The organism is Actinosynnema sp. NPDC004786, assembly GCF_053601135.1.
In genome coordinates this window covers 55185-111869 of record NZ_JBSGBG010000022.1, presented here as the reverse complement: position 1 = coordinate 111869, position 56685 = coordinate 55185, and the positions used below count along the sequence as shown (strand labels likewise).

At 73.6% G+C, this 56685-nt stretch carries 50 protein-coding genes (2 of these 50 running past the window's edge); 22 read left to right on the top strand and 28 right to left on the bottom strand.

Translation table 11 applies throughout. The features are described 5' to 3' along the window. On the top strand, positions 1-1289 hold the 3' portion of the coding sequence (locus tag ACWEFJ_RS21255; protein WP_378084057.1) for a helix-turn-helix transcriptional regulator. Its footprint begins 1663 nt before the window's first position; 1289 of the gene's 2952 nt are visible here — the last part of the coding sequence; its start codon lies off the left edge, out of view; it ends in the stop codon at positions 1287-1289. On the opposite strand, the gene ACWEFJ_RS21250 is transcribed toward ACWEFJ_RS21255, so the two are convergent. Further along, positions 1286-2023 (bottom strand): LolA-like protein, encoded by a 738-nt coding sequence (locus ACWEFJ_RS21250; protein ID WP_378084055.1) that lies wholly within the window; start codon positions 2021-2023, stop codon positions 1286-1288. The two genes, ACWEFJ_RS21255 and ACWEFJ_RS21250, sit on opposite strands and share 4 nt — an antisense overlap. A 94-nt stretch (positions 2024-2117) precedes the next feature. Between ACWEFJ_RS21250 and ACWEFJ_RS21245 the strand changes: the two genes are divergently transcribed. Further along, on the top strand, positions 2118-2777 hold the full coding sequence (locus ACWEFJ_RS21245) for an MOSC domain-containing protein (protein WP_449714780.1): 660 nt from the start codon (positions 2118-2120) through the stop codon (positions 2775-2777). 7 nt (positions 2778-2784) lie between these two features. Here the strand turns inward: ACWEFJ_RS21245 and ACWEFJ_RS21240 are convergent, their stop codons facing one another. Then, complete coding sequence (locus ACWEFJ_RS21240) at positions 2785-3624, bottom strand: aldo/keto reductase (protein WP_449714779.1); 840 nt, start codon at positions 3622-3624, stop codon at positions 2785-2787. 121 nt (positions 3625-3745) lie between these two features. Next, complete coding sequence (gene paaZ / locus ACWEFJ_RS21235; protein ID WP_449714778.1) at positions 3746-5770, bottom strand: phenylacetic acid degradation bifunctional protein PaaZ; 2025 nt, start codon at positions 5768-5770, stop codon at positions 3746-3748. Between the two features lie 136 nt (positions 5771-5906). On the opposite strand from paaZ, the gene ACWEFJ_RS21230 reads away from it, so the two are divergent. The 3 genes from ACWEFJ_RS21230 (at position 5907) to ACWEFJ_RS21220 (ending at position 9750) form a co-directional block, all read left to right on the top strand. Further along, complete coding sequence (locus ACWEFJ_RS21230; RefSeq protein WP_378084048.1) at positions 5907-7145, top strand: ricin-type beta-trefoil lectin domain protein; 1239 nt, start codon at positions 5907-5909, stop codon at positions 7143-7145. Positions 7146-7167: 22 nt separating this feature from the next. After that, complete coding sequence (locus ACWEFJ_RS21225; RefSeq protein ID WP_449714777.1) at positions 7168-8247, top strand: acyl-CoA dehydrogenase family protein; 1080 nt, start codon at positions 7168-7170, stop codon at positions 8245-8247. Between the two features lie 534 nt (positions 8248-8781). Then, positions 8782-9750: an LLM class flavin-dependent oxidoreductase gene (locus tag ACWEFJ_RS21220; RefSeq protein WP_449714776.1), complete on the top strand. Its 969-nt coding sequence runs from the start codon at positions 8782-8784 to the stop codon at positions 9748-9750. A 185-nt stretch (positions 9751-9935) separates the two neighbouring features. On the opposite strand, the gene ACWEFJ_RS21215 is transcribed toward ACWEFJ_RS21220, so the two are convergent. The 3 genes from ACWEFJ_RS21215 to ACWEFJ_RS21205 are packed head-to-tail and all read right to left on the bottom strand — an operon-like array spanning position 9936 to position 12154. Beyond that, the gene (locus ACWEFJ_RS21215; protein ID WP_378084043.1) at positions 9936-10247 is read right to left on the bottom strand and encodes a chorismate mutase; all 312 of its coding nucleotides are present in this window, start codon (positions 10245-10247) and stop codon (positions 9936-9938) included. A 55-nt stretch (positions 10248-10302) separates the two neighbouring features. Then, positions 10303-11202, bottom strand: coding sequence for a proteasome assembly chaperone family protein (locus ACWEFJ_RS21210; RefSeq protein WP_378084041.1), 900 nt, complete (start codon positions 11200-11202; stop codon positions 10303-10305). A 19-nt stretch (positions 11203-11221) separates the two neighbouring features. Further along, the gene (locus ACWEFJ_RS21205) at positions 11222-12154 is read right to left on the bottom strand and encodes a TetR/AcrR family transcriptional regulator C-terminal domain-containing protein (protein WP_449714775.1); all 933 of its coding nucleotides are present in this window, start codon (positions 12152-12154) and stop codon (positions 11222-11224) included. Positions 12155-12246: 92 nt separating this feature from the next. On the opposite strand from ACWEFJ_RS21205, the gene ACWEFJ_RS21200 reads away from it, so the two are divergent. Next, positions 12247-13452 (top strand): FAD-dependent monooxygenase, encoded by a 1206-nt coding sequence (locus ACWEFJ_RS21200; protein WP_449714774.1) that lies wholly within the window; start codon positions 12247-12249, stop codon positions 13450-13452. Between the two features lie 46 nt (positions 13453-13498). Then, a complete protein-coding gene (locus ACWEFJ_RS21195; protein WP_449714786.1) occupies positions 13499-15355 on the top strand; it encodes an ABC transporter ATP-binding protein in 1857 nt (618 codons plus the stop codon). A 253-nt stretch (positions 15356-15608) separates the two neighbouring features. Here the strand turns inward: ACWEFJ_RS21195 and ACWEFJ_RS21190 are convergent, their stop codons facing one another. Continuing rightward, positions 15609-17231, bottom strand: coding sequence for an AMP-binding protein (locus ACWEFJ_RS21190; protein ID WP_449714773.1), 1623 nt, complete (start codon positions 17229-17231; stop codon positions 15609-15611). A gap of 114 nt (positions 17232-17345) precedes the next feature. On the opposite strand from ACWEFJ_RS21190, the gene ACWEFJ_RS21185 reads away from it, so the two are divergent. Then, positions 17346-18029 (top strand): aspartate/glutamate racemase family protein, encoded by a 684-nt coding sequence (locus ACWEFJ_RS21185; RefSeq protein ID WP_449714772.1) that lies wholly within the window; start codon positions 17346-17348, stop codon positions 18027-18029. Here ACWEFJ_RS21185 and ACWEFJ_RS21180 read toward each other — a convergent pair. Both ACWEFJ_RS21180 and ACWEFJ_RS21175 read right to left on the bottom strand, forming a co-directional pair. Beyond that, positions 18026-18694, bottom strand: a complete 669-nt coding sequence (locus tag ACWEFJ_RS21180; protein ID WP_449714771.1) for a fibronectin type III domain-containing protein — start codon at positions 18692-18694, stop codon at positions 18026-18028. The genes ACWEFJ_RS21185 and ACWEFJ_RS21180 overlap by 4 nt on opposite strands. Continuing rightward, on the bottom strand, positions 18691-19290 hold the full coding sequence (locus ACWEFJ_RS21175) for a hypothetical protein (protein WP_378084030.1): 600 nt from the start codon (positions 19288-19290) through the stop codon (positions 18691-18693). The genes ACWEFJ_RS21180 and ACWEFJ_RS21175 overlap by 4 nt, the downstream gene beginning before the upstream one ends. Before the next feature lie 145 nt (positions 19291-19435). On the opposite strand from ACWEFJ_RS21175, the gene ACWEFJ_RS21170 reads away from it, so the two are divergent. Then, the gene (locus ACWEFJ_RS21170) at positions 19436-19981 is read left to right on the top strand and encodes a hypothetical protein (RefSeq protein ID WP_449714770.1); all 546 of its coding nucleotides are present in this window, start codon (positions 19436-19438) and stop codon (positions 19979-19981) included. On the opposite strand, the gene ACWEFJ_RS21165 is transcribed toward ACWEFJ_RS21170, so the two are convergent. The 4 genes from ACWEFJ_RS21165 to ACWEFJ_RS21150 form a co-directional block, all read right to left on the bottom strand. Then, positions 19978-20721, bottom strand: a complete 744-nt coding sequence (locus ACWEFJ_RS21165; RefSeq protein WP_378084026.1) for an SDR family oxidoreductase — start codon at positions 20719-20721, stop codon at positions 19978-19980. The genes ACWEFJ_RS21170 and ACWEFJ_RS21165 overlap by 4 nt on opposite strands. 94 nt (positions 20722-20815) lie before the next feature. Beyond that, positions 20816-22153 (bottom strand): helix-turn-helix domain-containing protein, encoded by a 1338-nt coding sequence (locus ACWEFJ_RS21160; protein ID WP_449714769.1) that lies wholly within the window; start codon positions 22151-22153, stop codon positions 20816-20818. 224 nt (positions 22154-22377) lie between these two features. Next, positions 22378-23226: a sugar phosphate isomerase/epimerase family protein gene (locus tag ACWEFJ_RS21155; protein ID WP_378094812.1), complete on the bottom strand. Its 849-nt coding sequence runs from the start codon at positions 23224-23226 to the stop codon at positions 22378-22380. Beyond that, positions 23223-27689 (bottom strand): carbohydrate-binding protein, encoded by a 4467-nt coding sequence (locus ACWEFJ_RS21150; protein ID WP_449714768.1) that lies wholly within the window; start codon positions 27687-27689, stop codon positions 23223-23225. The genes ACWEFJ_RS21155 and ACWEFJ_RS21150 overlap by 4 nt, the downstream gene beginning before the upstream one ends. Positions 27690-28134: 445 nt before the next feature. Here ACWEFJ_RS21150 and ACWEFJ_RS21145 point away from each other — a divergent pair, with 445 nt between their 5' ends. Beyond that, complete coding sequence (locus ACWEFJ_RS21145; protein ID WP_378094809.1) at positions 28135-28725, top strand: TetR/AcrR family transcriptional regulator; 591 nt, start codon at positions 28135-28137, stop codon at positions 28723-28725. On the opposite strand, the gene ACWEFJ_RS21140 is transcribed toward ACWEFJ_RS21145, so the two are convergent. Next, entirely contained in the window at positions 28706-29809 is a 1104-nt protein-coding gene (locus ACWEFJ_RS21140) for a Gfo/Idh/MocA family protein (RefSeq protein WP_449714767.1), read from the bottom strand. The genes ACWEFJ_RS21145 and ACWEFJ_RS21140 overlap by 20 nt on opposite strands. Beyond that, positions 29806-30540 carry a sugar phosphate isomerase/epimerase family protein gene (locus tag ACWEFJ_RS21135; RefSeq protein WP_378094805.1) on the bottom strand — a complete coding sequence of 245 codons (735 nt, stop codon included), beginning with the start codon at positions 30538-30540 and terminating at the stop codon, positions 29806-29808. Before ACWEFJ_RS21135 ends, ACWEFJ_RS21140 begins: the two co-directional genes overlap by 4 nt. A 207-nt stretch (positions 30541-30747) precedes the next feature. Here ACWEFJ_RS21135 and ACWEFJ_RS21130 point away from each other — a divergent pair, with 207 nt between their 5' ends. After that, the gene (locus tag ACWEFJ_RS21130; protein ID WP_449714766.1) at positions 30748-31245 is read left to right on the top strand and encodes a hypothetical protein; all 498 of its coding nucleotides are present in this window, start codon (positions 30748-30750) and stop codon (positions 31243-31245) included. A gap of 215 nt (positions 31246-31460) precedes the next feature. Further along, the gene (locus ACWEFJ_RS21125; protein WP_449714765.1) at positions 31461-33203 is read left to right on the top strand and encodes a 1-deoxy-D-xylulose-5-phosphate synthase; all 1743 of its coding nucleotides are present in this window, start codon (positions 31461-31463) and stop codon (positions 33201-33203) included. Between the two features lie 9 nt (positions 33204-33212). On the opposite strand, the gene lipB is transcribed toward ACWEFJ_RS21125, so the two are convergent. The 6 genes from lipB to ACWEFJ_RS21095 are packed head-to-tail and all read right to left on the bottom strand — an operon-like array spanning position 33213 to position 37106. Continuing rightward, the gene (gene lipB, locus ACWEFJ_RS21120; protein ID WP_449714764.1) at positions 33213-33905 is read right to left on the bottom strand and encodes a lipoyl(octanoyl) transferase LipB; all 693 of its coding nucleotides are present in this window, start codon (positions 33903-33905) and stop codon (positions 33213-33215) included. Positions 33906-33915: 10 nt separating this feature from the next. After that, positions 33916-34344: a 3-hydroxyacyl-ACP dehydratase FabZ family protein gene (locus ACWEFJ_RS21115; protein WP_378094795.1), complete on the bottom strand. Its 429-nt coding sequence runs from the start codon at positions 34342-34344 to the stop codon at positions 33916-33918. After that, a complete protein-coding gene (locus tag ACWEFJ_RS21110; RefSeq protein ID WP_378094793.1) occupies positions 34341-34679 on the bottom strand; it encodes a hypothetical protein in 339 nt (112 codons plus the stop codon). The genes ACWEFJ_RS21115 and ACWEFJ_RS21110 overlap by 4 nt, the downstream gene beginning before the upstream one ends. Before the next feature lie 3 nt (positions 34680-34682). Then, positions 34683-35654 (bottom strand): beta-ketoacyl-ACP synthase III, encoded by a 972-nt coding sequence (locus ACWEFJ_RS21105; protein WP_449714763.1) that lies wholly within the window; start codon positions 35652-35654, stop codon positions 34683-34685. Between the two features lie 10 nt (positions 35655-35664). Further along, positions 35665-36876, bottom strand: a complete 1212-nt coding sequence (locus tag ACWEFJ_RS21100) for a beta-ketoacyl-[acyl-carrier-protein] synthase family protein (protein ID WP_449714762.1) — start codon at positions 36874-36876, stop codon at positions 35665-35667. Further along, positions 36873-37106, bottom strand: coding sequence for an acyl carrier protein (locus tag ACWEFJ_RS21095; protein ID WP_378094787.1), 234 nt, complete (start codon positions 37104-37106; stop codon positions 36873-36875). Before ACWEFJ_RS21095 ends, ACWEFJ_RS21100 begins: the two co-directional genes overlap by 4 nt. 245 nt (positions 37107-37351) lie before the next feature. Here ACWEFJ_RS21095 and ACWEFJ_RS21090 point away from each other — a divergent pair, with 245 nt between their 5' ends. Next, positions 37352-37975 carry a DUF4230 domain-containing protein gene (locus ACWEFJ_RS21090; protein ID WP_449714761.1) on the top strand — a complete coding sequence of 208 codons (624 nt, stop codon included), beginning with the start codon at positions 37352-37354 and terminating at the stop codon, positions 37973-37975. Between the two features lie 102 nt (positions 37976-38077). Beyond that, positions 38078-38920, top strand: coding sequence for an SDR family NAD(P)-dependent oxidoreductase (locus ACWEFJ_RS21085; protein WP_449714760.1), 843 nt, complete (start codon positions 38078-38080; stop codon positions 38918-38920). 53 nt (positions 38921-38973) lie between these two features. Here the strand turns inward: ACWEFJ_RS21085 and ACWEFJ_RS21080 are convergent, their stop codons facing one another. Then, positions 38974-40353 carry a hypothetical protein gene (locus ACWEFJ_RS21080; protein WP_449714759.1) on the bottom strand — a complete coding sequence of 460 codons (1380 nt, stop codon included), beginning with the start codon at positions 40351-40353 and terminating at the stop codon, positions 38974-38976. 97 nt (positions 40354-40450) lie between these two features. Here ACWEFJ_RS21080 and ACWEFJ_RS21075 point away from each other — a divergent pair, with 97 nt between their 5' ends. Further along, the gene (locus tag ACWEFJ_RS21075; protein ID WP_378094779.1) at positions 40451-41353 is read left to right on the top strand and encodes an RluA family pseudouridine synthase; all 903 of its coding nucleotides are present in this window, start codon (positions 40451-40453) and stop codon (positions 41351-41353) included. Here the strand turns inward: ACWEFJ_RS21075 and ACWEFJ_RS21070 are convergent. Both ACWEFJ_RS21070 and ACWEFJ_RS21065 read right to left on the bottom strand, forming a co-directional pair. Then, a complete protein-coding gene (locus ACWEFJ_RS21070) occupies positions 41350-41916 on the bottom strand; it encodes a DUF305 domain-containing protein (RefSeq protein ID WP_378094777.1) in 567 nt (188 codons plus the stop codon). The genes ACWEFJ_RS21075 and ACWEFJ_RS21070 overlap by 4 nt on opposite strands. 86 nt (positions 41917-42002) lie before the next feature. Beyond that, complete coding sequence (locus ACWEFJ_RS21065) at positions 42003-42746, bottom strand: lytic polysaccharide monooxygenase (RefSeq protein ID WP_378092731.1); 744 nt, start codon at positions 42744-42746, stop codon at positions 42003-42005. Positions 42747-43050: 304 nt separating this feature from the next. Between ACWEFJ_RS21065 and ACWEFJ_RS21060 the strand changes: the two genes are divergently transcribed. Then, on the top strand, positions 43051-43818 hold the full coding sequence (locus tag ACWEFJ_RS21060) for an alpha/beta fold hydrolase (protein WP_449714758.1): 768 nt from the start codon (positions 43051-43053) through the stop codon (positions 43816-43818). 42 nt (positions 43819-43860) lie between these two features. Here the strand turns inward: ACWEFJ_RS21060 and ACWEFJ_RS21055 are convergent, their stop codons facing one another. Then, entirely contained in the window at positions 43861-44913 is a 1053-nt protein-coding gene (locus ACWEFJ_RS21055; RefSeq protein WP_378097417.1) for a glycoside hydrolase family 19 protein, read from the bottom strand. Between the two features lie 310 nt (positions 44914-45223). Between ACWEFJ_RS21055 and ACWEFJ_RS21050 the strand changes: the two genes are divergently transcribed. From ACWEFJ_RS21050 to ACWEFJ_RS21035, 4 genes are all read left to right on the top strand, one after another. After that, the gene (locus tag ACWEFJ_RS21050; RefSeq protein WP_449714757.1) at positions 45224-48367 is read left to right on the top strand and encodes an NACHT domain-containing protein; all 3144 of its coding nucleotides are present in this window, start codon (positions 45224-45226) and stop codon (positions 48365-48367) included. Positions 48368-48394: 27 nt separating this feature from the next. Continuing rightward, a complete protein-coding gene (locus ACWEFJ_RS21045; protein ID WP_449714756.1) occupies positions 48395-49171 on the top strand; it encodes an AraC family transcriptional regulator in 777 nt (258 codons plus the stop codon). Positions 49172-49286: 115 nt separating this feature from the next. Then, on the top strand, positions 49287-49796 hold the full coding sequence (locus ACWEFJ_RS21040) for a carboxymuconolactone decarboxylase family protein (protein WP_378097426.1): 510 nt from the start codon (positions 49287-49289) through the stop codon (positions 49794-49796). A gap of 567 nt (positions 49797-50363) precedes the next feature. Further along, positions 50364-53255: a glycoside hydrolase family 9 protein gene (locus ACWEFJ_RS21035; protein WP_449714755.1), complete on the top strand. Its 2892-nt coding sequence runs from the start codon at positions 50364-50366 to the stop codon at positions 53253-53255. A gap of 180 nt (positions 53256-53435) precedes the next feature. Here ACWEFJ_RS21035 and ACWEFJ_RS21030 read toward each other — a convergent pair whose 3' ends face one another. Further along, positions 53436-54167 (bottom strand): maleylpyruvate isomerase family mycothiol-dependent enzyme, encoded by a 732-nt coding sequence (locus tag ACWEFJ_RS21030; protein WP_378095844.1) that lies wholly within the window; start codon positions 54165-54167, stop codon positions 53436-53438. A 9-nt stretch (positions 54168-54176) separates the two neighbouring features. Then, positions 54177-54860: an alpha/beta fold hydrolase gene (locus tag ACWEFJ_RS21025; RefSeq protein ID WP_378095847.1), complete on the bottom strand. Its 684-nt coding sequence runs from the start codon at positions 54858-54860 to the stop codon at positions 54177-54179. Positions 54861-54902: 42 nt separating this feature from the next. On the opposite strand from ACWEFJ_RS21025, the gene ACWEFJ_RS21020 reads away from it, so the two are divergent. Further along, positions 54903-55859 carry a helix-turn-helix transcriptional regulator gene (locus ACWEFJ_RS21020; RefSeq protein ID WP_449714754.1) on the top strand — a complete coding sequence of 319 codons (957 nt, stop codon included), beginning with the start codon at positions 54903-54905 and terminating at the stop codon, positions 55857-55859. On the opposite strand, the gene ACWEFJ_RS21015 is transcribed toward ACWEFJ_RS21020, so the two are convergent. Continuing rightward, the gene (locus ACWEFJ_RS21015) at positions 55813-56520 is read right to left on the bottom strand and encodes an SDR family oxidoreductase (protein WP_449714753.1); all 708 of its coding nucleotides are present in this window, start codon (positions 56518-56520) and stop codon (positions 55813-55815) included. The genes ACWEFJ_RS21020 and ACWEFJ_RS21015 overlap by 47 nt on opposite strands. Before the next feature lie 100 nt (positions 56521-56620). Here ACWEFJ_RS21015 and ACWEFJ_RS21010 point away from each other — a divergent pair, with 100 nt between their 5' ends. Beyond that, a protein-coding gene (locus tag ACWEFJ_RS21010) for a serine hydrolase (RefSeq protein WP_449714752.1) crosses the window boundary here: on the top strand, positions 56621-56685 show its 5' end (the start). It continues 976 nt past the right edge of the window; only the first 65 of its 1041 coding nucleotides appear in the window; the start codon lies at positions 56621-56623; the stop codon falls past the right edge of the window.

Genomic DNA, 56685 nt, shown 5'->3' with positions numbered 1-56685 from the left:
GGATCGCCTCGGCCGAGTTCCTGGCCCGCCGCGCGGCCGACGCGGCCAAGCGGGTGCCGCTGCCCGAGGTCGGCTGCGAGACGTGGCAGCTGCTCGGCGTGCTGGCCCGCGACCGCGACCTGGCCGAGGCGACCGAGTGCTTCCACCGGGCGCGGGCGCTGGCCGAGGAGCACGGGCTGCCGATCCAGCGGGTGTACGCGGTGATCCGGCAGGGCGGCCTGGACTGGCTGGCCGAGGGCACGTCGGGCGAGCTGGCGGACGCGCGCGAGGAGGCGCTGCTCATCGGCGCGATCAGCGTGGCCTACAACGTGGACGCGATCCTCGGGCTGGACGCCGTGCTGCGCGGGCAGTACGCGGACGCGGCGGACCGGCTCGCGCGCACCGTCGCGGACACCCGCCGGCTCCAGCTGCGGAACCTGACCACCTACGGGTTGATGGCGCGGGCCACCGCCGCGGCGCACCAGGGCAGGCGGGCCGAGATGGAGGCCGCCATCGAGGAGTTCGAGGCGGCGGGCGGCGGCTCGCAGGAGCGACCGCTGTGCCACGGGCTCGCGCGGGCGTTCTGCGCGTTGCTGGAGGAGGACCGGGCGGCGGCCGAGCAGGACCTGGCGCGGGCCATCGCGTTCGAGGCGCAGACGCCGACGGTGTTCCACCTGGCGGGCCGGCACGGGCTGCGGCTGCTGCTGGACGCGCTGGCCGGCGCGTCGGACGTGGACGCCTACCTGGACGTGACGCGGTCGGCGGCGGCGCGGATGCGCTGGAACCGGGTGTTCGCGCAGTTCGCGCTGGCCGTGGTGCTGGGCAGGCACGGCCGGGAGGCGGAGGCGGCGCAGGCGGTCCGGGCGGCCCGCGAGGCGGCGGCGATCTACCCGCTGGCGCGCAACCTCGGGCTGCGGCTGGTGGCCGAGGCCGCCGTGGCGGACGGGTGGGGCGAGCCGGTCGGGTGGCTGCGCGGCGCGGAGGAGTACTTCCACCAGGCCGGTCACGCGGCCGTGGCCAGCGCGTGCCGCGGGCTGCTGCGGCAGGTCGGCGCGACCGTGCCGCAGCGGCGGACGGGGTCCGACCAGGTGCCGCGCGAGCTGCGGGCGCTGGGCGTGACGGTGCGCGAGTTCGAGGTGTTCCGGCTCCTGGCGGGCCGGCTGGGGAACAAGGCGATCGCCACCCGGCTGCACATCTCGCCGCGCACGGTGGAGAAGCACGTGGCGAGCCTGATCACGAAGACCGCGCAGCCGGACCGGGAGTCGCTGAGCGCGTTCGCGGCGTCGCTGGGACCCGCCGACCGGCCCTAGCGCCCCGGCGAGGTCGGCGCGGTCACGCGGATGTCGGCGTTCCAGTCGGCGAACCGGTGGACGGTGCGCTGGAAGTCGTTGCCCTCCAACGTCTTCAGCACCTGCTCCACCCGCACCGGCAGGTCGCCCGGCCCCACCCAGACGGTCGCGGACGCGGTGAAGCCCGACTCGTAGGCCGCCAGCAGCCGGCCGCGCCGGGAGCTGTCGACGGTGCGCTCGGCCTGCGCCCGCAGGTCGACCAGCAGCGTGTACCGGTGGGTCGCCACGTCGTCCACCCGGTCGTCGCCCGTCTCCACGAGCAGGCTGCCGGCCAGGGACTCCACCACCGACGCCGGGTCCACCTCGTCGGTCAGGCCGGCCACCGTGGTGTCCACCCGCACGGGCGCGCGGTCGGTCAGGTCGAGCCTCGTCCACGCGCCGTCGCCGGTGCGGGAGTAGCCGGCGTCGGCGAGCACGACCACCTCGGTGTCCGAACCCTGCCGCAGCGACACCAGCGTGCCCTCGCGGGTGCGCAGCAGGCCGCCGGACAGCGTCACGCGCAGCCCGGACAGGGTCGTCTCCGCCTCCACCCCCACGGACCGCTGCTCGGCGGACCGGGCGGCCAGGCCGGCGAGCAGCGTCGCGCCGTCCTCCACCACCGGGCCGAGGGTCGGCGCGGGCAGGCCGGTCCGCTCCGCGCAGCCCGCCACCACCGCCACCGCGACCAGCACCAGAGCGACGACGGACCTGCGCATGACTCCCCCCGCGGACGGTGAACACCGCCATACTCCCGCACCGGCGGCGGATAAGGAGTGCGAACCCGGAAAGTGCCTGGGCTACGGTCGGGTCATGCCCCACGTGCTCTCCGTCAACGTCGGCTCCCGCGTCGAGTCCGACCAGGCCGTCGTCGGCCACACCGGGATCGGCAAGCTGCCCGTGCGCGGGCCCGTGGACGTCCGGCCTCCCGGACCGCGCGGCGTCGGCGGCAGCGGCGTCGTCGGCGACCACATCTCCGACCTGCGCCACCACGGCGGCGACGACCAGGCCGTCTACGCCTACGCGCGGGAGGACCTGGACGAGTGGGCGGCGCACCTCGGCCGCGACCTGCGGTCCGGGCTGTTCGGCGAGAACCTGACCACGGTCGGCGCGGACGTGTGCGGCGCGCGGATCGGCGAGCGGTGGCGGATCGGCGGCGCGTTGCTCCAGGCGACCTCCCCGCGCATCCCGTGCCGCACGTTCGCCGGGGTGATGGAGGAGCCGGGGTGGGTGAGGACGTTCACCCGGCGCGGGCTGCCGGGCACCTACTTCCGCGTGCTGGAGCCGGGCGCGATCACCGCCGGTGACGAGATCGTGGTCGAGCACCGGCCCGACCACGACGTCACGGTGTCGCTCGCGTTCCGCGCCCTGACCACCGAGCCCGACCTGCTGCCGGGCCTGCTGGCGGCGGGCGACGACCTGCCCGACGACCTGCGGCGCCGGGCCGAACGGCGGGCGTTCGACCCGGCGTGACCGGGGCTCAGGCGAGCGCGGACAGCTTCTCGAACTCCTCGTCGGTCAGCTCGATCCGCGCCGCCGCCACGTTCTCCTCCAGGTGCGCGATGGAGGACGTGCCGGGGATCGGCAGCACGACCGGCGACTTGCGCAGCAGCCAGGCCAGCGCGAGCTGCGCGGGCGTCGCGCCGTGCTCCTTGGCCGCCTCGTCCAGCACGCCGCCGGGCCGGGCCAGCTCGCCGGTCGCCACGGGGAACCACGGGATGAACGCGATGCCCTGCTCGGTGGTGCGCTCCAGCACGGCCTCGTGCTGCCGGGCCGCCAGGTTGTAGAGGTTCTGCACGCTCACGATCGGCGCGACCGCCTGCGCCGCCTCCAGCTGGGCGACGTCCACCTCGGACAGGCCGATGTGGCGGATCTTGCCCTCCTCCTGGAGCTTGCGCAGCTCGCCGACCTGGTCCTCCAGCGGGAAGTCCGGGTCGACGCGGTGCAGCTGGTACAGGTCGATGCGCTCGACGCCGAGCCTGCGCAGGCTGGTCTCCACGGCCTGCCGCAGGTAGGCGGGCTTGCCGAGCACCGGCCACTCGTTCGGGCCGGTGCGCAGCAGCCCGCCCTTGGTGGCGATGACCAGGTCCTCCGGGTACGGGTGCAGCGCCTCCCGGATCAGCTCCTCGTTGATGTGCGGGCCGTAGGAATCCGCGGTGTCGATGAAGTTCACGCCCAGCTCGACCACCCGCCGGAGCAGGGCGATCGCGTTGTCGCGGTCGGCCGGGTACCCCCAGATGCCCTCACCGGTCAGCCGCATCGCGCCGTAGCCGAGGCGGTTGACGGTCAGGTCGCCACCCAGCGAAAAGGTCTCAGACACCTCTGGTGCTCCTCGATACTCGGTTGCTGCTCGGTCCTCCTCCCGCCAACCCGGTGGAGCGCGCCGGTTGTTCCCGTCCGGGTGAACCCGGCCGACGCGCGTCCACCTGGTGGAACGCCCGCTACTGCTTGGCGACCAGCGTCAGCACGTCGTACTTGGCCACCGACTCGCCCTTCTGGTTGACCAGGTCGGCGTCCCACCGCACCTCGCCGTAGTCCTGGTCCTCGCGGGGCGTGATCTGCTTCGCGGTCAGCGTCACGGTCAGCTCGTCGCCGGGGAACGTGGGCGTGAGGAACCGCAGGTTCTCCAGGCCGTAGTTGGCCAGCACCGGCCCCGGCTCGGGCGAGACGAACAGCCCCGCCGCGAAGGACACGACCAGGTAGCCGTGCGCGACCCGGCCGCCGAAGAACGGGTTCGCCGCCGCGGCCTCCTCGTCCATGTGGGCGTAGAACGTGTCGCCGGTGAACTCGGCGAAGTGCTCGATGTCGGCGAGCGTGACCGTGCGGGGACCGGCGACGACCGTGTCGCCGACCTTCAGCTCGCGCAACGACTTGCGGAACGGGTGCACGTCCGACTCGGTGCGCGGCGCGCCCGTGACCCACCGCCCGGTGACCGCGCTCAGCACGCGGGGACTGGCCTGCACGGCGGTGCGCTGCATGTGGTGCAGGACGCCGCGGATGCCGCCCATCTCCTCGCCGCCGCCCGCCCGGCCCGGACCGCCGTGCACCAGCATCGGCAGCGGCGAGCCGTGACCGGTGGACTCCTTCGCGTCGTCCCGGTCGAGCACGAGGACGCGGCCGTGCCAGGGGGCCACGCCCAGCACGACGTCCCGGGCGAACTCCGCGTCGTGCGTGACGACGGAGCCGACCAGGCTGCCCGCGCCCCGGGCCGCCAGCTCGACCGCGTGCTCCGCGTCGCGGTAGGCCATCAGCGTGGACACCGGGCCGAACGCCTCCACCTCGTGCGGCTGGGCGTGGTCGGGGTCCGCCTTGAGCAGCACGGGCGACAGGAACGCGCCCCGCTCGGCGTCGGCGTCCACCACGTCGACGCGGTCGAGCGAGCCGTAGACCACCTCGCCGACCTCCAGCAGCGCCTTCAGCGACCGCCGGACCTCCTCGCGCTGCTCCAGCCCGGCCAGCGCGCCCATCCGCACGCTCTCGTTCGCCGGGTTGCCGATCACGACCTTGGCCAGGCGCGCGGAGGCGGCGTCGGCGACCGCGTCGACCAGCGGGGCGGGGACCAGGGCGCGCCGGATCGCGGTGCACTTCTGGCCGGCCTTGACCGTCATCTCGGTGACGAGCTGCTTGACGAACAGGTCGAACTCGGGCGTGCCCTCGACCGCGTCCGGGCCGAGGATCGAGCAGTTCAGGGAGTCGGCCTCGGCGTTGAAGCGCACGCTGTTGCGCACCACGGTCGGGTGGGTGCGCAGCACCTGGGCGGTGGACGCCGAGCCGGTGAAGCCGACCAGGTCCTGGCCGGTCAGGTGGTCGAGCAGGTCGCCCGCGCTGCCGGTGACGAGCTGGAGCGAGCCCTCCGGCAGCAGGCCCGGGGCGAGCATCAGCTCGACCAGCTTCTCGGTCACGTAGGCGGTCTGGGAGGCCGGCTTGATCAGCGACGGCACGCCCGCGATGAACGCGGGGGCGAACTTCTCCAGCGGGCCCCACATGGGGAAGTTGAAGGCGTTGATCTGCACCGCGACGCCCCGCAGCGGGGTCGCGACGTGCTGGCCGACGAACGTGCCGCCCTTGCTCAGCGGCTCGACGTTGCCCTCCACGTGGACGGTGTCGTTGGGCAGCTCGCGCTTGGCCTTGCTCGCGTAGCCGAACAGCACGCCGATCCCGCCGTCGACGTCGATCAGCGAGTCGGTCCTGGTGGCCCCGGTCCGGGCGGACAGGGCGTACAGCTCGTCGCGGTGTTCCCGCAGGTGCGAGGCGAGGGCCTTGAGCAGGGCGGCGCGCTGGTGGAACGTCAGCTCGCGCAGGGCCGGCCCGCCGACCCGCCTGCCGTGGTCCAGCGCCGCCGCCATGTCGATGCCCTGCGACGAGATCCGGGCGATCTCCTCGCCGGTCACCGCGTCGTGCAGCGGCGCGCCCTCGGCGGTGGGGACGTGCCAGCGACCGGACACGTAGCTGCGCAGCATGGCCATCGGTGTCGACCTCCTCGTCGGGCCGGTGGGTGTCCCGGCATGACCCGACAGTAAAGCCCCCTACTTTCATCGTGACTTGATTCAAGGTTATGCAGTAACTTCTGGCTGGCCGCCGCCTCCAGTGAAGGGAGTGTCGATGAGGACACGAGTGGTGGTGAGCGCGGTCGCGCTCGCCTTCGGCGCGCTCGCCGTGCCGGCCGCCCAAGCCGCTCCGGCGACCGGCGCGGCCGCGGACGTGGGCACGATGGCGGTGACCTTCGCCGAGGAGTTCAACGGCCCGGCGGGCACGCGGGTCGACGCCTCGAAGTGGAACACCGAGGTCGGCGACAACAACGGCAACAACCGCGAGCACCAGTACTACACGACGTCGGCGAGCAACGCGGCCATGGACGGCGCGGGCAACCTCGTCATCACCGCCCGCCGCGAGAACCCCGGCAACTACAACTGCTGGTACGGCCGCTGCCAGTACACCTCGGCCCGGATCAACACCGCGGGCAAGTTCACCACGACCTACGGCAAGGTCGAGGCGCGGATGAAGATGCCGCGCGGCCGGGGCATCTGGCCCGCGTTCTGGATGCTCGGCCAGGACATCAACTCCGGCAACCCGTGGCCGAACAGCGGCGAGATCGACATCATGGAGTTCCTGGGCCACGACCTGGACACCGTGTACGGCACCATCCACGGCCCGGGGTACTCCGGCGCGGGCGGCATCGGGATGCCCTTCAACGGGCCGAACTTCGCCGACGGCTTCCACACCTTCGCCATCGAGTGGACGCCGACCGGCATCGCGTGGTCCGTGGACGGCAACGTCTACCAGCGCCGCACCCCCGCCGACCTGGGCGGCCGGCAGTGGGTGTTCAACAAGCCGTTCTTCATCATCCTGAACCTGGCGGTCGGCGGCGAGTGGCCCGGCTACCCGGACGCGAGCACCACGTTCCCGCAGCAGCTGGTGGTCGACTACGTGCGCGTGTCCACGATCGACGGCGGCCAGCCCACCGGCGGCCGGATCACCGGCATCGGCGGCAAGTGCGTGGACGTGGCGGGCGCGAACCCGGCCAACGGCACCCCCGTGCAGCTGTACGACTGCAACGGCACGGCGGCCCAGCAGTGGTCGCGGCCGGGCGACGGCACCATCCGCGCGCTGGGCAAGTGCCTGGACGCGGCGTCGGGCGGCACCGCGGACGGCACGCTGGTCCAGCTGTGGGACTGCAACGGGAGCGGCGCGCAGCGGTGGGCGGTCAGCGGCGCCAACGACATCGTGAACATCCAGGCCAACAAGTGCCTGGACGCCCAGAACAACAGCTCCGCCAACGGCACCCGCTTGCAGCTGTGGACGTGCTCCGGCACCGCGAACCAGAAGTGGACCGTGTCCTGACCGGGCGCGGCATGATCGGGGCATGCGGACCCTGATCAGAGCTGAGGCGGCCAAAGCCGACCGCGACCGCCGACTCTCCCCGGCGGTCGTGGCGGCGCTGGTCGAGGCGGGCGCGACGCGCATGCTCGCGCCCGCCTCCCTCGGCGGCGGCGAGTTGGACCTGCCCTCGTGGGTGCGGGAGGTCGAGGACCTGGCGTGCGCCGACGGCTCGACCGGCTGGACGGCGATGACGACCAGCGCGACCTCCTCCCTGGCCTGGTACCTGCCGCCGGACGCGGCCGAGGAGGTGTTCGGGCCGCCGCGGTCCGTCGTCGCCGGCACCGCCGCCCCGGTCGGGAAGGCGGTCGAGGAGGCCGGCGGCCACCGCGTGACCGGCCGCTGGGGCTGGGGCAGCGCCGTGTCGCTGTGCGACTGGGTGCTGGGCGGCGTGATGACGTCCGCCGGCCCGCGGCTCATGCTCTTCCCCGCGTCGGCCGTGACGGTGCACGACACCTGGCACGCGGCCGGGCTGCGGGCGACCGGGACCCACGAGTGGGAGGTGGCGGACGCCTTCGTGCCGACGCGTCGCGCCCTCTGGCCACCCGCGATGCGGGTCGACGCGCCGCTGCCGACCTTCCCGTTCTTCGGCCTGCTCGCCGTCGGCGTGGCCGCCGTGACGCTGGGGATCGCGGCGCGGGCGGTCGAGGAAGCCGAGGCCCTGGCCGTGACCGGGACGTCCCCCGGCGCGACCGCCACGCCGGCCGAACGCCCGGACGTGCAACGCGACCTGGCCACCGCCGAAGCGCGCCTGTCCTCGGCCAGGGCCTTCCTGCACACCGAAGTGGCGGCCCGGTGGTCCGACGCCGTGAACGGCCGGCCAAGCCCACCCGAACCCCGCGCCCGCCTCCGCCTGGCCTGCTCCCACGCCGCCGCCGAAGCGGCCTCGGTGACCAGGCTGGCGTTCGACATCGGCGGCAGCCCTGCGGTCTTCGAGGACTCCCCGCTCCAACGCTGCCTGAGGGACGCCCACGTAGCCGCCCAACACACCATCACCTCCCGCCGCCTGTTCGAGGCGTACGGAAAGGTCAAGCTCGGCGTCCCCACCGACACCACCGGCCTCTGACCAGCCCACCCCCACACCGCCCGCCCCACACCGCCCGCCTCCGCGCGCCCACCCCTGCGGCGATCCCCTTCCCGGCCGCAGCCGGGCCGGCGCGGATGCGCGGGCAAGGCGAATGGCACACGGCCCGCGCCACAAACCCACCCGGTCCGGGCAGGGCCGTCGGGTGCGGCAGCAGGGCGAGCCGGCGTGCACGCCGGGCGCGGCCGAGCAGGCAGGTCGGCTCGGGCAGGTGCCGGGCAGATGGGGCCGGCCGGCGGGTTGCGGCCGGGGCGAGGGCCTACGGCGGTCTTCGCCCGGTGCGGCGCGATTGCGAGCCGGGCGCGGTTGGGCGCGAGTCGGCACGGTGAGCATGGCCTATGTGCGGTTGGCGTGGGCCGTGTGCGGGTGGCCTGGGCCATGTGCGGTGTGCGTCCGCCGGGTGCGCGTCGACTGTCGGGTGGTTGTGGTGGCGGTCTCGGGCGGCGGGCGGCTTGGTGGAGGTCGAAGGGTCGGATCAGGCGGAATGTCGGGTGCGGCGGGGCCGTTGGACCTGTCGTGAGGCTTTCCGTGCTGGACCGGTCCCGCGTGCGGGCGGGGTTCGGGCATGCCGAGGCCCTGCGCGACACCGTGGCGTTCGCGCGCCAGGTCGAACAGCTCGGCTACCACCGCTTCTGGGTGTCCGAGCACCACGGCGTGCCGGGCGTCGCCGGCTCCGCGCCGACCGTGCTGGCAGCGGCGGTCGCGGCGGCGACGTCCCGGATCAGGGTCGGCACCGGCGGCGTGATGCTGCCCAACCACCAGCCACTCGTGGTGGCCGAGCAGTTCGGCGTGCTGGAGTCGCTGTTCCCCGGCCGGATCGACATGGGGCTCGGCCGATCCGTCGGCTTCATCGAGGCGGTCCGCAAGGCACTGGGACGCGACAAGGAGGACGCCGCCGAGTTCGGCCCCCGACTGGCCGAACTGCTGGGCTACTTCACCGGCGACCAGGCGGTGCGCGGCTACCCGGCCGACGGCCTGCGCGTCTCCCCGTTCGTCCTGGCCACCGGCGCCGGGGCACGGGTGGCCGCGGCACACGGCGTCCCACTCGTCATCGGCAGCTTCCGCGGCGAAGACGCCATGATCGACGCCATCACCACCTACCGCACCGGGTTCCGCCCCTCGACGTGGGCAGCGGAGCCGTACGTGGTGATCTCCTCGACGGTCGCCGTCGCCGACACCACCGAGGACGCCTGGCGGCTCCTCGTGCCGGAGGCGTGGTCGATGGCGTACTCGCGCACCCGCGGCGAGTTCCCGCCCCTGAGCGACCCGAACGACATCCTCGCCCGCTCCATGACCGATCGCGAGCGCAGGATGTTCGAGCAATCGCTGCAGGGTCACATCCACGGCACGCCGTCGGAGGTCGCCAAGGCCCTGGACGCCCTGGTCGACCGCACCGCCGCCGACGAGGTGCTGGTCACCACCAGCACCTACGACCGCACCGCCATGCTCGACTCGTACCGCCGGCTGGCCGACCTGTACCTCTGATCACGGCCACCGGCCGATCACAGCCGATGTCACCACCCCTGGCCGTCACAACCGAGCCCACTCACAACCAAGCCCGATCATGACGCGCGCCCGATCACACCGAAACCGATCGCGGCCCAGCTGATCACAAACCCAGCTGATCACAACCCGGCCGGCGCTCCGCCCTCGGCGCAGCCGACGTGCGGTCAGCGACCGCGAGCCTCGGCGTGTTCGGCCAGCTCGACCTCGATGAACGCGCCGATCATCGCCCGCCACACCGCCTCCGCGACCGCCGGCTCCAGCCCGGCCTCCCCGGCACGCTCCCGCACCGAGGCGATCACCTGGGCGACCCGGTCGGGCGCTCGCACGGCCTGGTCGTCGGACTTGAACGACGCGGCAGCCCGCACCAACCCCTGCCGTTGCGCCAGCAGGCGCACCAGCTCCGAGTCGATCGCGTCGATGCGTGCGCGAACCTCCGCCAGCGACGTCGGCGGTGAGGACGATGCGGAATCAGCCACGTCCGACATCATCCACGACGTCGCCGGGAGGCGGACCGCCCCGGAAGGGACCGGGTCAGTGGTCGCGTTGCTGCTCGGCCAGGAAGCGCTCGAACTCCGCGCCGATCTCGTCCGCACTGGGCAGCGGCTGGTCGTCGGGCACGAGCAGGTTCTCCGACGCCTCGTTGAACGCGTCGTACTGGCGCTCGAGGGCCTCCACCACCTGCGCGACCTCCGCCGACTCCTTCACCTGGCGGGTGATCTCGGCATCGGTCTGCCGGGCCGCCTCGTTCAGGGCGGCGGCCTGGATGACCAGGCCCGTCGACTTCGTCAGAGCCTGCAACAGGCCCAACGCCGCCGTCGGGTAGGTGCTCTGCGCGAGGTAGTGCGGGACGTACGCGGCGAAGCCCATCGCGTCGTGACCGGACTCGCCGAGCCGCAGCTCCAGCAGCGCCGACAGGTTGCCCGGCACCTGCACCCGGCTGAACGGCGAGCCCTCCACGACCAGCTCGGGCCTGGTCGCGTGCGAGATCACCGACAGCTTCCGCGTGTGCGGGACGCCCATCGGGATGCCGTGGAAGCTCACGGCCAGCCGCACGCCCCACCGGTCGATCAGCGACCGCACCGCCGCGACGACGGCCTCCCACCGACGGTCCGGCTCGGGACCGGTCATCAGCAGGAACGGCGTGCCGACGGCGTCGTGCAGCAGGTAGACGACCAGCTGCGGCGCGTCGTAGGACTCCCAGCGATCGGTGGCGTAGATCATGGGCGGCCGCCGGGCGCGGTAGTCGATCAGGTCGTCGATGTCGAACCGCGCGATCACCCGGTGCTCGTGCGCCTCGAGCAGGTGGGCGACCAGCGCCCCGCCCGCCGCACCGGCGTCCATGAATCCGTCGAAGTGGTGCAACAGCACCGCTCCGGTCAGGTCCGGGACGTCGGAGTCGACCTCGTACAGATCCTCCGGGTCCAGCGCCACCGCGTGCCTCCCCAAGTGCTCACATGCCAGTCTTCCCTTCGGTCAACGTCGAGCGACCACTGATCCATTCCCCGATCCCGTCGAGCATTCGCGCGAGACCGAACTCGAACAGGGTGTCCAGCTCCATGTCCAGCTCGGAGCGCACCACCCGGCTGAACATCGGGAACCTCCCGGTGGCGACGATGTCCAGCAGGGCCGGCGCCTGCTGGGTCATCCACTCGTCCCCGGTCATCCCGGTGTCCCGCCGCTGCTCGGCTTCCTGCTCGATGTTCACCGCGACACCTCGCACGAAGCCGAACACCGTCACCGCGGCGTGCATCATCTCCTCAAGGTCCAGCCCCTTCCCGTCGAGCGCTTGCAGGATCCACTCGGTGTGCGCGACCGCGCTGGGCAGCAGTTGCGGCCTGGTCATCGACATGGCCGGCGCCAGCCACGCGTGTTCCTGGAACAACCCCCACTGCAGCCTCGCGCACACCTCCAACCGCTCCCGCCAGGTGCCGGGCGCGGGGTCGGGCAGCTCCTCCTCCCGCAACACGTGGTCGATCATCCGAAGGACCAGCTCGTCCTTGTTCTCGACGTGCCGGTACAGCGACATGGTCGCCACGCCCAGTTGTGACGCCACCCGCCGCATCGACACCGCGTCGAGACCTTCCCGGTCCGCCAGGCGGACCGCCGTCATGACCAGCCGCTCGCCGGTCAGGTCGGTCTCCTGCGCGCGCGGTCGCGCAGCAGCCCCGCCTTCCGCCGACACGACGGTGCCCACGCCGGCCACGGGACGCACGAAGCCCTCGGTGCGCAAGGTGGCCAACGCCTTGGTCGCCGTGGCCATCGCGACGTCCCACGTCACGGTGATCTCGCGCGTCGACGGCACCCGATCACCGGGTCGGAGTTCCCCCGACTCGATCCGAGCGCGGATCTCGCGCGCTATCTGCTGGTAGATCGCGTCGGTCATGCCCGCCTCCTCAAGCTAGTACACCCCAGCCTAGAGCACTAGTGCACCATCGAGTGATTTGACGAGGTAGGACAGCCATGTACGGTGTACGCATGAACACCGTACTGATCTCCGGCGCAGGTATCGCCGGCCCGGCGCTCGCCTACTGGCTGCGCCACCACGGACTCACGCCGACCGTCGTCGAGCGGGCGCCCGCGCCCCGTCCCGGAGGCCAGGCGGTCGACCTGCGCGGCACGGCCCGGGACGTCGCCCGGCGCATGGGGGTGCTCGACCAGGTGCGCGCCGCGCACACGGGCGCGAGAGGGATGGCGTTCGTGAACGCCGCGGGCAAGCGCACCTCGACCATGGCGTCGGACACGCTGGGCGACTCCGGCGGCGCGGTCGCCGAGCTGGAGATCCTCCGGGAGGACCTGGTCCGGATCCTCCACGAGGCGACCACGACCGGCGTCGAGTACGTCTTCGGCGACGGCATCACCTCGCTCACCCAGACCGGGTCGGGGGTGGAGGTGACCTTCGAGCGGGGCGCGCCCCGCACCTTCGACCTCGTGGTCGGCGCGGACGGGCTGCACTCGAAGGTGCGGTCGCTGGCGTTCGGCCCGGAATCGCGGTTCGCCCGCGACCTCGGCGCGTACATCGCCATCTTCGGCACCGGCCGGCGCGAGGACCTGGGCGGGTGGCAGCTCATGCACACGGTGCCCGGTCGCACCGCGGGCCTCTACCCCACCCCGGACGGCGGGGCGAAGGGGATGTTCGTGTTCGCCTCGCCGCCGGTGGAGCACGACCGGCGCGACACGGCGTGGCAGCGGGAACTGGTCGCCACCGCGTTCGCGGACGGCGGGTGGGAGGTGCCCCGGCTGCTCGACGACATGCGCACCGCGCCGGACTTCTACTTCGACCGGCTGCGCCAGATCCGGATGGACGCGTGGTCGGACGGCCGGATCGCGCTGCTGGGCGACGCCGCCTTCTGCGCGTCGCCGATGGCCGGCAACGGCACCAGCATGGCGTTGGTGGGCGCGTACGTCCTCGCGGGCGAGCTGGCCACCGCGCCGGATCACGTCACCGCGTACAGACGCTATGAGGAGGTGATGAGAGCGTATGTGACCAAGTGCCAGGACTTCGCGCTGAGCGGGGCCCGCGGTCTGCTGCCGCGGTCGCGGGGGTTCATCCGCATGCGGGACATCGCGTTGCGCGTCGTGCCGCACCTCCCGGGCGGGGCGCGGATGTTCGGCGACCTGCAGAAGCTGGCGAACATGGTGTCCCTGAAGGATTACCGGTCCCCGAGCTTGACTTCCAGCTGACTCCAGGTCCTACGTTCCGGGCATGGACATGGAGACCACTGCCTGGATGTCGCTGTACCACGTGACGAACGCGCAGGACGACAAGCGGCCGTTCTCCGTCGCCACGCTCCGCCGGATCCGGGCGTTCGCCTGGCCGCACCGGGTGAGGTTGGCCCAGTACCTCGCACTGAGCGTGGTCGTGGCGGTGTCGGCGGTGGCGACGCCGGTCCTGGCCGGGCGGATCGTGGACGCGATCGTGACCGGCGCGGCGTACCAGGTGGTGCTCACCCTCGCGGCCGTGATCGCCGGCATCGCGATCGCCGAGGCGGGGTTGGGTCTGGTCACGCGGTGGCTGTCGGCGAGCATCGGCGAAGACCTCATCCTGGACCTGCGGACCGCGGTGTTCGACCACGTGCAGCGGATGCCGGTGGCGTTCTTCACCCGCACCCGGACGGGGGCGCTGGTGAGCCGGCTCAACAACGACGTGATCGGCGCGCAGCGGGCGTTCAGCGACACCCTGTCCAGCGTGGTCGGCAACCTGGTCACGTTGGGGCTGACGCTGGTGGTGATGATCGGCCTGTCGTGGCAGGTGACGCTGCTCGCGTTGGTGCTGCTGCCCGTGTTCGTCGTGCCGGCGCGACGGATGGGGACGCGGCTCGCGCGACTGGAAAGGGAGGCGGCCAACCACAACGCGACGATGAGCACCCAGATGACCGAGCGGTTCTCGGCGCCGGGCGCGACGTTGGTGAAGCTGTTCGGCCGGCCCGCGCACGAGTCGGCGGAGTTCGCGCGGCGGGCTCGGCGGGTGCGGGACATCGGGGTGCGCACGGCCATGGTGCAGACCGTGTTCCTCACCGCGCTCACGCTGGTGTCGGCGCTGGCGCTGGCGCTGGTGTACGGGTTGGGCGGGTTCTACGCGCTGCGCGGCGAGTTGGACCCGGGTTCGGTGGTGGCGTTGGCGTTGTTGCTCACGAGGCTGTACGCGCCGCTCACCGCACTGGCCAGTGCGCGGGTCGAGGTGATGAGCGCGCTGGTGAGCTTCGAGCGGGTCTTCGAGGTGCTCGACCTGAAGCCGTTGATCACCGAGAAGCCCGGTGCGCGCACGGTGCCGGACGGGCCGGTGTCGGTGGAGTTCGACCACGTCCGGTTCGCCTACCCCGCCGCGGACAAGGTGTCCCTGGCGTCGTTGGAAGAGGTCGCGGTGCTCGACCACCGCGGCGGAGTGGAGGTGTTGCACGACGTGTCGTTCCGGGCCGAGCCCGGCCAGGTGGTGGCGCTGGTCGGCTCGTCGGGCGCGGGGAAGTCCACGATCGCGTCACTGCTGCCCAGGCTGTACGACGTGGACGCGGGTGCGGTGCGGCTGTCCGGTGTGGACGTGCGCGACCTGACGGCCGACTCGATCCGGGACGTGCTGGGCATGGTGACGCAGGACGGTCACCTGTTCCACGAATCGATCCGGGCGAACCTGCTGCTGGCGCAGCCGTCCGCGACCGACGAGGAGCTGTGGGAGGTGCTGGGCCGCGCTCGGCTGGCGGACCTGGTGGCGTCGCTGCCGGACGGGTTGGACACGGTGGTCGGCGAGCGGGGCTACCGACTGTCCGGCGGTGAGCGGCAGCGGTTGACGATCGCCCGGCTGCTGCTGGCGAAGCCGCGGGTGGTGATCCTGGACGAGGCCACCGCGCACCTGGACTCGACCTCCGAGGCCGCGGTGCAGGAGGCGTTGGGTGAGGCGCTGCAGGGGCGGACGGCGGTGGTCATCGCGCACCGGCTGTCGACCGTGCGGTCGGCCGACCTGATCCTCGTGGTGGAGGACGGGCGGGTGGTGGAACGCGGCACGCACGCCGACCTGCTCGCCGCGGGCGGTCGTTACGAGGAGCTGTACCGGACGCAGTTCACGGAGACGGAGGAGGCACGAGTGTCGTAGACAAGAACAGGGACGCTCAGGGCGTCGCGCGCACCGCCACATCGGCGGCACGGGCTCGCCGTCGAGTTCCAGTTCGGCCGGGCCGGGTGCGCGGGCCGAGAGCGGGGCTGGGGACGCAAGTCCTTCGCGTACTCCGCCCGGCGGCATCGGAGGCCGACGGCGGGGAGACGGGACGCCGAGAAGGTCCGTCGTCCGCCGCGGCAACGAGGCCGAGGACGGGGCCGAGGTCGGGGCCGGGGTCGGGGCGCGGGGACTACGCGTGCTGCACCGCGTCGGCGTCGGCGAGGCCGAGGAGTTGCACGGCCTGCTTGCGCATCTCGACCTTGCGGACCTTGCCGGTCACGGTCATGGGGAACTCGTCCACCACGTGGACGTACCGGGGGATCTTCTGGTGCGCCAGCTTGCCCGCACAGAACGACCGCAGCGCCTCGGCGGTCAGGGGTTCCGCGCCGGGGCGCATCCGCACCCAGGCCATCAGCTCTTCGCCGTACTTGACGTCGGGCACGCCGACGACCTGGGCGTCGAGCACGTCGGGGTGGGTGTGGAGGAACTCCTCGATCTCGCGCGGGTAGAGGTTCTCGCCGCCGCGGATGACCACGTCCTTGATCCGGCCGGTGATGTTGACGTACCCCTCGTCGTCCATCACCGCGAGGTCGCCGGTGTGCATCCACCGGGCCGCGTCGATCGCCTCGGCGGTCTTGTCCGGCTGCTGCCAGTAGCCGAGCATCACCGAGTACCCGCGGGTGCACAGCTCGCCGGGGGTGCCGCGCGGCACGGTGCGGCCGGTGTCCGGGTCGACGACCTTGACCTCCAGGTGCGGTCCGACGCGGCCGACGGTGGACACGCGCCGTTCCAGCGAGTCGTCACGCCGGGTCTGGGTGGACACGGGCGAGGTCTCCGTCATGCCGTAGCAGATGGACACCTCGGTCATGCCCATCCGCTCCACGACCTGCTTCATGACCTCCACCGGGCACGGCGAGCCGGCCATGATCCCGGTGCGCAGCGACGACAGGTCGTAGGAGTCGAACTCCGGGTCGGCGAGTTCGGCGATGAACATCGTCGGCACGCCGTACAGCGACGTGCACCGCTCCTCGGCGACGGCCCGCAACGTGGCGGCGGGCTCGAACGCGGGCGCGGGGATGACGATGCACGCGCCGTGCGAGGTGGCGGCCAGGTTGCCCATCACCATCCCGAAGCAGTGGTAGAAGGGCACCGGAACGCAAATCCGGTCGTGCTCGGTGTACCCCAGCAGCTCGCCGACGAAGAAGCCGTTGTTGAGGATGTTGTGGTGCGACAGCGTCGCACCCTTCGGGAAGCCGGTGGTGCCGGAGGTGTACTGGAGGTTGACGGGGTCGTCCGCCGACAGCTCCGGCCACGCCGGCGGGGTGTCCGCGTGCAGGTCCGTCCACTCGGGGCTGTCGAGGAGCACGACCCGGCGCAGGTCGGGGCACCGGGGTCGCACCTCGGCGATCATCCCGGCGTAGTCGGAGGTCTTGAACGACGGGGCGGCGACGAGCGTGTGGACGCCTGCCTGGTTGAGCACGTACTCCAGCTCGTGCACCCGGTAGGACGGGTTGATGTTGACCAGGATCGCGCCGATGCGCGCGGTCGCGTACTGGACGACGACCCACTCCGCGCGGTTGGGCGACCAGATGCCGACGCGGTCCCCGACCGCGACCCCGGAGGCCAGCAGCCCGGCCGCGACCGCGTCGACCTCGGCGGCCAGCTCGCGGTAGGTCCAACGGCGGCCGGTGGCGCGGTCGACCAGCGCGTCGCGATCGCCGTGCGCGGCCACCGTGCGGTCGAGGTTCACGCCGATGGTGTCGCCCAGCAGCGGCACGTCGGAGGTGCCCGAGGAGTAGCTGAGGTGCGCCATCAAGGCAACGTACCGCAGTCCGCAACGGCCGGTGCGCCGCGAATCGCGCCAGCGTGACCTGCGGTGACGTTATTCGTGGTTGCTCCTGGGCGGTGGACCGACACAATCGTCGGCATGCGAACCATCGGGTTGATCGGCGGCATGAGCTGGGAGTCGTCCGCCGAGTACTACCGGCTGCTCAACGAGGAGACGCGGCGGCGGCTCGGCGGTCACCACTGCGCGCCCAGCGTGCTGCTCACGGTCGACTTCGCCGAGATCGAGGAGCTCCAGCGCACCGGGCAGTGGGAGCGCTCGGGCGAGCTGCTGGCCGACGCCGCGCGCAAGCTCGAAGGCGCGGGCGCGGAGCTGGTCCTGCTGTGCACCAACACGATGCACAAGGTGGCGGACGCGATCACGGATGCCGTCAAGGTGCCGTTCGTGCACATCGTGGACGCCACGGCGCGGCGGTTGACCGACTACCGCAGGGTCGGTCTGCTGGGCACCCGGTTCACCATGGAGCAGGACTTCTACCGCGACCGGATGAGCGAGCACGGCATCGAGCTGGTCGTCCCGGACGAGCCGGACCGCACGCTCGTGCACGACGTGATCTACCGGGAACTCACGCAGAACCGGGTCGAGCCGGCCTCGCGCGCCGCGTACCGGGACGTGATGGCACGGCTGGTCGAACGGGGCGCGGAGGCGGTGATCCTCGGCTGCACCGAGATCACGTTGCTGGTCGACCAGTCCGACAGCACCGTGCCGCTGGTCGACTCCACCCGCATCCACGTGGAGACCGGCGTCGACCTGGCGTTGGCCTAGACGTCCCCTCCGGTCGTCTGGTGCGCGATGTTGGACGTCGCGCCGTAGTAGTAGGCGCGGACGCGGTAGGTGGCGGTCTTCTCCGTCGGCAGCGTGATCAGCCCGAACGACCGCACGTCCGGGTCGAGCTGCGCCGCCACCGAGAAGTCCGCCGCCCCGGCGGGTCGGACCTCCAGCAGGTAGCCCTCCTCCCCCTGTGCCCGGTCGGTCCACGTGAACAGGATCCCGTTGGCGTGCCGGACCTCGGCCCGGAAGTCGGCGGGGCCGGCGTCGGCCGAGCGCACCGGGCGGTCGCCGCCGGAGCCGGTCACGGGTTCGGCCCAGGCGTGGTCGTCGGACTCGGGCACGTCGTCGCCGGGAGGCAGGGTGACGTCCACGGTCGGCGAGGCCGGGCCGTGGAACGACCGGATCCGGTAGTGGAACGACGTCCTCGGGATGAGGTCCGGGTGCTCGAACGACGTCCGGTCGGGCGGCACGAACCCCAGCACGGTGTACGCGCCGTCGGGCTCGTGGGCGTACTCGACGACCTGGCCCGCCGTGCCCGGCTCCGCCTCCCACACCAGGGACACGTCGGTCGGCGAGGTCAGCGTGGCGGTGAGCGTCGGGCGCTGCTCCCGACCGCACGCGGCCAGGAGCAGCACCGACACCAGGACGAGCCGCCTCACTTGCGCCAGAACCGGATGCCGCTCCACACCACCGTGGCCGGTCCCTGGCCGCTGTTGGTGCGGTAGGCGCCGAACTTGTCGTAGAAGCTGCCGCCGGGGCCGGCGTAGGTGTGCTTGAGCGACCCGTTGACGTACGTGCGGTGCTCGCCGCCGACCACGTGCACGGTGTTCACCCGCACGGTCGCGCCGACGGTCGCGCCGGTGGCGACGGTGGCGCCGCCGTGCACCGCGTACAGCCGCCCGCCCCGCTCCACGGCCAGCATGAAGTACGGGCCGGCCGCGGACTCGTGGAACGTCTGCTTCAGGCTGATCCGGGTGCCGCCGAGGCTGGTGATCCGGACCGACCCCTCGAACTGGCGGGTGCCGCCGGTGTAGGTGGCGTACCGGCGCTCGGCGCGCTGGTCGCCGCTCGCGGTGGCGCAGGTCAGGCGGAAGGTGAGGTCCGCGACCTCGCCGCAGCCCCGTTCCTGCACGGTGAACGTGGGCGAGTAGGACGTCCACGGTCCGGACTCGACCTGGGCGTGCGCGACCGGCGACGCCATCAGCAGGCCACCGGCGAGCACCGCCCCGACGAGGGCTCGGAGCGTTCTGGGCATGCGCGCCTCCTTCGACTCCCCGGCGAGGGGGAACGTCAAGGCGGTGGCGCAGGTCACTGTAATTGGTCTGGACGACTCGGACAAGGATCACTCGCTCAGGGATCTCCCTGAGGCCCGCGACGGCTCCGTCCGGCACAGTGGGGGCATGGACCTGACCCCGCGTGCCCTGTTCGGTCTGGCGAGGACGACCGTCGAGACCGCCGTGTCCGTGCCCGGCCGCGTGCTCGACCTGCTGGGCGCGGCCGAGGCCGTCGTGCGCCGCGCCGACGAGCTGGTCACCCGCACCGAACGCGTGTTGGAGGAGACCGAGGCGCTGGTCGGGCGGGCCAAGGCGGTCACGGCGACGGCCGAGGGCGTGACGACCGACGTGGGCCGCACCGCCCGCACGTCGCGCGAGCTGCTGGACAGCTACGCCCCGATCGCGCTCAAGGCGCAGCCGCTGGCGCAGCGGTTCGTGGACGACCTGTCGCCGCAGGAGGTGGACGCCGCCGTGGAGCTGGTGGACCAGCTCCCGGTGCTGACCAGGCACCTGATCGACGACGTGCTGCCGATCCTGGCCACGCTGGACCGCGTGGGGCCGGACATCCACCAACTGCTGGAGGTCACCAACGACGTGCGGCAGGCGATCCTGGGCATCCCCGGGTTCGCGTTCATGCGCCGTCGCGGCGAGTCGAAGGAGGACGGCGACTAGAGCGCGCGCTTGATCAGCCGCAGGGGCGCGTGGCGGATGACCGGGGCGAGCACCCTCCACGGCCACGCCGGCACGCAGGCGCTCGGCGCCTCGCGTTCGACGGCGCGCACCATCGCCCGCACGCCCACCGCCGTGTCCACCAGCAGCGGGGCGCGTTGTTCCGGGTTCATCTCCGACCTGATGTAGCCGGGCAGGATCGCGCTGACCTTGATCGGCGTGCCGAGCACGTCCGCGCGGATGCCCTCGGCCAGCGCCGACACGGCGGCCTTCGTGGCGGCGTAGGTGGTCATGGACTTCGGCATGCCGCGCACCGCGCTCACCGACGAGATCAGCACCAGGTGGCCGTGCCCCTGGCGGTAGAACAGCTCCATCGCGGCCTCGCACTGGGCCAGGGCGGCGACGAAGTTGGTCTCGGCGGTGCGCCGGTTGGCGGGGAAGCCGCCCGTGCCGATGGGCCTGCCCTTGCCGATGCCCGCGTTGACCACGATCCGGTCGATCGTGCCGAACTCCTCGGCGAACGAGCGGAACACGGTGAACACCGCGTCGTGGTCGGTCACGTCGAGCGGCCGGGTGGACACCGAGACACCGGGGTGGGCCGCGGTGAGGTCCGCGCGCAGGACGTCCAGCCGGTCGGTGCGCCGCGCGCAGAGCGCCAGGTCACGGCCCAGGGCGGCGAACTGGCGGGCCATCTCCGCGCCCAGGCCGGCGCTCGCGCCGGTGATCAGGATCGTCTTGCGCACGGCGGTGAGCGTAACAACGGCGCTGGTCCGTTCGGCGGCAGCGGGAACGCGCGGGCGGGGCGCGCCGACCGAGGCCGCGCGCCGCCCCGCCGGGTCAGCCCCCTCCGGTCCGGAGGTCGACGGTGAACTCCTGGTCCCGCTCGTCGGCGCACGGCTCGCGCACCGCCTCCGCGCCCTCCCGCACCACGCCGCCGCGCAGCCCGACGCACGCCGAACCGCCCGCCGACCGGAACCGGTAGCGCTGGTCGCGGACGCGTTCGACGCGGAAGAGCTGGTCCAGGTTGTCGTCGGCGCAGTTGTCCCAGGGTTCGAGCAGGTGTCGCGCCGGCCCCGAGCGCAGCACCGTGAGGCAGCCCAGGACCTTCTCGCTCGGGTGTTCCCACTTGATCGTGGTGAACTCGTCGTCGACCGGCTCCAGCAGCACCCGCGGCCCCGGTGCGGCGCACGGCTGGAGGGCCGCGACGGCCGCGTGGTAGCGGCCGGAGCCGTCACGCCCCTCGGTGAGGCACAGGTCGGGCGCGTCGGCCGCGTGGATGGTCACCCAACTGCCCGCCGGCGCCACGGGCAGAAGTTCGGCGCTCGGCCCGCCGGTGTCGCCCGGCTCGGCGTTCGACCCGCCGGTCTGCTCCAGCGCGGTCGTGCCCGGCGGGTTCGGCTGGTCGGCCCGGACCAGGACCGCCGCGACGACGAACGCGACCAGCGCCACCGCCGGACGTCGCCACGGCGGCCTCGGCGGTGTGGGCGGCTCGCCGGACAGGGGCGCGAGCAGCCCGCCGGACGGCGGCGGAGACGGCGGCGGAGACGGCGGCGCGGGCGACTCGCCGGGCGGCACGAGCGGCACGGGCGGCACGGCGGGCGACTCGCCCGACAGCGGCGAGGGCGACCGGTCGAACGGCGGCACGGGCGGTCCGCCGGGCTGCGGCACAGGCCGCTCGGCCGACGGCGACACCGGCGGCTCTCCCGTCAGCGGCACGGACGGCAGCGAGGGCGACCCTCCCCACGGCGGCGCGGACGGCGGCGAAGGCGGCCGGCCGGGCGGTGGCGCGAGCGGATCCACCGGCGACGGCACGGGCGGGGTGGCGGACGGCTCCACAGGCGGCACAGACGGCACAGACGGGGTGGTGGGAGGCTCGGTGGGGAGCGGCGCGTTCGGATCGACCAGGCCGACGGCCAGTCGTTCGCGGGCCCGGAGCCAGGGTTCCGGGCGCTCGACCCCGCACGCCCGCACGTACGCGGCGAGCAGTTCCGGGCGGGGCAGGGCGTCCTTGCGCAGCATGTCGGCGACGGTGCTGCGGGCCAGCACCTCGCCGCGCGCCGCGGCACGCTCCTCCAGCCCGCGCAGGGTCAGCCCCGACCGCTCCTTCAGCTCCCGCAGCATCGCCACGAACCCGGCCGCGTCACGTGTGGTGTCCGGCCGGCCACCGTCCGACATCACACGCGCATCCTGCTGGTCGCCGGCGATGCCGGGCAAGTGGCCGGGCGGCTGTCCGGCACGCCGGACGGCGGGCGGCCGACCTGCCCGGACACCGCGGACTTGTCCGGGACGCACCGGACCTCTTGCCGGTGCGGGCGGGCTCGGCGACGCTCGAACCGCGCCGAACGAGGGGTGCGGCGCGGCCCGGGGCGGGCACGGCGAGCGCCGTGCCCGCCGGTCGGTCAGAACCGCAGGTTGGTCAGGTACTCGTAACCGACGCGGGCGGTGGTGAGGGCGTCGCGCGGCTGGTCGTTCTCTACGATGTACTCGGTGACGTCCGCGGCCCGGAAGATCGCCGCGAAGTCGATCGTGCCCGTGCCGAGGTCGGCGAACGACCCGTCGGCCGCGCGGTCCTTCACGTGGAACTGCCGCACCCGCGGGAACTGCGACCGGTACACCTCGACGGGGTCCACGCCGCCGGTCACGGCCCAGTACAGGTCCAGCTCCAGGTGCACGTTGCGACGGGTCGTCCCGGACGTGATCACGTCGAACGGCCGGACGCCCTCCACGCGCGCGAACTCGTGCGCGTGGTTGTGGTAGCCGAGGTTGAGCCCGGCCCGTCGCAGCCTGTCCCCCGCCGCCTCCAGCCGGGCGGTGAACGCCCGCCACTCGGCCAGCGTCCCGTAATTCACCCACGGCACCACGACGTACTTGTTGCCGAGGGTGCGCGCGTCGGCGATGACCTGGTCGAGGTCGCCGTCGATGCCGACGTGGCTGGACGTGGCGCGCAGCCCGCACCGCCGCAGCACGGCGGCGAACTCGGCGGCGCTGCGCCCGTACGTGCCGGCCAGCTCGACCTTCCGGTAGCCGATGTCGGCCAGCGCGGACAGCACGGGCTCGGGCTCGTCGCCGATGAGGTCGCGCAGCGTGTAGAGCTGGATGCTGATCGACTCCCGGGGCACCCGGCGACGCGGTCGGCCGGGGCCCGCCCCGGTGGCCGACGCGGTGGCGGGCAGGGCGGCGGCCGCGCCGGCGGCGAGGGCGGTGCTGAGGAACGTGCGGCGGGACGGCATGGGTGACTCCTCGGTCATCGGGACAGCTCCTTGACGCGGATGTTGCGGAACCACACGTCGTCGCCGTCGCCGTGGTTCTGCAGGCCGATGTGCCCGCGGGTGAGGTCGCGCGCGGGGTCGGTGTTGGTGAAGTCGTTCACCAGCGCGCCGTTGAGGAAGACGCGGAGGCGTTGGCCGGACACCACGATCTCGTAGGTGTTCCACTCGCCCGGCGGTTTGAGCACCGCATCGCGCACGGGCAGGTTGGCCGACTGGAACGAGTAGATCGCGCCCGTGGTGCGGTCCGGCGCGTCCGTGGCGTCGATCTGCACCTCGTAGCCCTGGTTCACGGCCACCCACGGGTCCGCGCCGGGGTCGGGGAAGCCGACGAACAGGCCGGAGTTGTCGTCGCCCGCGACCTTCCAGTCGAACTTGAGGCGGTAGGCCGAGAACTCCTCCTCGAACCAGAGCAGCCCCATGCCGCCCTCGGTGCGCAGCGCGCAGTCGTCCTCGACGAACCGGCCGGGGCCGGCCTGGCGCCACCCGTCCGTGCCCGTGCCGTCGTAGAGGCTGCGGTAGCCGGGTTCGAGCCCGGCCGGCGGGCAGGCGGGGCCGAGCGGCCGGTAGCGCAGGTGCCTGACGGTGTCGACGTCGAACAGCGGGCGGTCGGCCGCGCCCTTGAACACCAGGTACAGGTCGCGCACGCCGGTCAGGCCGACCTGCTGGGGCGCCAGGTCGAGGTAGAGGTCCCAGCTCCCGGTGACCGGCACGGCCACCGGCTCGTGCACCAGCGGACCGGTCGGCGAGTCGGCGTGCGCCTCGATCGTGCCGCCGACGCCCGCGGACGACACCCGGTAGCCGAGGCCGGCGGTCCGCGACAGGTCCACCGCCGCGTACGACACCCAGTCGCCGTCGTGGATCTCGCCGACCCGCTTGCCGCCCTGGGCGGTCTCCCGGTCGTACACCGCGACGCCCTGCTGCGCGGTCAACGCCTCCGCGGGCACGTCGACGGCCTTGACCGTGCCCGGACCGCGGAACGTGATCGTGTCCAGGTCGAGCAACGCGCCGCGCCCACCGCGGAACACGAAGTACAGCCGGTGCGTGCCGCCCGGGTCGGTGACCGACGACGGCGGCAGGTCGGCGTAGGAGCGCCAGCCGCCGGTGCCGGCGACGCGGGTGCTGAGCACCAGCGGACCGGTCGGCGAGTCGAGGCGCGCCTCGATCGTGCCGCCCGCCGTGGCGGAGGAGACCCGGTAGCCGATGCCGGTCACGCCGGCCAGCGAGACGTCGTCGAACGCGATCCAGTCGCGGTCGTGGATGTTGCCGACCTGGCTGCCGCCCTGCGCCTCCGCGGCCCGGATGACCGTGGTGCCGCGTTGGGCGGTGTGCGACTCGGCGGGCGTGTGCCGCACCGGTTCCCAGGTGGGCGGGGGCGTGCCGGTGGTGAACCGGATCGCGTCCACGTCGAACAGGCTCCCGGAGCCGGTGAACACCAGGAACAGCCGGTGCGTGCCGCCCGGGTCGGTGATCGGCGAGGGCGCCAGCTCCACGTAGTTGTCCCAGCCGCCCGTGGACGGCACCGGCGCGCGCTGCACCAGCGGACCGGTCGGGGAGTCCACGCGCACCTCGATCGCGCCGCCGTTGCCGCCGGAGGACACGCGGTAGCCGATCGCCGTGACGCCGCCGAGGTTGACCGGGTCGAACGCGATCCAGTCGCCGTTGTCGAGGTAGCCGACGCGCTTGTCGCCCTCGGCGGAGCCGTTCTCGACCACCTGCACGCCCTGCATGGCGGTGAAGAACTCGGCCTGCTTGTGCTTGGGTTGCAGCACGACCTCGGCCTCGCCGGTGAGCGCGGGCGCGCCGGGCGCGCCGCCGCCGTCGGTGTAGGAGGCGTTGATGACGCCGAAGATGTTGGCCTCCATGCCGTGCCCGCCGTCGGACGGCGTGGCGATGACGCCCTCGCACCCGGTGGCGCGGCTGAGCGGGTGGCCGTGGCTGTCGTGGCCGAGGATGTACTCCACGGTCACCTTGGCGCAGTCGACCTGCCCGTCCTCCGGGTCGGTGACGGTCACCGAGAACGGCACCTGGTCGCCGAAGCTGAACACCCGGCCGTCGGCGGGCGCGTTCAGCACCACCACGGGCGCGGTGTTGCCGACGGTGACCACGACGCTCGCCGAGCCGACCAGGCCCGTGGGGTCGGTGACCGACAGCTTCGCGGTGAACCGGCCGGTCGCGGTGTAGGTGTGGGTGACCGGTCCGGCGGTGGTGGAGTCGGTGGCGCCGTCGCCGTCGAAGTCCCACGCGTAGGTCAACGGGTCGCCGTCCTCGTCGGCCGTGCCGCCGGGGTCGAACCGCACGGTGAGCGGCGCGGGTCCGGACGTCTTGTCCGCGGCCAGCTTGGCGACCGGGGTGTGTCGCCCCCTGGTGTAGTCGATGCGGTAGACCGCCGAGTCGGCCGCGCCGCCGAAGTAGCCGCTGCCGTAGTCCAGCACGTACAGCGAGCCGTCCGGGCCGAACTCCAGGTTCATCGGCCGGGTGAGCGTCATCGAGTCGAAGAACGGCGTGATCGCGCCGCGTTCGCCGGCCGGGCCGACGTCGATGGTCTTGATCCAGCCGCGGTCCCACTCGTAGGCGAAGGTCTTGCCGTCGAACGACTCCGGGAACTTCGTCGGGCTGTCCAGGTCGGGGTCGAAGTCGTAGGTGGGCCCGCCCATGGGCGACTCGCCGCCGGTGCCGAACTCGGGCACCGAACCGCCGTCGTAGCCGATCCAGGCGCGTTGCGCGGGCGGCAGGTCCACCAGCCCGGTGTTGTGGGGGCTGGTGTTCTTCGGCGCGGCGCAGTCGAAGGCCCCGCCGGAGGTGCCGGTGGCGAAGTCGTAGTCGATGTAGGGGGTGTTGTCGCCGACGCAGTAGGGCCAGCCGTAGTTGCCCGGTCCCTTGATCAGGTTGAACTCGACGCTGCCGCCGGGTCCGCGGGCGGGGTTGGCGGCGCCGGCGTCGGGGCCGTAGTCGCCGAGGTGGATCCAGCCGGTGGCCTTGTCGACGGCGAAGCGGAACGGGTTGCGGAAGCCCATGGCGTAGATCTCGGGCCGGGTCTTGTCGGTGCCGGGCGGGAACAGGTTGCCGTCCGGCACGGTGTAGGTGCCGTCGTCCCGGACCTTGATCCGCAGCACCTTGCCGCGCAGGTCGGCGGTGTTGGCCGAGGACCGCTGCGCGTCGAACGCCGGGTTGCGGTCGGCGCGCTCGTCGATCGGGGTGTAGCCGTCGCTGGCGAACGGGTTGGTGTCGTCGCCGGTGGACAGGTACAGGTTCCCGGCGGCGTCGAAGTCGATCTCGCCGCCGGCGTGGCAGCACAGGCCGCGGTCGGCGGGCACCTGGAGGATGCGCTGCTCGCTGGCCAGGTCGAGCACGCCGTCGGTGGTCAGCTTGAACCGGGACAGCTGGTTGTGGCCCCGGAACCGCGCGAAGTCCGCGGCGGCGCCGTTCTCCGGCGCGTCGCCCGCGGGCGTGTCGAGCGGTGGCGCGTAGTACAGGTAGAGCCAGCGGTTGTCGGCGAAGCCGGGGTCGACGGCCACGCCCTGCAACCCGTCCTCGTCGTGGTTGTAGACGGGCACGCGGCCGGCGAGCGTGGTGGTGGCCTCCGGCGTGGTCAGCCAGACCCGGCCGTCGCGCGAGGTGTGCACCACCTTGCGGTCCGGCAGCACGGCCAACGCGATGGGCTCGCCGGTCTTCTCCTCGCCGAGCGCGAGGGTGACCTGGTCGAAGTCGGCGTCGGTGGGCGGGGCGTCGGCGGGTTCGCAGTCGGCGGGCGCGACGCCGAGCGCGTACCGCAGGCCGCCGAGCAGGTGTTGGCGGAACGCGGGGTCGGCGTAGGACTCCTTGGTGTGCCCCATGCCCGTGTACCAGGAGCGGCCCTGGCCGGGGGTGTGGCACCAGGAGATCGGGTGGTCGCCGGACGGGTCGGTGGGCGTGTAGCTGGACTCGTCCAGCGCGGCCAGCACCTTGACCCGCGAGCGGGGGTTGGACCGGTAGCTGTACCACTCGTCGGTGCGGGTCCAGGTGTCCGGCAGGTGCGCGGTGGAGGGGTGGTCGTGATCCTCCACCTCGACGGCGGCGGGCTGGATGTTCGGGTGCGACTTGAAGTAGGAGCCGACCAGCTCGCCGTACCAGGGCCAGGAGTACTCGGTGTCGGCGGCGGCGTGCACGCCCGCGTAACCGCCCCCGCCCTCCACGAACCGCTGGAACGCCTGCTGCTGGGCGTCGTCGAGGACGTCGCCGGTGGTGGACAGCCAGACCACCGCGTCGAACCGGGCCAGGTTCGCGTCGGTGAACGCGCCCGCGTCCTCGGTCGCCTCGACGGTGAAGCCGTGGGCCGCGCCCAGTTCGGTGATCGCGGCGACGCCGTCGGGGATCGAGTCGTGCCGGAAGCCGGCGGTCTTGGAGAAGACGAGGAGGTGCTCGCCGTCCGGGTGCGCCGCCGCGGGCGTCGCCACCAGGGTCATCGCGCCGAGGGCGGCGGCGACGAGGGTCGGGAGGGCACGGGGTCGGCGGGTGGGTCGTGGTCGGGTTCCGGGGGAGCTGCGTGGACGTCGCACCGCTGTCTCCTCGTTCGCACAACGCTGGGCTTCGCGGACGGTGTTCTGTGGTCCAGCTCACAGGCTGGAACGCGAGCGCCATTCTGTTCAGAACGAACCGAAGTTGGCAATACTTTTGCTTGCCACCAACAAAAGTCGTGCACGAATGGCCGTAAGTGGGCCGAAAGGCGTGCACGGTGCGTCAACATCGTTCCGCCGATCGGCGGAGGGCGCGCGGGCGTGCGGACGTGTCGCCGCACGGGTGCGCCGCCGTGCGGCGGCCTGCCGCGCCGCCCCGGCCGAGCGCCGTCGCCGCGTCGTGCCCGCCGGCGGTGCGGCATGATGTCCGCGTGCGCGAGACGACGGCGGGCCAGTGACCGGCGGTTACCTGAAGGGCCGGATCCGACGCGAGGACATCATCACCGCCGCGGTCGCGGTCTACGGCGAAGCGGGGTACCACGGCTCCTCGCTGCGCGAGATCGCCAAGCGCGCCGGGATCACGCACGCGGGGCTGCTGTACTACTTCCCCACCAAGGAAGCGCTCCTCGCGGCCGTGCTGGAGCGCCGGGACGCGGAGGACGTCGAGCGCGAGCAGTTGAAGGCCGCGCCGGGGCTGGACGTGCTGCGCCACTTCCTCGCGCTGGCCGAGCACAACGTCCGCCACCCCGGCATCGTGGACCTCTACTCGCGGCTGGCCGCCGAGGCCGTCGCCGACGACCACCCGGCGCACGCCTACTTCGTCCGCCACTACCGGGCGGCGCGCGAGGCCGTGGTCGGCTCGTTCCACGCCCTCGCCGACCGGGGCGAGCTGCGCCCCGGCGTCGACCCGGCCACCGCGGCGCTGACGTTCATCGCGTTGATGGACGGCCTCCAGGTCCAGTGGCTCACCACGCCGGACGAGGTGGACCTGGTCGGCTCGCTGCGGTTCTACCTGGGCACGCTGCTCACGGTGCCGCTGGACTGACCGCGTGCGGGTCCCAGTCGACCGGCAGCGCCGGCGGCGGCTCGACCGTGCTGCCGACGTCCACCGCGCTCCCCCGCGCGATGGACTCCTCCATCGCGAGCATGGCGTCGAGCACGTGGTAGGCCAGCTCGCCGGACGCGCGGGCGGGCTCGCCGGCCCGCAGCGACCGGACCAGGTCCAGCACCCCCGTGCCGCGCGACGCGGTGTGCCCCTGCGGGGCGAGCGTCCGCGCGCCGTCGGGCAGGTGCAGCGCGGTGTCGCCGTCGAACCGGTTGGGGTCGGGCGGCACCACGGTGCCGAGCGTGCCCGAGACCTCCACGACCCCCGCGCGGGTCAACGCCGAGTCGAAGCTGAACACCGCCTGCGCGGAGCCGCCGCGGGCGAACTCGACCAGCGCCGTGACCGTGGTCTGCACGGTCACCGGGAACTCGACGCCCGCCCTCGGCCCGGACCCGATCACCCGGGTGTCGCGGGCCCGGTCGCCGGTGGCGGTGACCCGGCGGATCGGGCCGAACAGGTGCACCAGGCCGGTCAGGTAGTACGGACCCATGTCGAGCAGCGGCCCGCCGCCCGCCTGGAACAGGAACTCCGGCGCGGGGTGCCAGCTCTCCGGGCCCGGCGTCTGGAACAGGGCCAGGGCGGTGCGCGGCTCGCCGATCAGCCCGGCGTCCACCGCCCGCCGCGCGGTCTGCCACCCCGCGCCGAGCACGGTGTCGGGCGCGCACGCCACCCGCAGCCCCCGCCGGTCGGCCAGGTCGAGCAGCGCGCGGGCGCCGGCCCGGTCCAGCGCGAGCGGCTTCTCCGACCACACGTGCTTGCCCGCCTCCAGCGCGGCCAGGCCGACGTCCACGTGCGCGGCGGGCACGGTCAGGTTGACCACCACCTCGATCGCCGGGTCGGCGAGCAGTTCGTCCACCCGGCACGCGCGCGGCACGCCGTGCCGGGCCGCCCGCGCCGCGGCCCGCTCCGGGTCGAGGTCCGCGACGGCCAGCACCCGCACGTCCGGGAAGGCGGTGAGGTTGCGCAGGTACTCGTCGCTGATGACGCCCGTGCCGACGACCCCGACGCCGACCGGCGCGCTCACGCCTCGACCTCGGCGAGGAACGCGCGGCTCGCGGCGATCCCGTCGAACACGTCGCCGTCGTAGGCGTCGAACTCGACCACGCGCAACGCGTCCGGCGCGGCGGCCAGCACCTCGGCCACGGGCACCCGCCCCCGACCGGCCGGCACCTGTCCCGACCCGTCGCGCGCGAGACCGCCGTCCTTGACGTGGAGCGCGTGCACGCGGTCGCCGAGGCGGCGCAGCAGCGCGGGCGCGTCCTCGCCGCCGACCGTCGCCCAGTACGTGTCCACCTCCAGCACCACCTCCGGGTCGAGTTGGTCGGCCAGCACCTCGAACGCGCTGCGGCCGTCGATCCGGGACGCCAGCTCCCACCAGTGGTTGTGGTAGCCGACGCGGACGCCGTGCCCGGCGGCGACCTCGGCCGCGGCGTTCAGCGCGGCGGCGGTGGCGGCGACGTCCGCCGGGTCGCGCCACTTCTCCTCGCCCACGTAGGGGTCGATGACGACCTCGATGCCGCACTCGGCCGCGGCGGCGAAGACGGCGTGCTGGTCGGCCCCCAGGAGCCGGGCGTGCGCGGTCGGCGCGGTGAGGCCGTGGTCGGGCAGGGCGGTGCGGAGCACCTCGGCGTTCTCGACCACGCCGTAGGGCTCGACGCGGGTGAAGCCGATGGCGGCGAGTCGCCGGAGGGTGTCGACGGGGTCGGCGGCGAACGCGTCGCGGACCGAGTAGAGCTGCACGGACGTTCTGGTCATCCCGGCTCCTGACGTCTGCGTTGACTTGTGGAAGCGCTCCCACAATTTCTACCACTTGGTAGAAATTCGCACCAGAGCCGTTGGGGTGGATCGAAAGAACGAGCGGTCCGACGTCCGTCGCGGTGTGATGGGGCGGGTGCCGTGAGCGCTTCGGGGGAGGCGCCGACCGTCCGCCGGCGCGGACGGGCGCGCACCGGAGGGGGGAAGATGATCAACGCCAAGAAGCTGTCCGGGGCGGTCCTGGCCGTCGTGCTCCACGGCCCCGGGCTGGTCGACCCGAGCGCCTTCGGCGTCACCGCGGCCGAGGAGCCGGCGAGCCGCGGGTACGTCGTGGTGTCGATCGACCACCCCGGCGAGACGGTCCTGGTGGACCTGCCGAGCGGGCCGCGCCCGATCGGGCTGCCCGGGGTTCCCCCACACCGGCCGGCGGCGATCGCCGCCCGGCTCGCGGACGTGGATTTGGTGCTCGACGCGCTGGAGGTGCTGGCGGCGGGCGGCAACCCGGACGCGGGGGGCCGCGCGCTCCCGACGGGTCTCGGCCGCGCGCCGGACCTGCGCCGGGCGGGCGCGTACGGCCACGGGCTCGGCGGCACGATCGCCGCCGAGGCGATGCACCGAGGACCGCCGGATCGACGCGTCCCGGCGCACGGTCGACACCGACACGGCCGGGTCGATCGTGCCGACCGGGGCGGCGAGCCGCCCTAGGTGGTGTCGTTCTTCGACCGCCACCTGCGCTGAGCGGCGGGGGCCGGCACCGGCAGCGACGGCCTCACCGGATCGGCGGTAGCCCGCCCGACCCACACGACCGTGTGGCAGGCGGTCCCCGTTCGCGTGGGCCTGCTTGAACCGACTCCCGCGGTGGAGGACTTTCGCCTCGTCCGTGGTTCGCGCGAGGGCCACCGAACCGCAGGAGCGGCCTGATGACCGACACCGGCACCTTCCGCAGGACCGTCCGGGCGCCCACGCCCGGCGTCGCCGACCTGCCCGGGCTGCCGCCGGGCGCGCTGCCCGGCCTGGCCCGCGCGCTGCGGAGCCGCCTGGTCGACGCGGTGACCCGCACCGGCGGCCACCTCGGGCCGAACCTGGGCGTGGTCGAGGTGACCTTGGCGCTGCACCGGGTGTTCCGCTCGCCGCGGGACCGGATCGTGTTCGACACCGGCCACCAGTCGTACGTGCACAAGATGCTCACCGGGCGCGCGGACGCGTTCGCCGACCTGCGCCGCGAGGGCGGCCTGTCCGGCTACCCGTGCCGGGCGGAGTCCCCGCACGACCTGGTGGAGAACTCGCACGCGTCGACGGCGCTGTCCTACGCGGACGGCCTGGCGCGGGCGGCCCGGTTGCGCGGCGAGCACGACCGGCACGTGGTGGCGGTCGTCGGCGACGGCGCGCTGACCGGCGGCATGGCGTGGGAGGCGTTGAACAACCTCGGCGGCGTGGACCACCCGGTGGTCGTGGTGCTCAACGACAACGGCCGGTCCTACGCGCCGACCGCGGGCGCGGTGGGCGGGCACCTGGCCGCGTTGCGCGCGGGCGGTGGCGCGACCGTGTTCGACCACTTCGGGCTGCGCTACCTCGGCCCGGTCGACGGGCACGACGTGCGCCGGGTGGAGGAGGCGCTGGTCGCGGCGAAGGCGTTGCGGCGGCCCGTGGTCGTGCACTGCGTGACCGAGAAGGGCAAGGGCCATCCCCCGGCGGAGCAGGACCCGGTCGACCGCCTGCACGCCGTGCCCCCGCCGTCGTCGCCGCGCGGACCGGGGTGGACGTCGGTGTTCGGGCAGCACCTGCTGGTGCTCGGCGACCGGCACCCGGACCTGGTGTGCCTGACCGCGGCCATGCTGCACCAGACCGGGCTGACCGCGTTCGCCGAGGCGTTCCCCGACCGGGTGCTGGACACCGGGATCGCCGAGCAGCACGCGGTGACGTGCGCGGCGGGGCTGGCCATGGGCGGGCTGCGGCCGTTGGTGGCGGTGTACTCGACGTTCCTGACCCGGGCGGTGGACCAGGTGCTGATGGACGTGGCGCTGCACCGCCTGCCGGTCACGCTGGTGCTCGACCGGGCCGGGGTGACCGGCGAGGACGGGCCGAGCCACCACGGCGCCTGGGACCTGGCGCTGCTGCGCGTCGTGCCCGGCCTGCGGGTGGCCGCGCCGCGCGACGGCACGCGGCTGCGCGAGCTGCTGGACGAGGCGGTCGCCGACGACGGGCCGACCGCGGTCCGCTTCCCGAAGGGCGCGCTCGGCGGCGACGTCGCCGCGGTGGACCGGCTCGGCGGGGTGGACGTGCTGCACCGCCCGTCCCGCCGGGACGTGCTGCTGGTGGCGGTCGGCGTGCTGGCGGCGGACGGGGTGGCCGCCGCCGTGTCGCTGGCGGGCGAGGGCGTCGGCGTGACCGTGTGCGACCCGCGCTGGGTGACGCCGGTCGACCCGGCGGTGGTGGCGCTGGCCGCCGAGCACCGGGTGGTGGTGTGCGTCGAGGACGGCGTGCGCCGCGGCGGGGTCGGCGAGGCCGTGGCGGCGGCGCTGCGGGACGCCGGGCTGAGCCGCCGGCTGCGGGTGCTGGGCCTGCCCGCCGACTTCCTGCCGCACGGGTCGCGCGGCGACATCCTGCGCATGCACGACCTCGACGCGGCCGGCATCGCCCGCACGGTGGCCCGCTTCCTGTGAGCCGGCCGGTCAGCGGAGGCCGGCGAACACCCTCGTCAGGTGGCGTTCGACCACCGGCAGCACCTCGGCCACCGCGACCGGGCGGCCCAGCTCGGCGGCCAGCGACGTGACGCCGGCGTCCTCGATGCCGCACGGCACGATCCGGTCGAACGCGGTCAGGTCCGGGTCGCAGTTGAGGCCGAACCCGTGCAGGCTCGTGCACCGCTCGATGCGCACGCCGATCGCCGCGATCTTGCGGTGCTGCCCGTGCGCGCGGGCGGCCGACGGCGGCACGTCCGGCGCGGGCGGCCGGTCGCCGAGCACCCACACGCCGCTGCGGCCGGCCAGCCGGGCGGTCTCGACGCCGAACTCGGCGCACGTGCCGATCAGCGCGTCCTCGATCCGGCGGACGTGGCCGACCGAGTCGAGCGGCACCGGCAGCTTCACCACGGGGTAGCCGACGAGCTGGCCGGGTCCGTGCCAGGTGATCTCGCCGCCGCGGTCCACGGTCAGCACGGCGACGTCGTCGGCCGGCAGGGCGGTGGGCCTGGTGCGCTTGCCCGCCGTGTAGACGGGCAGGTGCTCCTGGAGCACGCAGACGTCGCCGATCTCGTCGGCGACGCGGGCGGCGTGCAGCCGCCGCTGCTCGGCGTACCCCCGGTCGTACGGCACGGCGTCCGGGCCGAAGCCCGCGTGCACGAAGCGCAGCGCACCGTCGGTCACGGTCCCGAGTCTAGGCACGCAGGTCGGCGACGGCGCGGGCGGTCGTCACGACCCGGCCGACCGTCAGCACCACCTGCCCGTCGACCTCGGACCGCCCCGTCAGCGCCACCGTGTCGTCCCGGGCGTCCAGGACGCGCACCGAGTGCCGCACCACGCACCCCGGCGTGACGGGCCGGTGGAACGCCACGTCCGCGACCGCGCCGAGGACGAACACCCGGTCGGGCCGCGGCCGGTCCCAGGACGCCAGCAGCACCGCCGCCTGGCACCACGACTCGACCAGCAACGTCGAGGGGTAGTCGCCGGGACCGTCCGCGTAGCAGGGTTCGTTGGCGGTGACGGCCTTGAGCGCGGTCAACGACTCCCCCGGCGCCACCTCCGCCACGCGGTCCACCAGCAGCAGCGGGTAGCGGTGCGGCAGCAGCCGCAGGACGTCGCTCACGACGCCACGTCCTCGTACCGGAGCCTGACCCGCGCGACCACGCCCTCGGCGTCGCTCACCACCGCCGCGCACCGCCCGGCGTCACGGGTCAGCCGGACCGTCAACTCGGCGCCGGGGAACACCGGGCGCGCGAAGCGGGCCGACTCGATGCCGGCCAACCGCGTCCCCGGCACGGCCGCGACCCGGTCCACCAGGGCCACGACGGACAGGCCGGGCAGCACCGGCAGGCCCGGGAAGTGGCCCGCGAACACGGGGTCGTCGGCCGCGACCGCCACCCGGGCCACCACGGTGTCCCCGGACCGCTCCACCACCTCCACGCGCGGGTCGGCGAGCACGGGTCAGCCCTCGCCCAGCACGCCGAAGCCGGCCGTCACGTCCGGCCACACCAGGGTGGCCGCGCCCCAGGTCAGGCCGCCGCCGAAGGCGACCGTCAGCACCCGGTCGCCCGGCTTCAGCCGACCGGCCGCGGCGGCGTCGGCGAGCAGGACGGGGATCGAGGCGGCGGCCGTGTTGCCCACGGCGTCGAGGTCCGACAGCACCCTCGCCCCGTCGATGCCCAGCCGGTGCGCGACCGCGTCGCAGATGCGGCGGTTCGCCTGGTGCGGGGCGAGGTGGTCGACGTCGTCCGGCCCGAGGCCGGCGCGGGCCAGCGCCTCCAGCCCGACCTCCGACATCCGCTCCACCGCGTGCCGGAACACCTCCTTGCCGCTCATCCTGAAGTGGTCCTCGCCCGCGGGCACCTGGATGAGGTCCGCGCCCCTGCCGTCGCTGCCGAGCACGCACGGGCCGATACCCCCTTCGCCCTCGCCGACGACGACCGCGCCCGCGCCGTCGCCGAAGATCACCGCCGTGCCGCGGTCGTGCGGGTCGAGGATGGTGGAGAACGTCTCGGCGGCGATCAGCAGCACCGTCCGGGCCGCGCCGCTCGCGATCAGCCCGACCGCGTTCGCCAGGCCGTACAGGAACCCGGTGCACACGGCGGCCACGTCGTGCGCGGGCACGCCGACCTGGCCCAGCCGGGCGGCCACGTCCGGCGCGACGGCCGGGCACGTCCGGTCCGGGGTGGTCGTGGCCACGATCACCGCGTCCACAGTGGACGTCCCGGCGGAGCGCAGCGCCCGCGCGCCCGCGTCCGCGGCCAGGTCCGAGGTCGTCGTGCCGGGCTCGACCCACCGCCGCGCGCCGATGCCGGTGCGCGACCGGATCCACTGGTCGGAGGTGTCCAGCCGGGCGGCCAGGTCGTCGTTGGTGACGATCCGGGGCGGCAGGCTCGCGCCCACGCCGAGGATCGCCGCACCGCGGTAGGTCATCGTGCCCCCTTCACGCCCGGGCGATGGCGAGCACCGCGTTCTGGCCGCCGAACCCGAACGAGTTGCTCACCGCCAGGTCGATCGCGCGCGGCACGGCGGTGGTCGCCACGTCGAGGTCCAGCCGCGGGTCGAGGGTGTCGAGGTTCGCGGTCGGCGGCACCACGCCCCGCTCCACGGCCAGCACGGAGAACACCGCCTCCGCCGCCCCGGCCGCGCCCATCATGTGCCCGGTCACGCCCTTGGTCGAGGTCACCAGCGGCCGCGAGGGCAGCAACTCGGCCAGCACCCGGCCCTCCACCAGGTCGTTGAGCTGCGTGGACGTGCCGTGCGCGTTGACGTGCTGCACGTCGCCGGGGGCAGCGCCCGCGTCCGCCAGCGCCGCGCGCAGGGCCGCGACCACGCCCCGGCCCTCGGGGTGCGGGTTGGTGATGTGGTGGGCGTCGGCCGACGCGCCGTACCCGACGACCCGCGCCCGGACCCGCCGCCCGTCGGCCCGCGCGTCCTCCGCGCGCCGCAGCACCAGCACCGCCGCGCCCTCGGCCGCGACGAACCCGTCCCGGTCCGCGTCGAACGGCCGCGACGCCGTCGCCGGGTCGGCCCGCCGCGAGAGCGCGCCCATCCGGGCGAACCCCGCCATGGTCAACGGGGTGAGCAGCGCGTCCACCCCGCCCGCCAGCACCACGTCGCACCGCCGCGCGGCGAGCAGGTCGCAGGCCACGCCGATCGCGGTCGCCCCGGACGCGCACGCGGTCGAGACGACGAGGTTCTGGCCCCGGAAGCCGAACTCCATCGCGAGCTGCCCGGCGACCATGTTCGGCAGGTGCATCGGCAGCAGCAGCGGCGACACCCCGGTCGGCCCCTCGGCGAGCAGCACGCCGTGCTGCCGCTCGAACGTCTCGCCGCCGCCCGCCGACGTGCCCATCACCACGCCGACGCGGGCCGCGTCCCACGTCCCGGTGTCCTCCTCGGCGACGGCCTCGCGCGCGGCGACCAGCGCCAGCCGGGCGAACCGGTCGAGCCTGACCGCGCGCCGCGCGCCCAGCAGCGCGTCGGCGTCGAAGTCGGGGACGCGGCACGAGATCGTCACCTCGTGGCCCGCCAGCACCGGGTCGTGCGCGGCGGTCGGGCGACCCGCCAGCACGGCCTCCCACCCGGCCTCCACGCCGACGCCGCCGGGCGTGACCAGGCCCATCCCGGTGACCGCGATGTCGAGCCCGCTCACCCCCGCGTCCCGGCCCGCTCCTCCATCAGCGCGACGATGTCGCCGACGGTCTCCATGTCGAACAGCTCGTCGTCGCTGATGTGCAGGTCGTGCTCCTTGCCGAGCACCATCGACAGCTCCACGAAGGCCAGCGAGTCCAGGTCCAGGTCGTCCTTCGTGGCGTCGGGCGTGATCTGCTCCGGCGCGACCTTCAGCGTGTCGACGAGGATCTTCTTCAACGTCTCGTACACGGTCTCTCCTCGTTCACCCCGGGTTCCCTCCCCCCGCCATCGAACCCCATGGGCCGGCCCGACGGCCAACCAGGACGACGCGCGGCCCACCCGACTTCGCGGGAGGGCGGCACGGCGGAGGTGCCGGTGCGCCGCTACGACACCCGGCGGTCGTGCGCGCGGCCGTGGGGAGCAACTTCCCCGGCTCGTGGCGCACGGTGACCGCCGGCCGGTTCCCCGGTGATCGGTCCGGGTACCCCGCCGCCATGAGGTGGCGCATCGGTGTGGCGGCGGGGGTGCTGGTCGCGGTCGCGGCGCTGGTCGCGGCGGTGTTGGTGGTGCCGAGGTTCCTCACCGGCGCCGACACCGTCGACCGCAGCCAGCCGGCGCTCTTGCAGTCGCTGCGCGACCTGAGCCAGTACCACGCCGCGGCGGGCGAGTTCCAGGTCGTGCTCGACATCGAGCGGGACGTCCGGTACGTGCCCTCGGCGTTGGCCGGGCACCGGACGCTGTTCGTGGCGGCCGGGACGGTGAACGCCTACGTGGACTTCGGCGGGCTGGCCGAGGACGCGTTGCGGGTGTCGCCGACCACCGCCTCCGGCGAGGCCCGGAAGGTGCGGCTGGCGCTGCCGCGGGCCGCGCTGGACAAGCCGAACCTCGACCAGGAGCGGTGCTACGTGTTCGCGCAGGAACGGGGGCTGCTCGACCGGCTCGCGTCGCTGGTGGAGACGCAGGACCAGCAGCCGTTCTACGTGGCGGCGGAGCAGAAGATCGCGGACGCGGCGCGGGAGTCCGGGCTCGTGCAGCGGGCCGACGACAACACCCGCAAGATGCTGACCGGCATGTTCGGCGCGCTCGGGTACCAGGTCGAGTTCGAGGACGTCGACTGACCACCCGCGCGTGGCGCAGGTCACGGTGTCGGGCTGTCACACGGCGGAGGCGGGCGGTGCCTCATGGCCGACAGCCGACAGCGACAGAACGGAAGCGCCATCGTGAGCAAGATCTGGTTCGTCACGGGTTCCTCGCGCGGTCTCGGCCGCCGGTTCGTGGAGGCCGCCCTGTCCCGCGGTGACCGGGTCGCCGCGACCGCCCGGAAGGTGGACGGCTTCGACGACCTCGTGGGCGGGTACGGCGACGCCGTGCTGCCGCTCGAACTGGACGTCACCGACCGGGACGCGGTCTTCGCGTGCGTGGCCCGGGCGAAGGAGCACTTCGGCCGCCTCGACGTGGTCGTGAACAACGCGGGCTACGCCCAGGTCGGGGCGGTGGAGGAGCTGACCGAGCGGCAGTTCCGCGACCAGGTGGAGACCAACCTGTTCGGCGCGGTGTGGGTCGTCCAGGCCGTGCTGCCCCACCTGCGCGAGCAGGGTTCCGGGCACATCGTCCAGCTCTCGTCGGTCGCGGGCGTCGTCGCGATGCCGCTCGGCGGCGCGTACCACGCCTCCAAGTGGGCGCTCGAAGGGCTGAACGAGGCCCTGGCCCGCGAGGTCGCCGACTTCGGGGTCAAGGTGACCGTGATCGAGCCCGGCGGGTTCGCCACCCGGGACGGCCGCAACCCGGAACCGCTCGCCAACGGCTTCCAGGCCGAGCCCAACCCGGCCTACGACGCCCACCGGCGGCGCATGGCGGGGTTCGGGGCGAGCATGCCCGCGGGCGACCCGGCCGCGGCGGCGCGGGCGCTGCTCAAGCTCGTGGACGCCGAGAACCCGCCGCTGCGCGTGCTGTTCGGCCAGGGCTTCCACGAGCTGATCGAGCAGACCTACGCGGACCGGCTCAGGACCTGGGCCGACTGGCGCGACCTGTCGGTCGAGTCGCACGGTTCGGCCGCGCGGTGACGTGCCGTGCCCGACCGGGGCAGCCCCCGGACGGGCACGGCACGCCGTCGGGATCAGCGCGACAGCGCCGACGCGGCGCGGGCCGCGTCGGCCAGGTCCTCGACCGACCGGTGGTCCCGCGCGCCCGCGTCGCCGAAGCCCCGGGCGGCGAACGCCGGCCCGTCGTTGACGCAGCCGGGGACGTCGGCGACGGAGTAGCAGTTGTCCGGCCGGTTGCCGGTCACCTCGGCCCCGTTGACCAGCGCGACGCGGCCGCTCAGCGTGTGGATGCCGCCGCCCTTGGCCGGGAGCGGGTAGTAGCCGCCGCCGGGCTCGCCCGCGTCGTTGTCGGCGACGGTCGTGCCGTCGAGGGTGAGGGTGTCGTAGAAGACGCTGAGCCCGCCGCCGCTGCCGCCGAAGCCGGCCCAGCCCAAGTACCCGTTCGGGTGCGCGACGCCGCCGTCGCCGCCGCGGCCGGCCCGGTTGCCGGTGATCTTGCTCCCGGTGACGACCGGGCGCAGCGGCGTGCCCTGGCTGCTCGCCACCGCCACACCGCCGCCCGTGCCGCCGCTGCCGCCGTCCCCGCCGCCACCGCCGTCGGGTCCGCCGGAGCCGCCCGCCGCGCCGTCCGCGGCCACGTTGCCGCTGATGGTGGTGTCGGTGATGCGCAGGACCGCGCCGCTGGTGACGTCCACGCCGCCGCCGAAGCCGCCCGAGCCGCCCCGCGCGCCCGGCTCGCGCCCGGCGCCGTTGCCGCCGCGACCGCCGGGGCCGGTGGCGTTGTCGGTGATCACGCTGCCGGTGATGGTCAGCGGGATCGAGTAGGAGTGGTAGGAGGAGATCGCGCCGCCGAAGCCGCCGAGCCCGCCGCGGCCGGCCCTCGTGGTGGCGGTGGCGTCCGCGCCCGGCGCGCCCGCGCCGGCCCGGTTGCCGGTGAGCACGCTGCCGGTGACGGTCAGCGGTCCCCAGTTCTCGATCGCGCCGCCGGACTCGCCGGGGTTGCCCTCGCCGTAGGAGTTGACGCCCACCCCGTCCGGCGCGTGGCCGCCGGTGAGGGTGAGCCGTTCCAGGGTCAGGTCGCCCCAGTTGGAGATCAGCCGGAACCGCGGCGCGTCCTGGGCGCGGGCGATGGTGGCCCCGTTGCCGCGGACCGTGAGCGTGCCCCTGATCGTGGGCAGGCCCTCGTGCCCGCCGGGCACGGCCGGTGCGGTGAGCGTGTAGACGCAGCCGGGCGCCAGGGACAGCGTGTCCGGCGCGGTGGAGGCGCTTGCCGCGGCCACCGCGGCGACCAGCGCGGCCGGGTCGCAGGGCACGTCGGTGTCGGCGGCGTGCGCGGGCGGCGCGGACAGGACCAGCGCCCCCAGCGTGGTCGCCGCCGCGAAGGTCGGGACGACGGATAAGCGCCGGCGTCGGGCGCGTGCGGGAGTCGGGACGAAGTCGGACAAAGAGGCCACCCCCCGTGGCTCGGATCTTGTGCGACGTGCCCGGCGAGCCTATCGGCGCGGGCGCGTCCGGCCACGATCTTTTTCGGCCCCGTATGCTGCGGGCACGATGAGGCGCAAGCTCCGGCCGCCGCTCGACCAGCGCCACGGCCTCGACCCGGCACGGCTGCGGCTGCCCGACGACGGCCCGTGGGCGACCGTGCGCGACCACCTGGTCGACCGCCTGCCGAAGGTCGCGCCCGAGCGGATCGACTCGATGCTGGCCGAGGGCCGCGTCTACGACCTCTCCGGGCCGATCGCGCCCGACGCGGCGTTCGTCCCCGGCTCCTCGGTGTGGTTCCACCGGGACCTGCCCGACGAGGTCGCGGTGCCGTTCGAGATCCGCGTCGTGCACCGCGACGACGCCATCGTGGTGGTCGACAAGCCGCACTTCCTGGCCACGATCCCGCGCGGCCGGCACGTGGTCGAGACCGCGCTCGTCCGGCTGCGCCGCGACCTCGGCCTGCCCGCGCTGAGCCCGGCGCACCGGCTCGACCGCGTGACCGCCGGGCTCGTCATGTTCGTGGTCGACCCGCGCCTGCGCGGCAGGTACCAGACGTTGTTCAAGGACCGCGCGGTGCGCAAGGAGTACGAGGCCATCGCGCCGCACGACCCGGCGCTGACCCTGCCCGCGCGGGTCAGCAGCCGGATCGTCAAGGTCAAGGGCGTGATCACGGCGCAGGAGGTGCCCGGCCCGCCCAACGCCGAGACGCTGGTGGAGCTGGTCGAGCACCGCGACGGGTGGGGCCGGTACCGGCTGGTGCCCGAGACCGGCCGCACGCACCAGCTCCGCCTGCACATGGCCTCGCTCGGCGTGCCGATCCGCAACGACGACTTCTACCCCGTGCTGCGGGAGAAGCCGCTGGACGACTTCACCGACCCGTTGCAGCTGCTGGCGAAGGTGCTCGAGTTCACCGACCCGGTGACCGGCGAGCACCGCCGCTTCACCAGCGGTCTCGCGCTCGACCTCTAGCCCAGGTAGCCGAGCATCTGCGCGATCTGCGCGGTGCGGGAGTTGAAGATCCGCTCCGCCAGGTCCTTCGCCTGCGGGTTGACCCCGCCCTCCTTCTCGAGCTTCGCCATCGCCACCGCGTTGTGCTGGTGGCCGATGAGCAGGTTCAGGAACGCCTTCTCGAAGTCGCCGGGCGCGGTCGCGCGGAGTTCCGCGATGGCCTCCGGGCTGGTCGAGTGGTCGCCGCCGTGCCCGGCGTGCAGCTGCGGGTCGTCACCGGCCGTCTCGGGCTGCTCCCACTCCGCGAGCCACTTGGTCATCGAGTCCACTTCGGACAGCTGGGTGACCTCGATGGCCGCCGCGAGCGTCTTCACCTCCGCGCGCACCGGCCGGTCCTTGGCCAGGGCCACGATCTCCAGCCCGGTCCGGTGGTGCGGCACGGACATCTGCAGGAACATCACGTCGGTCTCGTTGAACTCGTCGGTCTCCACGACCGTCGACACCGGCGGCGGGGTCGCCGTGGGGGCGGAGCCGCAGCCGACGAGCACGAGCATTCCGGCCACCAGGGCCGCGAGGCGTCGCAAGGTCGTCCTCCTTCGCCGGACGGCCCGTCCGCGCCGTCACAGGGCCGGCGCGGACGGGCCGCTTCCTGTCGGACCGCGTCAGCGGGTCAGAGCCGCTGCCACAGGGACGCGGTGTTCGGCGGCTCCCAGCCCACGAGGGACGTGTGGGCCTGGATGCACCGGTAGCTCACCCCGCCGTAGGTCACCTGCGAGCCGACCGAGTACGCGGTGTTGGGCGCCCACGTGCCGCCCACCGGGGGCGCGGTCGTGGTCGTCGTGGGCCGCGTGGTGGTGGTCGGCGGCGTGGTCGTGGTGGTCGGCGTGCCGCCACCGGAGCCGACCTGGAGGTCGACGCACGAGTAGAACGCCATGGGCGTGTCGGCGATGTTCCAGACGGCCAGCAGCTTGATCCGGCCGGTGCGACCGCCGAGGCTCACGTTGTGCGTCACGGTGGCCGCGGGCTGCCGGCCGCCGTCGTTGAACTCGGCGATCTTGGTGCCGCCGACGAAGTACTGCCACGTGGTGGTGGCGTGCCGGGCCGTGAGCGTCCAGTTGAACGTCACGTTGTTGCCGACCGACGTGGCGGGCCACGCCTTGCTGTCGTCGTTGAGCTGGGCGAACTGGCTCAACCCGGCGTGGCAGTTGTACTGGCCCTTGGGCCCTTCCACGCTCTGCGGCTCGTAGACGATGGGCCCGCAGTTCGAGACCCGGCCCTGCGCGCACATCGCCTGCCGGCTGGGCGGCGACGAGATGTAGCCGTGCGCGCTCGCCGTCCCCGCCGACATCACGACGAAGAACGGGGTGATGCCCACGGCGGCCAGCGCCACCGCGAGCTTGCGTTTCAGGCTCATGTGTCCAGCTCCTTCGGAGGAGACCCGGAGGTCTCCCAGGCAGGGTCCATTTCCGCGGCGGCCGGAACACGCGGTGGGTGACGAACCGGGGACGGTCCGTCACGCAACGCGACGTGGTCTAGACCATAATCGGCAACGTCATCCGGGTCAAGGATCTGAACCGACCGGTCCAGCGGGCCGTGACCCCAACTGTGAACGTGGACGGCGTGCGCGGTCTTCCGGGCGTGCCCTGGGAGATCGCCGGCGTCGACTCGCCCGGTCCGACCGGTGCCATCCGGCGCGGGGTTGGCCGACACTGGTCCGCATGGACGAGCACAAGGTCATCTCGGGCGACGGCCGCGTGGTGTGGGCGGCCGAGCTGGGGCGCGGGGAGCCGCTGGTGCTGTGCCACGGCGAGCCCGGGCCGTGGGACGTGTTCGACGGGCTCGCCGAGCTGCTGGCCAACCGGGTGCGGGTGATCCGCTGGGGCCGGTCCGAGCGCGGGGAGCCGTACACCACGGCCCACGCCCTGGCCGACCTCGACGCGGTCCTGGTCCACTTCGGACTGGCGCGGACGGCGCTGCTGGGCCACTCGCGGGGCGCGGAGGTGGCGCTGCGCTACGCGCTGGACCACCCGGACCGGGTGTCGTCGCTGGTCTACGTCTCCGGCGCGGGCCTCGGGCACGACGGGCGCCCGCGCGCCGGCGCCGCCGGACCGGGCGACGGGCCCGCGGCCGACGGGGTGGTGCGGGAGGGCGCGACCCGGCGGTGGGGCGCGGACCTGGCCGGCCCGGTGACGGCCCGGCGGCGCTCCGAGGAGCCGGCCGCGCCGCGGTTCGGCGTGACGGAGGAGGCCGACGCCGGGTCGCGCGGGCCGTGGGAGGCGGAGCTGGTGGCCCGCTGCCGGGACCTGGCCGTGCCGACGCTGATCGTGGACGGCGCGGCGGACCCGCGGCCCCGCCGGGCGGTGGACCCGCTCGCCGACGCGCTGCCGGACGTGGCGCGGGTCGTGCTGCCCGGCGCGGGCCACGTGCCGTGGGTCGGGTCGCCGGGGTCGTTCGGGTGGGCCGTGCTCGCGCACCTCGCCCGGTGACGCGGACGGGGGCCGCGCCGCGCGCGACCCCCGTCCGGCGGCTCAGCAGTACAGGTTGTTGCCCGCGGGCACGCCGAGGATGCCGACGAACCGCTGGTAGGCGTCCACCCGGCTTTGGACCTGGGCGGGGTTGCGCCCGCCGCACTCCAGCGACCCGTTGATGCTGCGGATCGTCTCGCCGAAGCCGTACCCGTTGACCATCGCGTTGTGCGGGGTCATGGTGCCCGGGCCGGACTGGGTGTTCCAGTACCAGAGGGCGGTCTTCCAGGCCACCGAGGCGTCGTTCTGCACGAGCCACGGGTTGGTCAGCAGCGGCAGGCCGAGCGCGTCGCCCGCCGCCTTGTAGTTGAAGTTCCAGCTGAGCTGGATCGGACCGCGACCGTAGTAGGCCGCCTGGCCGGCGGGGCAGCCGTAGGGCTGGCCCGCGTCGCAGTAGTGGGGGTAGTTGGCCTGGTTCTGCTCCACGATGTGCACCAGGCCGCCGGTCTCGTGGTTGGCGTTGGCCAGGAACGCCGCCGCCTCCTGCTTGCGCACGGTGTCGCTGCCGGTCTTGGCGAAGCCGGGGTACGCGCTCAGCGCGGCGGTGAGCCCGGCGTAGGTGTAGAACGGGTTCCGGTTCGGGAACATCTGCCGGAACTGCGCCTCGCTCACCACGAAACCGCCCGTCGCCGGCGGGTTGGTCGTGGTGGTCGGCGTCGAGCCGCAGGTGTAGGGCTCCCAGTACCAGGTGCTGATGGTCGGGTCGTAGCCCGGGTTGTCGTGCTCGGCGATGTAGAACCTGCCGTCGGTGTAGCGCACGATGCTGCCGGCGGGGTACCACTGCCCCTGCACCCACGCCGGGTGGTCGCAGGACGACGGCGGGGGCGTGGTGCCGCCGCCGCAGACGCCCTGGTCGGCCCAGACGGCGGCCGAGCCGGGGGTCTCGTTCTGGGTCCACCACTTGGCCTGCCAGTTGCGCCCGGCGTGCGACGCCGTCATGCCGCCGGTGTAGACGGCCGACGGGGACCACGCGGACGCGCAGGCGGCCGCGGCGGCGGTGTTGGCCACCGCGACGGTCAGCGCCGCCCCGACCACGAAGGCGGCGATCGCCGCCACTACGCGGAATCTCGACACAAGATCACTCTTTCCGTTCGAGCGCCCTCGGACGTGTGACGGGGGCCACTCAACCGGAATGGTCTACACCAGTCAAGCCCGAACGCGAACTTTCCCCACGTCCCGTGGGAGCGCTCACACGGTCGGCCGAACGCCGTCCGCGCCCGCGCCACCGTTCTCCACGCCCGTCGGTGGAACCGGAATTCGGCGGGACCATCGGCGACGAATCATTTGTGCGGCGGCGTAACGAAGTTCGCGCGTGCTCGATATGTCCCGTGACTGCGCGAGGCGCTCGAACCCCCGGGACGCTGCCATGACGCCATCCAACCCCGTCGCCCCGGCCGAGGCCGGGAACCCTTTCGACGATTTCCGCAACTACCTGGAACCGCTCGGCGTCGAGGCCCCGGAATGGCTCCTGAAAGCGTTGCTGGCGGTACTCGCGCTCGGCGTCGTCGTCACCGCGGTCAAAACCGTCACGCCGGTTCTGCACGAGTCGTGGAACGTCGTCCGCTGGCTGGTGGGCGGACGGCTGGCCGACGAGCGGCGCAGGCGGCGTCGACGGCAACTCTTCGCGCAGCACCTCGACGACCGGCTGCGGCACCTGGAACTGCAGGAGGACTGGCGCGACGAGAAGTACGCCGAGCTGGAAGCGGAAGTGGAGATCGAGCACAGCAGGCGGTGGCAGTGGGCGCGGAAGCTGCTGCCGGTGCGCGGCTCGACCCTGCGGCGCGTCCGCTCGTTGTCGCACGCGCTCGGCAAGAGCGACGAGCGACTGGTGCTGCTGGAGGGCGAGCCGGGCGCGGGCAAGAGCGTCGCCCTGAGGCACCTGGCCCGGCTCCTCACCCGCCGGGCGTCGACCAGCCGGGACATCAAGGCCACGATCCCCCTGTACCTGAACCTGAAGCAGCTCGACGTGCGACCGGAGGACATCACCGCCGAAGCGGTCCGCGAGTTCGTCCTCGCCATCCTCAACGAGGCCAACAGCCGAGACGTCCAGGAGGTGCTGGACACCGAGTTCGACCGCGGCCTGGAGGAGGGCGCCTGGCTGTTCCTCTTCGACTCCTTCGACGAGATACCCGACATCCTGTCCGCCGAGGACGCCCGCCGAGTCGCCCCCCGCTACGCGCAGGCGATCGCCGACTTCCTGGGCCCGTTCGGGCGCTGTCGCGGCATCGTCGCGTCCCGCGACTTCAGCAGCCCGGACATCCGGCAGTTCACCCGGTTCCGCATCCTGCGCCTGTCCCCGCGCCAGCAGCAGCGGCTGATCACCCGCGCCGACCTGGACCGGCGGGTGGACCGGGCGATGCGGGCCGGCCTCGCGACCGCGTCGCGGGACGTCTCGACCTTCGCGGGCAACCCGATGTTCCTGGGCCTGCTGTGCGAGCACATGCGCAACAACGCGACCTTCCCGACCGCGTCGCACACGGTGTTCGAGGACTACCTGTCGCACCGGCTGCGCCGCGACGCCGCGCGGATCGAGGCCAGGTTCGGCATCACGGCCGACTTCGTGCGCGCCGGGGCGGAGGAGGCATCCTTCCTGATGGCCTCCGTGCCCAGGATGGGCCTCACGCCGACACGGGAGGCGCTGATCAGGGCCGCGCCCGCGCAGGAGCGGGTCAGCCCGCGCCTGCTGGGCACGGTGCTCCAGGCGTTGGAGTACACCAAGCTCGGCCGGACCGACGTGAACGCGACGGGCGACACCACGTTCTCCTTCGTGCACCGCAGGTTCCAGGAGTACTTCGCGACCTGCGTCGTCATCGGCGCACCCGGGCGCGTCACGGTCGACGCGCTGCTGGACGACGACCGGTGGCGGGAGACCGCGGTGACCCTGCTCCAGGTCCAGGACGGGCAGGCCGTCGCCGCGTTGACCGACGAGGCCACGGCCAGGCTCCGGCGGTACGCCGACGAAGTCGACGGGGCCGGCCCCTTCCGCTGGCCCGCGGGCTGCCTGCACCTGCTCGGCATCCTGGCCACCGGGCTGGAGACGCACCCGGCGGCGGTCACCGACGAGATCCGCGGACTGGTCGACCGGGTGCTGGAACGGGCGTGGACCGAGGGTCACCGGCTGCACAAGCGGCGCACGCTGGCGTTCGCCAACCTCGCCACCGCCACCGTCACCGAGCGGCTCCTGACCGAGGCGTTCCGGTCGCGCAACGAGTACCTGCGCGAGGCCGCCTTCCGGACCGCGGGGGCGCTGCCCGCCCTGAACCCCGTGCTGCGCGCCCGGATCCGCCGGGCGCTCCTCGGCCTCGCGGCCGGACTCGACGTCCACCGCAAGCGCGCGTCGACCGTCGCGCAGGTCAAACGGCTCTCGCGACCGACGGAGTTCCTGAACCTGCTCAACCTGCTGTCGATCGCGATGCCCATCGCCTTGGCGTTCTCGGCGGGCGGTTTCCTGGTCCCGGTGGTCGACTTCGTCGCGCACTACGAGTCCCTCGGCGTCGCGGAGCGGCTGATGGGAGCCGTCTTCGGGAGCTTCATGCTGGTCACCGTGGTGACGGTGGTCATCTCGGCCGCGTTCCGGACCGCCTCCGCGACGGGTGGCGGAGGCACGCTGGACAAGGCCCTGTCCCGGGCGGCACTGCCCGAGTACCGGCTGTTGGCCGCGACTTCGACCGCCGTGCTGCTCGGGACGAACGCCGTGTTCAGCCTGCTGGTCACCACGCAGGTGGCCGCGCTGCTGGGGTGGTACTCGATCGCGGGGTGGCTGGCCCTCGGGTTGTTCGGCGCGCTGTGGCCCGCGGCGGTGATCTGGGCGAGCCGCACGGGGATCGGCACCAGCCCCGCGTGGTGGCCGCTGCTGCCGTTGCTGCTGGTGGTCGTGGGCGGCTACCGGGTACCGCGGTGGTCGCGCGCCCGCCTCGGGCAGGTGCGGGACTGGCCCGCGGCCCGGCACAGGGTGGCACGACTGCTGCGCACCCGGCTGCCCCGACTGGGGAAGGCGCTGGTGTCCGTCGGCGTCGCGGGAACGGTCGCCACCGGAGCCGTCACGCTGGTCCTCGGCGTGCCTGTGCTGGTGCCCGTGGTGATCTGGCTCAGCGGCCTGGCGCTCGTGGTCCTGCTCACCGCGCTGGTGGCGAGCAGCGGCGTCTTCCTGCTGCGACCCGCCGGTCGTGCCCGCACCGCGGACCAGGCGCTCGACCTGCTCGCCCGCGCCCGCAGCACGACGGCGGTCGGTTTCGTCGTGGAGCGCTTCGGCGCCCGGGGCATCGCGCGCGACCCCGACGTCCGCTTCGCGCTGGAGAACCTCGTCGGCGAGATCGAACAGGCCCAGCGGCGCGCCGACGACGACCCGGACCTGCTCCTCCGCGACGCGTGCCCCAGCCTGGCCGCCCGACGCACGCCCCGACACCCCCTCCTCGACGCCTGGCCACTGCGCGCCACGACCCGGCTCCAGGTCCGCTCGCTGAGCGAAGAGGTGCTCGACGACCTCGCCCGGCTCGTCGAGCAGGAGTGAGCGCCGGGCGGGAGGTTTAATGGCCCGGTGCAGTGGACGCGGTACTGGCGCGCGGCGGACCGGCCGCTCGAGGCGATGCACGCGCACTTCACCTCCCACCGCTACCACCGGCACAGCCACGACGCGTACTCGTTCGGCGTGACGGAGCAGGGCGCGCAGGCGTTCCGCTGCCGGGGCGGCACGCACACCAGCGCGGCGGGCGAGGTGCTCGCGTTCAACCCCGACGAGGCGCACGACGGGCGGACCGCGTCCGACGACGGGTTCACCTACCGGATCGTCCACATCGGACCGTCACTGGTCGCCGAACTGCTGCCGCGCCTGCCGTTGTTCCGCGACCCGGTGGTGCACTCGCCGCGCCTGGCCGACGCGCTGCGCCACCTGCACACCGCCCTCCAGGAGGGCACCAGCCTGGCCCGCGACGAGCACCTGATGCACGCCGTGCGCGCGATGGCCGCCCACGTCATGCCGCTGCCCGCCACGACCGGCACGCCGGGCGACCCCTCCGCCGCCCGCGACCTCATCGAGGCGCACCACGCCGAGGACCTCACCACCGCGGCCCTCACCCGGGCGACCGGGCTGAGCCGCTTCGCGCTCTACCGCGCGTTCCGCGCCGAGTACGGCCTGTCCCCCAGCGAGTACCAGCGCCAACGCCGGCTGCGCGAGGCCAGGCGGCTGCTCGCGGCCGGGCGCACGGCGGCCGAGACGGCCACGCTCACCGGCTTCGCCGACCAGGCGCACCTGACCCGCTGGTTCCGCCGCTGCTACGGCATCACGCCCGCCGCCTACGCCCGCGCGGCGACCTGACGGGACGTCGGGCGGCAGGCACGTCCGGGCCGACCGTGACACCGTTGCATAACCGTGTTGTAGTTTGGTCCGATCGCCGGTCGCCCCGACGCCCGCGACTCCGGACACTGACCGCATGCCGCACATCGAGCTGAACAACGCCCTGCCCGGGATGGCCGGGCTGATGAACTACCGGCCCGAGACCGGGCGTCCGCTCAGCGAGCTGACCGAGGTGTTGTTGCGCGGGCCGAGCGACCTGTCGCGCGGCGAGCGCGAGCTGATCGCCGCCCACGTCTCCGAGCTGAACAGCTGCCGGTTCTGCGCGGGCTCGCACGGCGCGTTCGCCGCCGCCCAGCTCCCGGAGGACTACGCGCACTCGCCGAAGATGCTGGCGCTGCTCGACATCGCCACGGCGGTCACCGAGAGCGGGCACAAGGTGACCGCCGACCTGATCGCCGCGGCGAAGGAGCGGGGCGCGACGGACGTCGAGGTGCACGACACGGTGCTGATCGCCGCGATGTTCTGCGCGGCGAACCGGTACGTCGACGGGCTGGCCACGTGGGCGCCGGACGAGCCGGAGGCGTACCGGCGGATGGCGGAGAAGATCGTGCCCGCCGGCTACACCGCGATCATCGGCATGAGCTGACCGCGCGCCGGAACCCCGCCCACCGGCGGCTGCCCGTGCGGTCGACCGGCACGACGCGGAGGTCCGGGCGGCAAGGGCCCGCCCGGGGACCCGGGGGCGGCGACGCAGCCCGCTCGAAGCGTCCGCCCCGGGGTCCCGGCGGCAGCACCACGACGCCGGCCCCCGACCCGTCGGCGCTCACCACCGCCCGCACGGGCGTCACTTCCGGGCGCGGCGCGACCGGACCGGGTGATCTCCGCGGTCCGGCCCCACCCCTCGGCGTGCCGAGCACGCCCGGTCGTGCCCGAGCCGAAGCCGGGCAACGCGGTCCCCCACCCCACCGCCGCACCCCGTGTGCGCTGACCAGCGCCTTCGGCTCACCGAACCACGCCGACCACGCCGGCCGCCCCCGCTTCCCCCTTGGGCCGCCCGAGTGAACGTTCACAGCGCGTGACCTCAAGTTAACTGGAGGTCAAATTCAGTCTTGTGATTGTGCGCCGAGTCACCCTAGAGTCGCTGGGAGCGCTCCCAGGGAGCGCTCCCAGAAGCGTCGTCAACCGTCAGAGCAGACGGAGGAGACCCAAGTCCATGAGATCGCTTCCCTCTCCCCGGTGGCGCCGCCAGGCCACCGCGGTCCTCGCAGCAGTGGCGGTGAGCGGCGCGCTGGCGTCGGGTACGGCCCAGGCAGCCGAGTACGAGCGCCTGATCAACGGCACGTTCAGCGGCGGCACGCTCGACCCGTGGTGGGCCAGCGCCGGCGTGACGAACCGGCTCACCAACGGCGAGCTGTGCGCCACGGTCACCGGCGGCACGGTCAACCCGTGGGACGCGCTGATCGGCCAGAACGGCGTGCCGTTCGAGGCGGGCCAGTCGTACACCATGTCGTTCGACGCCTACGCCTCGGTGGCCCGGCCGGCGGCCGCGGTGGCCGGTGAGGGCGTGAGCCCGTACCGGCAGATCGCCAAGCAGGACATCGCGCTGACCACGACGAAGCAGCACTTCAGCTTCACGTTCACCTCGGAGCTGGACTTCCCCGACGCGGGTCCCGGCCAGGTGACGTTCCACCTGGGGGCGCAGGCCGCCGACACCACCGTCTGCGTGGACAACGTCTCCCTGATCGGCGGCGTGAAGCCGCCGGGCGGCGACGCCGGCCAGCCCGCGAAGAAGATCAACGTGGACCAGGTCGCCTACGTGCCGGGCTTGCCCAAGCACGCGACCCTCACCTCCACCGCGACCACGCCCCAGACGTGGACGCTGAAGAACTCCGCGGGCACGACGGTCGCCACGGGCCAGACGACGCCGAAGGGCGCGGACGCCGAGTCGGGCGACTCCACGCACCTCATCGACTTCTCGTCGTACGACACCGCGGGCACCGGCTACACGCTGACCGTCGGCACGGAGACGAGCTACCCGTTCGACATCGGCACCGACGCGATCAAGAAGATGCGCTACGACTCGCTGGCGTACTTCTACCACAACCGCAGCGGCATCGAGATCGAGGCGCAGTACGTCGGGGCGCAGTACGCGCGCCCGGCCGGCCACCTCAACGTCGCGCCGAACCAGGGTGACAACAACGTCCCCTGCCTCGCGACCCTCAACTGCGGCTACACGCTGGACGTGCGCGGCGGCTGGTACGACGCGGGCGACCACGGCAAGTACGTCGTCAACGGCGGCATCTCGGCGTGGCAGGTGCTCAACACCTACGAGCGCGCGAAGCTGATCGGCGACGCCTCCGCCCTGGGCGACGGCAAGCTGGCCATCCCGGAGAAGGCCAACAACGTCCCGGACATCCTGGACGAGGCGCGGTGGGAGGTCGAGTTCCTGCTGAAGATGCAGGCGCCCGACGGCATGGTCCACCACAAGATCCACGACCAGAACTGGACCGGTCTGCCCCTGCTGCCCCACCAGGACCCGCAGGCCCGGCGGCTGTCCGCGACCAGCACGGCCGCGACGCTGAACATGGCCGCGGTGGCGGCGCAGTCGGCCCGCATCTGGAAGACGATCGACCCGACGTTCTCGGCCAAGGCGCTCGCGGCGGCCACCAAGGCGTACGCGGCGGCGAAGGCGAACCCGAACAAGATCGCCGACCCGAACGACGGCACCGGCGGCGGCTCGTACAGCGACTCGGTCCTGACCGACGAGTTCTACTGGGCGGCGGCGGAGCTGTTCACCACCACGGGTGAGTCGTCCTACCGGGCCGACCTGACCGCGTCCCCGCACTACAAGGGCGCGAGCCTGAACACGAACGGCTTCGACTGGGGTTCCACCGGCCCGCTGGGCGACATCACGCTGGCCCTGGTGCCCAACGGCCTGCCCGCCGCCGACATCGCGGCGATCAAGTCGGCGTTCACCGCCGTGGCCGACGCCCACCTGTCCCGGATGGCGACCCAGGGCTACCCCGCGCCGTACAGCCCGGCGGACGGCAACTACGTGTGGGGCTCGAACGGCCTCGTCGCGAACAACATCTCGGTGCTGGCGCTGGCGCACGACTTCACCGGCGCGGCCAAGTACCGCCAGGGCGTGTTCCAGGGCCTGCACTACCTGCTGGGCCGCAACCCGCTGTCGTACTCGTACGTCACGGGCTACGGCGACCAGCCGGTGAAGAACGTCCACCACCGGCACTGGGCGAACCAGCTCGACCCGACCCTGCCCACCGCGCCCGCGGGCGCGCTCTCGGGCGGCCCGAACGCCGGGCTGCAGGACCCGATCGCGGCCCGCCTGCTGGAGGGCTGCGCGTCGCAGAAGTGCTTCGTGGACCACATCGAGGCGTACTCGGTCAACGAGGTCACGGTCAACTGGAACTCGGCGTTCGCGTGGATCGCCAACTGGGCGGCGGAGAAGGTCACGACCGCGCCGCCGGTCGACACCACCGCGCCGTCCACGCCGGGCGCGCCGGTCGCGTCCGACATCACCACCACCGGGGCCAAGCTGACCTGGACCGCGTCCACCGACCCGGAGAGCGGCGTCAAGGAGTACGACGTCATCTCCGTCGAGGGCGACGCGCTGCGGGTGGTCGCCACGGTCACCTCCCCGTCGGCGACGCTGACCGGGCTGCGGCCGAACACCGCGTACCAGTTCGCGGTGGTCGCGAAGAACGGCGCGAACCTGCGGTCGGCGATGTCGCCGCAGACGACCGTGCGGACGAAGTCGGACGGCGTGGCGAACTACTGCCGGGTCGTGTGGCAGGCGTCCACCTGGTCCAGCGGCATGTCGGTGAACATCACCGTGACCAACACCGGCACCCAGGCGTGGAACGGCTGGAAGCTCGAGTTCACCCTCCCGGGCAACCAGAAGATCTCGCAGGGCTGGTCGGCCACGTGGGCCCAGTCGGGTCAGGCGGCCTCCGCGACGAACCTGTCGTGGAACCGCACCGTGGCGCCGAACGCGTCGGTGAACGTCGGCTTCAACTCCTCGGGCTCCGGCTCGACGACGCCGCCGACCGACTTCCGGGTGAACGGGAACCCCTGCACGGTGGGGTGACCTCCTGGGCGGACGGCCTGGCACCACAGGCCGACCGACTGACCGGTGGCGGGCTTCCCACGAAGCCCGCCACCGGTCTCGTTCTCGGCCCTGGGCCGGGAGGACGACCCGCGCCGGCGGACGGCACGGAGGTCCGGCCCCGCCGACGAGCGGGTTCGGCCTCCCCCGCCGACGAGTGGTTCAGGAACCGCCCACGGCGTCCCGCGACCGGCGCTCCCGGGGCAGCGGGTCCACCACGACCTTGACCACGGTCTTCAGCCGCTCCAGCGGGCCGCGCGGCGGTGGTGCGGTCACGCGTCGCCTCAGCAGCGGCACGCCGTCGCCCTCCAGCGCGTCCAGGCCCACCGCCCGGCCGCTCATCGCCAGCACCAACGACTCCGCGTCGCCGCGCACCGGCGCGCCGGCGCCGGACCTCCAGCCGGTGTCCGCCGCCTCCAGCCGCAGCCCGGCCAACCGGGAGCCCACCGCGTACCCCGGCGACGGCTTGGCGGCCAGGTGCTGGAACGCCACCCAGAGCCGGTCCTCCGGCACGTCCCGCCCGATGCCGAGCGGCACGCGCACGTCGTAGTCGTGCAGCAGGATGTCGGTGAGCACCGGGTCGTAGCCCGAGCGCGGGATGGTGGTCCGCGACGTCGCCCACCGCCGCAGCCGGTCGGCGATCTCGGCGGTCGGCCGGCGCGCCGCCCGCGCGGTCAGCTCGCGGTTGAGCCGGTCGAAGTCGGCCGCCGTCGTCACGATGCCCCAGTAGATCTTGAGCTGGCCGAACCGCAGGTACGTGGTGAGGTGCGCGCCGACGTCGTGCACGGTCCACCCCTGCGACAGGCTGGGCGTGGCCAGTTGGCCCGCGTCCAGCCCGTCGAGGAGGTCCGCCATCCGCCGCCGCTCGTCGACGAGCATGTCGTGGACCTTCATCCGGCCACGCTAGGAGACCCGGCCGGCCTCGCGCTTATCCCGACTTGCGGATTCCGCGCCCGCGGCGAGCAACGCCTCCAGGAAGCGCTCCGGCGCGTCCCGCAGCACGTTGTGCCCGCTCGGCCAGGACTCGACGTGCCACGTCGGGTCGTCGCGCAGCCGCTCGTAGGTGGTGGCCAGCGGGCTGTCCGGGAACTCGGCCATGAACAGGTACCGGCGGTCGGCGACCCGGTCGACGGCCCCGGTCAACGACGCGCGTTGCAGCAGCGTGGCCAGCGGCTGGGGCGTGGCCCGCGCGTCGAAGATCGGCAGCGGGGCCACCGAGAACCCGTCGGCCGCCGCTCCCTCGACGTACCACGTGCGCCAGTCGCCGTGCACGATGTCGTACGCGGACTCGCCGTCGCGCGGCACGAACGCGTCCACGTAGATCAGCGTCCGGACCCGGTCCGGCACCCGGTCGGCGACGGTGGTGGTCACCATGCCGCCGTAGCTGTGGCCGACCAGCACGACGTCGCGCAGGTCCAGCCGGTCGAACAGGTCCAGCACCTCGGCCACGTGGTCGTCCAGGTTCACCCGACCGGTGCTCAACGTGACCGCGTGCGCCTCGTGGCCCTCGGCGCGCAGCCGTGCGGAGATCGGGTCGTAGTACCAGCCGCCGTGGCAGGCGCCGGGGATGAGCACGTAAGTCGTCATGGGCACCACGCTAGGACCGCTTTAGGACATAGGATGTCCGTGATGACGATGCCCGGGAGGATGCTGCGCCTGCTGTCGCTCATGCAGGGCCGGCGGGACTGGACAGGTCCGGAGCTGGCCGAGCGGCTGGGCGTGACGGACCGGACGGTGCGCCGCGACATCGAGCGGCTGCGCGAGCTGGGCTACCCCGTGGCCGGCACGACCGGCGTCGCGGGCGGCTACCGGCTCGCGTCGGGGAAGGACCTGCCACCGTTGCTGCTGGACGACGACGAGGCGGTGGCGGTCGCCGTCGGCCTGCGCACGGCGGCGGGCGTGCAGGGCATCGAGGAGTCGTCCACCAGGGCGTTGGCGAAGCTGGAGCAGGTGCTGCCGGCCCGGCTGCGGCGCCGGATCGCGGCGGTGCGGGACGCGATCGCGGTGATGTCGGTGGCCGGGCCGGTGTCCGACCCGGCGGCGCTGGGCGTGCTGGCGGCGGCGTGCCGGGACCACGAGGTGGTGGCGTTCACGCACCGCGGCCGGGAGCGGCGGGTGGAGCCGCGCAGCCTGGTGACCGCGTACCGGCGCTGGTACCTGCTGGCCTACGACCCGGAGCGCGGGGACTGGCGCACGTTCCGGGTGGACCGGATGGACGCGCCGCGCGCCACGGGCCGCCGCTTCACCCCGCGCGAGCCGCCCGACGACCCGGCGGCGTACGTGGCGCGGTCCCTCACCTCGGCCCCCTACCGGTACACGTGCACGGCGGTCGTGGACGCCCCCGCGGCGGTCGTCCGGACCCGGCTGGTGGTGGCGCTGCCGGGTCGGGTGGAGCCGATCGACGACCGGACGTGCCGGGTGCGGTTGGGCGCGGACGCGATCGAGCACGTGGCCGCCGACCTGTTGCTGCTCGGCGCGCCCTACGCGCTGGACGCGTCCCCGGAGGTGCTGGACGCGTTGCGCGCGGTCGGCGCGGGCCTCACCGGTAGGCGTCCTGGCCCACCGGGCGCACCAGGATCTCGTTGACGTCCACGTGCGGCGGCTGGCCGACCGCGTACAGCACGGCGCGGGCCACGTCCTCCGGCGCGAGCTTCGGGTCGCCCCGGCGCGACGGCGGGATGCCGCCGGTGTCGGTCAGGCCGGGCTGCACCAGCGTGACGCGGACGCCCGTGCCGACGCACTCGGCCCGGATGGCCTGCGCGAGGCCCGTCACCGCCCACTTGGTGGCCGCGTAGAGGTTCCCCGGCCGCACCCCGCGCCCGGCCGCCGACCCGGTCAGCACGAGGTGGCCGGCGTGGCGCATCAGCGCGGGCATCGCCGCCCGCGCGGTGAACGCCGGGCCGCACACGTTGGTCAGCACCATGTCGCCCCACTCGGCGGGCGGCGCGCCGTCGGTCGAGGTGAACGAGGTGACCACGCTCGTGCCCGCGTTCGCGAACACCACGTCGAGCCTCCCCCACTCCTCCTCCACCCGGCCCACCAGGGCGGCGGCCTGGTCGTACTCGCGCACGTCGCAGGCGGCCACCCACACCCGGTCGGGACCGCCCAGCCGGGCCGCCGACTCGGCCAGCGACGCGGTGTCGCGGGCGGTCAGCACCAGCCGGTACCCGGCCTCGGCGGCCAGCCGCGCGGTCGCCGCGCCGATGCCCCGGCTCGCGCCCGTGACCAGGAAGACCCCTTCTCGCATGGCGGCAGGCTACCGCTGGTTGGATCGGATTCACCGGATCGGAGCAACACCGGAGCCGTTTGCGGCGTCTCTACAGGCGTATCCACTCGATTGGGGGCACATGAACATCAACCGCAGGTTCGCGCTCGGGCTGGGCTCGGTGGCGGCGGCGAGCGCCGTCCTCGG

Coding starts and splice junctions, on each gene's coding strand:
- ACWEFJ_RS21250 (WP_378084055.1), bottom strand. CDS start 2,023: ATGCGCAGGTCCGTCGTCGCTCTGGTGCTGGTCGCGGTGGCGGTGGTG.
- ACWEFJ_RS21245 (WP_449714780.1), top strand. CDS start 2,118: ATGCCCCACGTGCTCTCCGTCAACGTCGGCTCCCGCGTCGAGTCCGAC.
- paaZ (WP_449714778.1), bottom strand. CDS start 5,770: ATGGCCATGCTGCGCAGCTACGTGTCCGGTCGCTGGCACGTCCCCACC.
- ACWEFJ_RS21230 (WP_378084048.1), top strand. CDS start 5,907: ATGAGGACACGAGTGGTGGTGAGCGCGGTCGCGCTCGCCTTCGGCGCG.
- ACWEFJ_RS21225 (WP_449714777.1), top strand. CDS start 7,168: ATGCGGACCCTGATCAGAGCTGAGGCGGCCAAAGCCGACCGCGACCGC.
- ACWEFJ_RS21205 (WP_449714775.1), bottom strand. CDS start 12,154: ATGACCGACGCGATCTACCAGCAGATAGCGCGCGAGATCCGCGCTCGG.
- ACWEFJ_RS21200 (WP_449714774.1), top strand. CDS start 12,247: ATGAACACCGTACTGATCTCCGGCGCAGGTATCGCCGGCCCGGCGCTC.
- ACWEFJ_RS21195 (WP_449714786.1), top strand. CDS start 13,499: ATGTCGCTGTACCACGTGACGAACGCGCAGGACGACAAGCGGCCGTTC.
- ACWEFJ_RS21190 (WP_449714773.1), bottom strand. CDS start 17,231: ATGGCGCACCTCAGCTACTCCTCGGGCACCTCCGACGTGCCGCTGCTG.
- ACWEFJ_RS21185 (WP_449714772.1), top strand. CDS start 17,346: ATGCGAACCATCGGGTTGATCGGCGGCATGAGCTGGGAGTCGTCCGCC.
- ACWEFJ_RS21175 (WP_378084030.1), bottom strand. CDS start 19,290: ATGCCCAGAACGCTCCGAGCCCTCGTCGGGGCGGTGCTCGCCGGTGGC.
- ACWEFJ_RS21170 (WP_449714770.1), top strand. CDS start 19,436: ATGGACCTGACCCCGCGTGCCCTGTTCGGTCTGGCGAGGACGACCGTC.
- ACWEFJ_RS21160 (WP_449714769.1), bottom strand. CDS start 22,153: ATGTCGGACGGTGGCCGGCCGGACACCACACGTGACGCGGCCGGGTTC.
- ACWEFJ_RS21155 (WP_378094812.1), bottom strand. CDS start 23,226: ATGACCGAGGAGTCACCCATGCCGTCCCGCCGCACGTTCCTCAGCACC.
- ACWEFJ_RS21150 (WP_449714768.1), bottom strand. CDS start 27,689: ATGACCCTGGTGGCGACGCCCGCGGCGGCGCACCCGGACGGCGAGCAC.
- ACWEFJ_RS21135 (WP_378094805.1), bottom strand. CDS start 30,540: ATGACCAGAACGTCCGTGCAGCTCTACTCGGTCCGCGACGCGTTCGCC.
- ACWEFJ_RS21130 (WP_449714766.1), top strand. CDS start 30,748: ATGATCAACGCCAAGAAGCTGTCCGGGGCGGTCCTGGCCGTCGTGCTC.
- ACWEFJ_RS21125 (WP_449714765.1), top strand. CDS start 31,461: ATGACCGACACCGGCACCTTCCGCAGGACCGTCCGGGCGCCCACGCCC.
- ACWEFJ_RS21105 (WP_449714763.1), bottom strand. CDS start 35,654: ATGACCTACCGCGGTGCGGCGATCCTCGGCGTGGGCGCGAGCCTGCCG.
- ACWEFJ_RS21090 (WP_449714761.1), top strand. CDS start 37,352: ATGAGGTGGCGCATCGGTGTGGCGGCGGGGGTGCTGGTCGCGGTCGCG.
- ACWEFJ_RS21075 (WP_378094779.1), top strand. CDS start 40,451: ATGAGGCGCAAGCTCCGGCCGCCGCTCGACCAGCGCCACGGCCTCGAC.
- ACWEFJ_RS21065 (WP_378092731.1), bottom strand. CDS start 42,746: ATGAGCCTGAAACGCAAGCTCGCGGTGGCGCTGGCCGCCGTGGGCATC.
- ACWEFJ_RS21060 (WP_449714758.1), top strand. CDS start 43,051: ATGGACGAGCACAAGGTCATCTCGGGCGACGGCCGCGTGGTGTGGGCG.
- ACWEFJ_RS21050 (WP_449714757.1), top strand. CDS start 45,224: ATGACGCCATCCAACCCCGTCGCCCCGGCCGAGGCCGGGAACCCTTTC.
- ACWEFJ_RS21040 (WP_378097426.1), top strand. CDS start 49,287: ATGCCGCACATCGAGCTGAACAACGCCCTGCCCGGGATGGCCGGGCTG.
- ACWEFJ_RS21035 (WP_449714755.1), top strand. CDS start 50,364: ATGAGATCGCTTCCCTCTCCCCGGTGGCGCCGCCAGGCCACCGCGGTC.
- ACWEFJ_RS21030 (WP_378095844.1), bottom strand. CDS start 54,167: ATGAAGGTCCACGACATGCTCGTCGACGAGCGGCGGCGGATGGCGGAC.
- ACWEFJ_RS21025 (WP_378095847.1), bottom strand. CDS start 54,860: ATGACGACTTACGTGCTCATCCCCGGCGCCTGCCACGGCGGCTGGTAC.
- ACWEFJ_RS21020 (WP_449714754.1), top strand. CDS start 54,903: ATGACGATGCCCGGGAGGATGCTGCGCCTGCTGTCGCTCATGCAGGGC.
- ACWEFJ_RS21015 (WP_449714753.1), bottom strand. CDS start 56,520: ATGCGAGAAGGGGTCTTCCTGGTCACGGGCGCGAGCCGGGGCATCGGC.